The organism is Gynuella sp., assembly GCF_050297175.1.
Lineage (GTDB): Bacteria > Pseudomonadota > Gammaproteobacteria > Pseudomonadales > Natronospirillaceae > Gynuella.
Genome location: NZ_JBNKSF010000007.1, coordinates 230,686 through 288,356 on the forward strand (window position 1 = coordinate 230,686; position 57,671 = coordinate 288,356).

Consider the following 57,671-nt stretch of genomic DNA (forward strand, 5'->3'; position numbering starts at 1 on the left):
TGTATTGTATCGGGCTGTCAGAGAAGGGAAGTTACCAAAAGAAACCGTGCTGGATCAGTTTGGGCCGTCAGTCAGTAAGTTGATAAACGGTGCGCTGCAAATGGCAGCGATCCATCAGAAGCACAAAACCACCCGTGAAGTAGTTTTGGGTCAGCGTGAAGCACAGCTGGAAGGTGTGCGAAAGATGCTGGTTACTATGATAAACGACGTGCGGGTAGTGTTATTAAAGCTGGCAGAACGGACATGCGCTATTCGGGCTGTTAAACATGCCCCTGCACAGCGACGTTATAAAGTTGCCCGTGAAGTATTTGATGTTTATGCCCCTCTGGCGCACAGATTGGGTGTTGGGCAAATTAAGTGGGAGTTGGAGGATCTCGCGTTTCGTTATCTTGAACCTACCCAGTATAAAAAAATCGCCAAACTGCTTGATGAGAAACGTCTCGACCGTCAGCAATATATCGATGCAGTGATCAGTAAAATCAAACATGCTTTGGTTGATGCCGGTTTGACCGATGCGCAAGTGTTTGGTCGGGCGAAGCATATCTACAGCATCTGGCGAAAAATGCAGCGCAAAAATATTGGTTTTTCTCAGGTATATGATATCCGGGCTGTGCGTATCCTGGTAAACGAGTTGAAAGATTGTTACACCGTACTGGGAATACTCCACTCATTTTGGCGAAACATTCCCCGTGAGTTCGATGATTATATTGCCAATCCTAAACAGAATGGTTATCGCTCATTGCATACGGCGGTGATTGGTCCGGAAGGTAATGTTCTGGAAATACAGATCAGAACATTTCAAATGCATGAAGATGCCGAGAAGGGAGTTTGTGCGCATTACAAATATAAAGGCACAGATACCAGTACTGCTCACTCAGGTTATGAGGAAAAAATTTCTTGGTTGCGTCAGGTATTGGAGTGGCATGAAGAGCTCGGCGGTATTGATGAACTGGTCGAAGAGTTAGGTGATGTTGAAGACATCAATGATCGTATTTATGTATTAACACCCAATGGCCATGTAGTTGACCTCCCTAATAATGCCACGCCAATCGACTTCGCCTATAAAGTTCATACTGAAGTGGGTCACTCTTGTCGCGGGGCCAAAGTGAATGGTCGTATTGTGCCATTGGCCTATAAACTGCATACAGGTGATCAGGTAGAAATCCTGACAGCGAAGAATGGAAAGCCTAGTCGCGATTGGCTCAATATTGATCTTGGATACGTAGCGACCGCCCGTGCAAGGGCAAAAATCAAAGGCTGGTTTAAGCTACAGGACCGTGATCAAAATGTTGAATACGGTAGTAAAGCCCTGCGAACCGAGCTGACCCGTTTTGGTTTGCCGATCGTCAACTTTAATGATCTGGCGGAGAAAGTTAACTACGAAAATAGTGAAGATATGTTTGCCGCGATAGGGGCCGGTGATCTGCGGTTGATGCAAGTTGTTCATATTGCAGAACAAATGACAGGCAAGCATCAGGTGCAACAAAGGAAGGCAAAGACGCACCATAAGCGTTCGGAAGCCGAAAGTAATATTGAAATTGCAGGCGTCGGTAATCTGCTTACGACTATTGCGTCATGCTGTCAGCCGGTACCTGGTGATCCTATTATGGGGTTTATTACTCAGGGGCGGGGAATTTCCGTGCATCGACAGGACTGCATCAATATCTTGCAGCTGAGAAATGAGGAGCCTGAAAAAATTGTCGAAGTTAATTGGGGAGGTGAAAAAACTCACTTTTATCCGGTTCGACTGGAAATTCTGGCTTATGACCGGACTGGATTGTTGCGCGATATTATGAACGTTCTGGCTAATGACAGTGTGAATGTGACTTCAGTTAACACGCTTTCGAACCGGGATGAGGGAATGGCAGACATGATTATGACAGTGGAGATAAGTGATATAGACCAGTTGGGAAGGCTTATGAACAAGATCCGGTCATTGTCCAATGTTGTTTCCGTTCAGCGTGCTGTAGATGGTGGGGGAGTATGAAGACATATACGCTTGATGATCTCGTATATTTGATGACACGGTTGCGTGACCCCGAGCGGGGATGTCCCTGGGATATAAAACAAGATTGGCAAAGCATTGTTCCTCATACATTAGAGGAAGTGTATGAGGTGGTTGAAGCAATCGAAAATCGGGATTGGTCCCATGTCGAAGAGGAACTCGGAGATCTACTGTTTCACATTATTTTTTATTGTCAGTTCGCATGTGAAGAAGATCGCTTTTCGCTGGAATCGCTCATCGACAGGATTGTTAAAAAACTGCTTCGTCGCCATCCGCATGTATTCCCTGATGGGACTCTTGAGAGTTGGAGAGATCCTGGTGAAATTTCAGAAGAACAGATTAATCAGAATTGGGAGCTGATCAAGCAGCAGGAGAAACCGAAGGAAAAAAAAGACAAGTCTGCTTTGGCGGGAGTGCCATCGACGTTTCCTGCGCTGCAAAGAGCTTTTAAGTTACAAAAAAAAGCGGCTCGCGTTGGTTTCGACTGGACAGAAAGAAAAGACGTGCTGGGAATGCTAAGGGCGGAAATTGAGGAGCTTGAAGAGGCGCTTGATGCCGGTGATTCGGTTGCTGTTGAAGATGAGTTGGGAGACGTATTTTTCACGCTCGTCAATTTATCCCGTCACCTGGATATTGATCCTGAATCCTGTACGCGACAGTCAGCGAACAAGTTTGAGTCCCGCTTTCGTAAAATGGAGCAGATTGCACAGAAATCACAAAGCGACCTTGCCAGTATGAGTTTGTCTGAGCAGGAGCAGCTTTGGCAGCACGCTAAACAAATGTTGGCAGATAAATGACGTCCTTGGCTATTTTGTTAACGAGAGTGAAGGATTATCGTTTTTTCTTTTAAATTTGTTTTTGTGGACTACGATTATATTTAGATAGATCAATATATCTGAATAAAAACTGTCTATTATGTTTCTTCAGAAATTTTCTGATTGTGTGTGACGTCAGAGTGTATAAAGTGGTCTATATAGCAAGTCAATTTATTGTGAGAGAAAAGAGAGTAAATATCATGGTTGATAAAAAAAGTAAGAAGTCTTTTATAGGCTTTCTGGAAGAAAGTGCAAAAGCTGCACATGCTAAAGAAGAAAGCAAAAAAAGCTATCGCAAGGCATGTACTAAAGTTACCGCTCAAGAGCTGGATTATCAAAAAACCGCCGTGTTGAGCGATAACTGATTGGGTGTGTTAATACGAGGTCGTTAGTCTAACTAACGTCGCTGACTTCCATCAGTTTTAAGCGTCTATCATCGGCATTTAAAACCCGGAAGTTGAGATTACCGATTTGAATAGTTTCGTCTCTTTTAGGTAAGCGACCAAAGCTATGGGTAACGATCCCGCCAATTGTATCGAATTCATCATCGCTGAGTTCGGTTCCAAAAAAATCATTAAACTCTTCAATGGGAGTTAAGGCGTCAACTGCCTGTTTTCCATCATCCAGTACACGGATATTGGGAGTTTCCTGACTATCATGCTCGTCATCGATGTCGCCGACAATTTCCTCAAGCACATCTTCAATCGTGACAAGACCGGCTATGCCACCATATTCATCTACGACAATGGCCATGTGATTTCGGTTAAGACGGAAGTCATTCAATAGCACGTTCAATCGCTTGCTTTCAGGTACAAAGTTTACCGGTCTGAATAGAGACTTCCATTTTTGCGACATATCAGCCAAAGAAAAGCTTGTTTCCATAGCTAACTTCAAAAGGTCTTTTGCAATCAGAACACCGATAATTTCGTCATTTTTGTCTCCGGTAACCGGAAAACGCGAGTGTCCTGAATCAACGATAACCGGCAGAATATCCGCCAGGTCTTTTTCAGAGTCCAGCAGCACCATATGGGATCTGGGAACCATAATGTCGCGCACGTGCAGTTCCGAAACAGACATAGCTCCATCGATGATCTTAAACGCTTCATGATCGATGATGTCATTTTCCCTTGCCTCGAAGATAATTGCTTTTAAGTCTTCGCGGTCCCTCGGTTCGCCGATGAAAGCATCGGCTACCTTCTCAAGCCAAGTTTTCTTATTGTTACTCTGGCTCGGTCGATCTTCGCTCATAGTCAGTTTTAAACCTTCTAGTCAGTCATTAACCAAATAAGGATCAGGTATATTTAAAGTTGCCAGCAATTGGCGTTCCAGGCTTTCCATTTCCTCAGCGTCATTTTCATCAATGTGGTCATAACCTAACAGGTGAAGTACCCCATGGATGACAATATGTGCCCAATGATGATGCAGAGGCTTGTTCTGTTGTTGGGCTTCAGCATTGACTACATTGGCGCAAATCACCAAATCCCCCAGAAAGCCGGCAAATTCTTCTTCCGGTACGCCAGGGGGCGATTCAAATGGAAAAGACAATACATTGGTAGAGTTATCTTTTCCTCTGTAAGTACTGTTTAGATGCCTGCTTTCGTCTGTCGCAACTATTCTGATAGACACGATGGGATGTTCTATATCTGACCCATTCAGAGCAGATTCTATCCAAGAGTGGAATAAGGCTTCGGCGGGAATATCCGATGAAGAACAGGCAACCTGAAAATCAAGTTCGATACTAGGTTTTGGAGGTTTCATACCAGAATCATAGTTCTTTATTGTTTCTTGGTTTCAGGAGCTTCAAACATTTCATAAGCATCGACGATACGCTGTACCAGAGGGTGTCTCACTACATCTTTGCTATTAAAATGGGTGAAGCTGATCCCTGCAACATTATTCAGCACTTTGATGGCATGCACCAATCCTGAGCGGCTGCCGCGCGGAAGGTCAACCTGTGATGGGTCGCCGGTGATGACTGCGGTTGAACCAAAGCCAATACGTGTAAGGAACATTTTCATTTGTTCCTCAGTAGTGTTCTGGCTTTCGTCCAGAATAATGAAAGCGTTGGATAAGGTTCTTCCCCTCATATAAGCCAGAGGAGCGATTTCAATAACGTTCTTTTCTATCAGCTTCTCGACCATTTCAAAACCGAACATTTCATATAACGCGTCATATAGAGGCCGTAGGTACGGGTCTACTTTCTGGCTCAAGTCACCAGGTAAAAAGCCGAGTTTTTCACCGGCTTCAACGGCAGGTCTGACCAGAAGAATGCGACGTATTACATCCTGCTTAAATGCCATAACTGCACACGCAACAGCTAAAAATGTTTTGCCAGTTCCGGCAGGCCCAATACCGAAATTTATGTCGTTATTGAGAATGTTGTGCACATATTGTTTCTGATGCTGGCCACGTGGTCGAACGGTTGATTTGGGTGTTTGAATGACGGAGATAAGGCTTTCATCAAACTCACTGGCTGTTTGCTCAGTCTCTAGCACCTCATCAACGGCTGATTCCTGTAAAAAAAGGTGAACCAGATCGGGGGTGATATCCTGATTATTTTGCGTTTCACGATATAGACGTTTCAGTATTTCTCCAGCAGCCTTGACGGTTCTGTCATCACCATTGAGCTCAAAATGATTGCCTCGACTGGATATACGAATATTCAGGCGTTTTTCTATCTGCTTTAGGTGATCATTGGCAAGTCCACAAAGGTTTGCCAACCTGCGGGGACTGTCTGGCTCAAGGGTTAGCAGCAAACTGTTGTCTGACGATGTTAAAGTGGAACTCAAATTTACTCCGCTGGAATCAAAGGTAGCTAAAGCATAACTCGAACAGTGAATTATGCAATCAGATTAATTACTTGGCCCGCCTGTTAGTAAGCCAGGTCTGCGTTGATCAGCTCTCCACGTAAGGAGTTTGGGTAAGCCTCAGTAATTTTAACCTGAACGAATTTGCCAATCATGGAATGATCCTGACATTCAAAGTAGGTGGAACGGTTGTTTTCGGTGCGCCCGAACAAGTCTGCGGGGTTTTTCTCAGAGGCACCAGTGACCAGAACAATCTGGGTAGTACCTACCATTCCGCGACTGATATTCATGCTTTGTTGGTTGATCCTGCTTTGCAGAATTGACAACCTCTGTTTTTTCGTTCCCATATCGGTGTCGTCGTCCATACTGGCAGCCGGGGTGCCTGGACGGGCGCTGTACACAAAGCTGAATGAATGATCAAAGTTGATTTGAGCAATCAGGTTCATGGTTGCTTCAAAATCTTCATTTGTTTCACCAGGAAAACCGATAATAAAGTCTGACGAAAAACTGATGTTTGGTCTGATCTTCCGTATTCTTTCCAGTTTATCGACGTATTCCGAAACCTTATGGCCGCGCTTCATAGCGGCCAGAATCCGATCGGAACCACTCTGAACCGGCAGGTGAAGGTGGGAAACAAGCTCAGGAACATCGTTGTAGACATCTATGAGTGTGTCAGAAAACTCTACTGGATGAGAGGTAGTAAAACGAATCCTGTCTATACCTTCTATTTGCGAGGCAACTGTGATCAGTTCAGCCAGATCGGCATTCTCTCCATCATGCTTACTGCCATAATAGGCATTGACGTTCTGCCCTAGAAAGTTGATCTCGCGGACACCCTGCCCAGCCAGATGAACAACCTCAGCAATAACATCATCAAATGGACGACTGACTTCTTCACCCCGGGTATAGGGTACTACACAGAATGTGCAATATTTGGAGCATCCTTCCATCACTGAGACAAATGCACTGACGCCATCGCTTTTGGGAGCTGGGAGGTGATCAAACTTTTCGATTTCAGGAAATGTAACGTCGACCACTGCAATCTGATTGGGTTGTGTGGAGGAATCGAGCATGCCTGGCAAGCGGTGCAAGGTCTGCGGACCGAATATCATATCGACATAAGGAGCCCGCTTACTGATATTTTCCCCTTCCTGACTCGCAACGCAGCCACCGACACCAATCTTCAAGCCAGGTTTGCGGGCTTTTATTTTCTTCCAGCGCCCGAGTTCATGAAATACTTTTTCCTGCGCTTTTTCCCGAATGGAGCAAGTGTTCATCAAGACAACGTCTGCTTCTTCTGGGTTATCGGTGAGTTCCAGTTCATGACTCTCATTCAGCAGATCAGCCATACGCGCAGAGTCGTATTCATTCATCTGACAACCGTAGGTTTTGATATAAAGCTTTTTGGTCATGAAATACTGTACCTGTACTATTGAACGCTAAGGATTAAGACCCATTTAGATGGGCCGGCGATTATACCGATGGAGTGTCTTCATCGGTAGTTTTTCCAGATTAATTTGCGTGTGAACCGGCTATACTGGTAATAAGTTGCTCTAAAAGTAGGAATTCATGAAAAAAGAAAAAAGTATCTATAAAGTCATTTTTGTAAATCAGGACAAAATCTACGAAGTATTCTGTAGTCACGTATTTCAAAGTGATATGTATGGTTTCATTGAGGTTGAAGAGCTGATTTTTGGAGAACGGAGCCAGCTTGTGGTTGATCCGGGAGAGGAAAAGCTGAAAGCCGAATTTACGGGTGTGAAGCGTAGTTATATTCCCATGCATGCGATTGTTCGGATTGATGAAGTAGAGAAAGAAGGGGTCTCCAAAATGCTCGAGCCAGCCGGTGGCAAAGTGAAAGCATTTCCGGTCACTTACGGACCAGGATCAGGAAAATCATCGGACTAATGGTTGTGTTGTATATCTGAGGCTGTTGCTGAGTAATTTTTAACCAACCGGGTCGATGTTGTGTCGAATCGTATCCTGGACGGGTAGGTGAGAATTAATGGACTAATCTATTCCCACAAACTCGATTTCAGGTAGTAGTAAATGCGATCCAATATTTTTTTAGCATTTTTCCTGGTGCTGTTTTTTGTTCTGGTGTTGTTTAGATACGCTCCTTTACCCAGGGTGCAACATGATCCTGTTTCTCCAGCCTTTTTTGCGATTACTGATCAAAACTCGGCTGCTACTGCCAATTCTTTACCCCCACCCGCCCAATATTCTATGGATGCCCAGCATGAGATGGTCGATCTAAAGCCGCGTTTTCGGCGTACTCAGAAAGAGTCCAAATCACTGGTGTCGGAGATAGCGCCAGATGGTGAGTTATAATGGCTATGCCGCTTGTTTGCTGATGTGAATGGAGTCGGGGATATTGGTATGGTGAGTTAAAGATCAAATATGTTGTTGATTTCGTGTTATCTGGTAACACCTTGTATCCAAATGTCATCTATTTGGTATTATCAGAAGAAGGGAATGGGTTCTCGATATCATGAGATAAAATTGTTGGTATCAGGAAATTATGATGCAAAGATTTGATCGATTGCTCTAGCAGGGTAAGAATTGCAGGCTACAATAAACGCATGGCTGCTTGTAATTAGCTTCGCTGGCCACATAAACTCAGACAGTTCACTTGGTTTTGTTGGTTTGAGCGGACGAACCATTTTTGATGATTAAAGAATGGAAGTTTTTTTCCTGGAGCAGGAGTAAGTAGCTGCCTTAAGATAGGAGAATGAAGATACCGGTGGTCAGGATGATTAAAGAACCGGTTGTTTCGACGCAGAAGAGATAAGCTCTTCTGACAACGGTGTAACAAGTAATCCAGCGGGAGGCTCTATGTCTATCTCTATTATGTTGTTGGCCATCTTGATGGCTGTGCTGATTCGTAATCAACACCAATCTAAATTAATACCTGTTAAGGTTCGACGGGATGAATGCCGGCGGAAAAAATAGCCTTCGCAACAGTTTCGGGAGTGCAACGTTAGCAGGGTGGTCGTAAATCCATTGGTGTTGCATTTAAAGCGTCAGCCGTACACCCGTTGGTTCTGCACTGTCGCTTTGCTCCAATTCGGTTTCAAGTCTTGCGAGGGCTGATTCGAGTATTCTCATTTTTCTGTTTTGTGCCAGAAGAAGGTTTTCTATATCCCGCTGTGATTTTTTCATTAGTACCATTTCATTTTGTTGGTTGGTTGTATTGATTTCAGTATGGTCGATAGAGGTGACTTTGTTGGACAGATGTTGCTGGTCCTGGAGATCATTTTTTACGCGTTTTGACCAATTTAAAGCTGCTTGCATAACAAAGCGGAAATTGGCTCTTTCATAATGTTCGCCATCCATCAAATAAATACCCGGTGATTCGTAAGTGATAAATCCACCGACCACGGATTCGGAAAGACTGACTGTGAAATTGAAGTCATCTCGAGAGTTGGAGGAGATGATGAGAAAAGGGGTTTCATTGGCAAAATTTACAATGGTATGTACGCCAGGGTTCACTCTATTTAAGAGTGTCTGTAACTCTTTAAGCGTTTTTTCTCTCACAGATGGCATAGTTCCCCCAAACACGACTTTAGAGAGTGGTAGAGTCACATGAACGAGACGTTGTAACATTACCCTCTTTTATTGTTTTTGCAATTCTGATCCAGGAGTTTACCTTAAACTTATTATGTTTAGGCGAAACTATGGACAAGATCTGTATTATCACCCTTGTTGAACCTCTATCATTATTTATTGGCTGATATCAACGATGTAGGATTGCAATATAGACTCGGTATTCAATAGTTCAGAGCGACAGTTATTGGCGACCGGGTTGGTTTTTGGGGTTGTGTTTGTTTTCGACATTTTCAAATGACCCGTTTTTGTCAGTTCGGTTTTTGCTCTTGCAGCCCATTGTCTAAGCGCTTGTAACACAAGCTGAAAATTTTGTCTCAGACACTTTTCATCAGTTGCCAGGAACTGACCAGGTGATTCAAATGTCAGGAATTGTCCTGATATTTCCGTATGGCTAACGCTAAAATGAAAAGCTGGTTTCTCTGAAATACAAATACTCAGGAAAGGGTTTCCCAAGGAATGATTTTTGATTTCATATGGGTAACTCAGATGGGTCTTCAGTACTCTGTCGATATCTAACAGTGTTTGATTTCTGATTCTGGACACCGGAAATCCTTAATTATACATAGAATAAGGTATTTTTCTGTTATAGGGTTGGATCTTCATTGGATCCGATGTTTGTAGTGTACACGAGTGATGTATTCTGCCAATCCGCTAACAGTGCCATTGCCTTCTGTCTTTTAAACGAGTTTTATTGTGTCAAATTGTGACATAGATAACTTGCTGCTAAATCAAGCTAAGGTCTACAAGCTTTGTTCTCACAAGTAATGAGATGCGACTTTATGGTGTAGTAATTAATTGACAGGACAGGTCATTGGCAGTTTAACCCGACAGCAGTCGTCGGGTTAAAAGAAGAGGAGAAAGTGGCTTTAGAGAGTGATGGTGTCTTTTAATTTTTTGACCACTTCAGTCACAGATATATTTTCTTTTTCTGTGTTGCTGCGGCGTTTGTATTCGACAATACCGTCTCCCAGTCCTTTATCGCTGATAACCAGGCGATGAGGGATGCCAATCAGCTCCATGTCGGCAAATTTGACACCTGGACTGGTTTTCTTGTCACGATCATCAAGGTATACATCAAACCCAGCATCGGTAAGTTGCTGATAAATTTGTTCCGCTGTTTCCATGACCTCTGGAGATTTATGGGCATTTAAGGGCACGATACCAATATGAAATGGTGTCATGGGCTCAGGCCAGACAATTCCGTTCTCATCATGGTGTTGTTCGATTGCTGCAGCAACGATTCTGGTTACGCCAATACCGTAGCATCCCATTGATAATGTTTGAGCTTTGCCATTTTGATCCAGGACGGTCGCATTCATGCTCTTGGAATACTTATCGCCCAGCTGAAATACATGGCCCACTTCAATTCCCTTTTTAATCAGAATTTTCCCTAAACCGCATGGGCTCGGATCACCTTCGACAATATTTCTGATATCGGCCACATCGGTATATTCCAGATCTCTTTCCCAGTTTATACCGAAATAGTGTTTGTCTTCGATATTAGCTCCAGCCCCAAAGTCACTCATCTTGGTAACTGTGCGGTCAACAATAAAGGGAATAGGCAGATTCAATGGGCCCAAAGAACCCGGACCGGCTCCAATAACCGCTCGAATTCTGTTTTCGTCCGCCATCGTTAGAGGGGACTTAACCTTGGCAAGTTTTTCCGCCTTTAGCTCATTCAATTCATGATCGCCTCTGATAATAAGTGCAATGAGTCCACCTTCGACAGACTCATCGGCTTCGACTACCAGCGTTTTTACTGTTTTTTCGATTGGCAGACTAAACTGCTCTACCAGTTGAGCGATGGTTTTAGCATCAGGTGTATCTACCAGTGTTAATGGTTGCGTGGCAGGTGCGCGTTCATCTTCAGGCATAATCGCTTCCGCCAGTTCGATATTGGCGGCGTAATCGCTGCTATCAGAAAACGCGATATAGTCTTCGCCCGATTCAGCTAACACCTGGAATTCGTGTGAGGCATTACCGCCAATTGCCCCGGTGTCAGCCAATACCGGGCGATAGTCGAGGCCCAGTCGATCAAAAATGCGACAATACGTGGCATACATGTTGTCGTATTCCTGCTGCAGGCTTTGGGCCTCAGTATGAAATGAGTAAGCATCTTTCATAATGAATTCGCGAGTTCTCATCACGCCAAAGCGAGGTCTGAACTCGTCGCGGAATTTGGTTTGAATCTGATAAAAGTTAATGGGTAGCTGCTTATAGCTGGTGATTTCATTACGTACCAGATCTGTGATGACCTCTTCATGGGTAGGACCGAAAACGAAGTCCCGTTCATGGCGGTCTTTCAGGTGTAACATTAATGGCCCCATTCCATCCCAGCGGCCACTTTCCTGCCATAGTTCAGCGGGTTGTACGCATGGCATTAACACTTCATGTGCTCCAGCCCTGTTCATTTCTTCCCGGATAACTTTTTCTACTTTTTGCAATACGCGCAGGCCTAGAGGTAGCCATGTGTACAGACCGGATGCAACTTTGCGGATCATCCCCGCCCTTAACATGAGTTTATGGCTGATGACAACAGCATCGGCAGGGGTTTCTTTCACCGTGGCGGTTAAATACTTGCTAGCGCGCATTTATTGTTCCTGTATTCTAATCGGAGCTTAAAGAGTCGGCATTCTAGTGGTTTATGTAGAGAAGAGGTAGAGGCTCTATGAATTCTCCTGGTTGAAGGGGAGCAATGATCTCGCTTCATTTGCATAGGCTTCTATATGAATACGCTCTTGCTGCACGAATCGATTGATAGCGTCACGAAAAGCGGAGTGGCTTATATAATGGAGTGAGTGGGTGAATGTCGGTTCAAAACCTCGGGAAATTTTGTGCTCACCTTGGGTACCTGGATCAAACCGGAGCAGTGAATGCTCAATACAGAACTCTATCCCCTGATAATAACAACACTCAAAATGCAGTCCATCGTATTCCTGCAGACTGCCCCAGTAACGACCATAGAGTGCGTTCTGATCATAAAAGAATAGTGATCCTGCTACTGGCTGGTCTTCCCGAAACGCCATTACCAGAAGCATTTGGTCCCTGAGTTGTCCCAGTACAGACTCAAAAAAGCTTTTATTTAGATACCCCTGGCGTCCTCGCTTCAAATAGGTTGAGTGATAGAACATATAAAAGTGTTCCAGTAATTCGTCCGTAATTCCAGTGCCGGTAAAACGCTCTACCCTTAACCCTTGTTCAATTATTTTCCGCCGTTCTTTCTTAATGTTCTTACGTTTTCTTGAGGTCATCCGCGACAAGAAGTCTTCAAAGGCTTGGTAGTTGCGGTTATGCCAATGGTATTGACAGTCCACCCTAGTAATGATGTCACTAAGGTTTTCCAGACATGCATGCTGTTTTGGATCGGGGAACAGGCAATGCCAAGATGATAGTTTATTCTCCTGGCAGAAGGTTTTAATTGCTTCGATCATATAGCAACCGACATCATCCTCACTATAGTGCTTATCCCATAAGAACCTTGGCCCCATAACTGGCGTAAATGGGACTGCACTAATGAATTTGGGGTAATATGGTAGTTGATGTTGATCATAGGCGTGTGCCCAGCTCCAGTCGAATACATACTCGCCATAGGAGTGACTTTTTAGATAGCCTGGCATTACTCCCACCAAGACTGAATCTTGATACACACACAAAAACATTGGCTGCCAGCCATTATCAGCGGTACAAACTCCACTTTCTTCCAACGCGGACAAAAATTGGTAACTCAAAAACGGATAGTCGCTTTGCTGTAATGCGTTATACGCCTCTTTGTCGATTTCGAGGATGGAATTGGTCCAGGTGATGATGCAGGTATTCATTGGTTAATGGTTAGTCAGCTCAATTACGGAACATCTTGACCATAATGCCTGATCAAAACAGTTTGTGTTATTGGGTTTTACCTGCTTTTGACTGAAATGGGTGGTTTTTCTTTCCTAAGTATGTTTTTTTTTTAGTTGCATAGGGCACTATTTCATTATTGCCACTATCGGAAAAAGCAGTTAAATCCATTGTTTACTATCATCTGTTATTGTTCTGTCATAGCAATTGACTGATGATTAGCGCATGCGGGTCTCTTTGATCACAATTTGTCAGGATATGTCGCCTGGAGACTATAAATAGCGTTGTGGTAAGGCACTGACAAATGAAGAAAAATCTGATTTTGATCTTTTTAAGAATAGTGTGTTATTAAATTAAGCCTTTATATTCCCTTGAATGTAATTTTTTTGATAAATAATGTTATAGAGATTGTAGAGATTTAGATGCATTTTCTGAGAACTGGTTCTCAAAAAAAAATTGGAAGAACGTCAAAACGTTGTGCATTTCTCAGTTTATCGTTGATCGTTACGGGTTGTATCAATAATGCAGCCTATACGTACTATGAAACGAGCCCCAGGGTTTACACAATCAAACCCACAATAGATTCAACAAAAAACACTAATAAAGAGTCTTACACTGTTAAACCTAACGATACGCTGTACTCTATTGCTCTAGCTCATGACTTGGATTACCGCAAGTTAGCGGGCGCTAACAATATTGATTCATCTTACGCTATTTATCCGGGTCAGAAACTCTCTCTAAAAATAACGTCCTCAACACCCAGTGTTTACCCTCCAAAAGTCAGTGTTGTTACCGAAAAGCCCAGTACTGGCTCTAATGCTGCCCCTGTAAGTAAGCCTGCAAGTCAAAAAAATGGCACATCCTTTTCTGCCGCCCCAGAGCCGAAAATGCAGAAAATACGGTGGGTTTGGCCTGCAAATGGGAAAATAGTGCGAACTTATAAGGCAGGGTCGTCCACCGCTAAAGGTATTGATATTAAGGGTGAATTTGGAGAACCTGTAATTGCAGCAGCGGACGGCAAAGTAGTTGTTGTAGGGTTAGGGATACGAGGTTATGGCAATTTGGTTATTGTTGAGCATAACGATCAGTTCCTAACTGCATACGCACATACAGGCCGTATTCTGGTAGCAGAACAGGATACGGTTAAAGCTGGGCAGACAATTGCCGAAATAGGATCTAGTGGGGGCGAAAAGCAATCTATTTTGCATTTCGAGATCCGCATGGAAGGGAAGCCGTTGGATCCGCTCAAGTATTTACCAGCCAGGTGAATGTTCGAGTGGGTTAAGAGGCATCAGATATTTTTCTGATGGGATTTTGGTGTTAGCACAGGGGACCCGTAATCATGGCAGCGATTAGGGAATTCGAATCAGACTTAAATGAATCTTATGATTTTTTCTCTACCGGTACTTATGAGCCGGTGGAAGACTATGAATCTGATAATGAACTGGCAGATTCAGGTACGGATGACAATGCTTTTGAAAGTGCAGTTGCAGAAAGTCGTCAGAATGGTGCTGTTCAGCGTTCTTTGGATGCGACTCAGCTGTATCTGAATGAAATAGGCTTTTCACCACTACTTAGCCCTGAAGAAGAAGTTTATTTCGCTCGATTGGCACAAAAGGGCGAAGAATCCGGTCGTAAACGGATGATAGAAAGTAACCTTCGACTGGTCGTTAAAATTGCCCGTCGTTATATTAATCGTGGTTTGTCTCTTCTCGACTTGATTGAAGAAGGTAACCTGGGGTTGATCCGCGCGGTCGAAAAATTTGATCCGGAAAGGGGCTTTCGCTTTTCTACTTATGCCACTTGGTGGATTCGGCAAACCATAGAACGTGCGATCATGAATCAGACCAGAACTATACGTTTGCCTATTCATGTAGTTAAAGAACTGAATATATATCTACGCGCGTCCAGAGAGCTAACTCAAAAACTCGATCACGAACCTACAGCTGAAGAGATTGCTGAGTTACTGGATAAACCCGTTAAAGATGTTAAGCATATGCTGGGTCTGAATGAACGGGTGACCTCTGTTGATACGCCAATTGGTCCAAATTCTGAAAAAAGCATTCTTGAAACTGTCGCGGATGATCAGGTTAGTGATCCGTGTGAACTGTTACAGGATGAAGATTTGCGTTCCAGCATTAATGGCTGGCTCGATGAGTTATCTGAGAAACAACGCGAAGTGGTTGCCCGCCGGTTCGGGTTGCGGGGTTATGAAACAAACACTCTGGAAGAAGTCGGTCACGAAATAGGGCTTACCCGGGAGAGAGTGAGACAAATTCAGGTAGAAGCTTTACGGCGGCTGCGTGACATTCTTGAAAAGCAAGGCTTGTCAGGTGTGTCTTTGTTTAATCCCTGAGATCACATTATTCGAATATAAAAAAACCGCCTATTTGGCGGCTTTTTTATACCTGATGAATACTCACAAACGTTTTTGTTGCTTATTTTTCCAGGTATTGCCTCTTATTTGGTACGCCATCCCATTCTTTGGCATCAGGCATGGGATCTTTTTGTTCTGTGATATTTGGCCAAATCTCTGCCAGTTCGGCATTTAGCGCAATAAATTCCTGTTGATCTGCTGGTACTTCATCTTCAGATAAGATCGCTTCCGCAGGACATTCTGGTTCGCACAGGGCGCAATCAATGCACTCGTCTGGATGAATTACCAGAAAGTTCGGTCCTTCATAGAAACAGTCTACCGGACAGACTTCGACACAGTCGGTGTATTTACATTTAATACAGTTGTCGAGCACAACGAATGCCATTTATTTTCCTCTCCAAGAATTCGATATATCAGGTTTTCTCTAACCTGCCGGAATGAGGCGGCTATTGTAGGTAGCCTAAGCATTAATGCCAAGCCCGCCGCCTTTTTAAGTATTAAGATAAGCTAGAACTTTTATCTATAAGTGTCTTCACTTTTCTTTGGTCAAAGCTTTGATCTGATACAGAATGTCTAAAGCTTCTCTAGGTGAAATATTGTCCGGTTGGATAGTCTCGACAAAAGATAAAGCCGGGTGATCTGAGTAGCTGGCAAACAAATCATTTTGTACTGGAGCATTCGGGCGAGTCGTTGTGACAACGTCTTTGTTTTCCAGTACTTCAAGCTTGCTTTTGGCATTGCTTATAACCAGGCCGGGTACTCCTGCCAGTTGTGCTACCTGTAAACCGAAACTCCTTGAAGCAGGACCTTCCTGTACTTTGTGCATAAAAATAATTTCGTCTTTATGCTCCGTGGCATCCAGATGTACATTGGTACAATAAGGGAGGGTGTCAGGTAGTTCCGTCATTTCAAAATAATGAGTGGCAAAGAGAGTCATGGATTTAACTTCTGTCGCCAGGTATTCGGCAGCAGCCCAGGCCAGCGAAAGGCCATCAAATGTTGAGGTGCCACGACCAATTTCATCCATCAGAATCAGACTGTTCGAAGTGGCATTGTGAAGAATATTGGCTGTCTCTGTCATTTCAACCATGAAAGTGGAGCGACCGGATGCGATATCATCGCTTGATCCCATGCGAGTAAAAATCCTGTCTACCGGGCCAATCACTGCTGAGCCTGCAGGTACACAACAGCCACAGTGTGCCAATAGAACAATATGGGCAACCTGTCGCATATAGGTTGATTTACCACCCATGTTCGGACCTGTGATTACCAACAGGCGACGTTGTTCATGCAAGTCAATATCATTGGGAACGAATGGAATATCTGTGATCTGCTCAACGACCAGATGGCGCCCCCCTTTAATCGATATACCTGGTTCTTGGGACAGTTCTGGACGAGACAGATTCAGTGTCTCGCTTCGTTCTGCAAAACAACATAGTACATCCAGAGCTGCTAATCCTCTGGCGGTCTGCTGCAAACCGGCCAGTGAAGCGGCAATCGTTTGTAGCAATTCTTCATATAGCCTTTTTTCCCGACTGAGTGCCCGGCTTTTCGATGATAGAGCCTTATCTTCAAACGCTTTCAGCTCCGGGGTGATGTAACGCTCGGCATTTTTGAGTGTTTGCCGACGAGTGTATTCTGCCGGAACCTCAAACTGAGCGCCTTTGCTGACTTCTATATAGTAGCCATGGATTCGGTTATAACCCACTTTCAAACTGGTTAGTCCGGTCCTTTGCCGCTCGGTCTGCTCCAGTTGTAGTAGAAATGAGCCTGCATTTTCGGACATGGCTCTCAGTTCATCCAGCTCCTCATCATAACCTGTTGCAATCACTCCGCCGTCACGGACAAGCAATGGCGGGTTTTCAATGATGGCATGACTGATGAGTTGTTCAATATCCGTATGTGGCTGTATTTCCAGTTTAAGCGTATTGGCCAAAGAGCTGTTCTGATCTTTCAGTAATTCTTGAATATGTGGAACCTGTTGCAGTGCTTCGGCGATACGGGTCAGGTCTCTCGGACGTGCGGAGCACATTCCAACCCGGGTCAGTGACCTCTCTATATCACTGATCTTTTTAAGTGCTTCCTGTATGTTTTCATACAAATAGCCCTGGCTGATCTGGTCTATAAAATCGAGCCGCTGTTGAATCTGCTGGGTACTTCTGAGTGGACGATTCAGCCAGCGTTTAAGCATTCGGCTTCCCATGGCTGTTTGGGTTTGGTCCAATACCCAGGCCAGCGTATAAACTTCGTCACCTCGAAGATTTTCGTCAATTTCCAAATTACGGCGGGCAGTTGGATCGAGAATTAGTGAGTCATCCGTACTCTCAAGTGATATTCCTCGAATTTGAGGTAGTTGATTGCGTTGAGTTTCTTGAGCAAACTGCAAAAGCGCCCCAGCAGCTTTCACACATAAAGGGAGGTGTTGAATGCCAAAGCCTGATAAATCCTTGACCCGAAATTGAGTACATAGCAGACGTTGGCATGTTTCAAGGTCAAAATGCCAGATTGGGGTTTCTTGAATAGCGCTGTTGTCAGTTGTAATCAAGTGACGGTCAAAACCTTCTGGAATCAAAATTTCTGCTGGTTTCAATCGAAACAGTTCGGTATCCAACTGCTGTGGGTGCTCGATCATAATGACCGCAAAATGACCGGAACTGACTTCCATATGTGCCAGACCAATTGCCCCCTCATGGATAACCAGGGCGCAGACCCGATTATCATTCCGTTCGCTGAGGAATGCCTCATCACTTAGTGTGCCAGGAGTCAGCACCCGTGTGACCTTGCGCTCTACAGGACCTTTGCTGGTTGCGGGGTCGCCCACCTGCTCGCAAATTACAACGGATCGTCCCATTTTAACGAGTTTGGCCAGATAGCCCTCTGCAGCATGATAAGGTACCCCGGCCATAGGGATTGGTTTGCCAGCTGTTTTGCCTCGGGCGGTGAGAGTGATATCCAGGAGTTGAGCGGCTTCACGGGCATCGTCAAAGAACAGTTCATAGAAATCCCCCATTCGGTAGAACACGATTTGCTTGGGATGCTCTGCCTTGATTTTCAGGTATTGCTGCATCATGGGGGTGTGTTGTTCAATGTCTCGGGACATAATGATCCTTCGTTACAATTCAAAAAAACGCCGGAGATGGTAAGTGAATACAAATCTGGGTGCGAGTGCAGAGAACAGAAAAATGGCCATATTGGATGTATTAGCCGCTCAACTAAAGCGTCTTCAGTGGACATTGATGACGGCAGAATCCTGTACCGGCGGCGGTATTGGTCAGCTATGTACAGAGATGGCCGGTTCATCTGAGTGGTTTGAAGGCGGAATTATCAGTTATTCCAATCGTATTAAGATGGATTTGTTGGGAGTACCTGAAGAAAGCCTTTTACAATATGGTGCTGTTAGTGAAGAAGTTGCACGGCATATGGTGAGTGGTCTGGTCAATCGGACCGGTGTTAAGTGTGCAATTGCTGTTACCGGTATAGCTGGTCCAGGGGGAGGTTCCTTGCTAAAGCCGGTAGGAACCGTATGGATGGCTTGGGGTATTAACGATAAGATCGAGGCGCGACATTATCTGTTTGAAGGAAGCAGAGAGGATGTTCGTAAGCAGACGATCGAGCAGAGTTTGTTGCAGCTCTCTATTTTTTTACAAGAAGTTTCTAACCAGGGCTAGTCAAAAATAAATACATGTGTAGAATACTGGTCAAATTTACAGTATTTGAGTGTCCGTAACACTGGAGATCTTTATGGAAGATAACAAGCAAAAAGCCTTGGCAGCCGCTCTGTCACAAATAGAACGTCAATTTGGCAAGGGTTCTGTCATGAGAATGGGAGACAAGGAAAGAGTTCAGATTCCAGCCATCTCCACTGGATCTTTAGGGCTTGATGTGGCATTGGGTATTGGTGGACTCCCCAGAGGGCGGATTGTTGAAATTTACGGGCCAGAGTCTTCGGGCAAAACCACACTGACCCTACAGGTTATTGCTGAGGCGCAAAAGCAGGGTGGTACTTGTGCGTTTGTGGATGCAGAGCATGCGCTTGACCCAATATATGCTGAAAAACTTGGTGTAAACGTTTCTGACTTGTTGGTGTCTCAGCCAGACACAGGGGAGCAGGCACTTGAAATTGCCGATATGCTGGTACGGTCAAATGCTGTTGATGTATTGATTATCGACTCTGTGGCAGCTTTGGTGCCAAAAGCTGAAATTGAAGGCGACATGGGTGATGCGCATGTCGGTTTGCAAGCACGTTTGATGTCTCAGGCGCTTAGAAAAATTACCGGGAATGTCAAAAATGCCAACTGTCTTGTCATTTTTATTAACCAGATCCGCATGAAAATTGGAGTTATGTTTGGCTCCCCTGAAACGACGACTGGTGGGAATGCTCTGAAGTTTTATTCTTCTGTTCGTTTGGATATTCGTCGTACAGGTACGATAAAAGAAGGCGAAGAAGTAGTCGGCAGTGAAACCCGGGTTAAAGTCGTAAAAAACAAAGTTGCCCCACCATTTAAACAGGCCGACTTTCAGATTATGTATGGAAGAGGTATTTATCGCTTGGGCGAGGTTTTGGACTGGGGGGTCAAGCTTGGTTTAGTTGAAAAATCAGGCGCTTGGTACAGCTATCAAGGCAATAAGATTGGCCAGGGTAAAGCAAATGCGGCCCGTTTCCTGGAAGAGAATGCTGAAATTGGTCAGGAAGTTGAAGCCTTAATTCGTCAGCAGGTGCTTGGTGGTGCTTCCGCGAGCACAGAAAAAGCGGAAGTGGAAGAGATCGAATAAATTGGTTCTTAGCTCAGCTTGGCAAGCTGGTTTTATGCAGGCTGATTACGCCTGCTTTTTTTAGTTGAATGAGAATGAATAAAACTCCTTGGAACTACGCTTTATCATTGCTGGCTAGGAGAGAGTACAGCCGGAAAGAACTGTATCAGAAGCTTAGTTCACACTTTCCTGATTGCAGTCATATGCAGGTGGAAGATGTGCTGGAGAGGCTTAAAAGTGCTGGGCTTCAGTCAGATGAACGAATGGCAGATGCCTGGGCTCGCTCTAGGTACCATAAAGGTAAAGGTCCATTATTGATTGCCAGAGAACTTACCGGCAAGGGAGTTAGTGAAAAGCTTGTACGGGAAGCCCTGGGGCAGCCGGAGTTTGAATGGGGGCGAATGGCATGTTCTGTGGCACAAAAAAAATGGTTAACCATGTTTGGTGATAAGCAGGGAAAAATTAAAATCACCCGCTTTCTGAATAGTCGGGGATTCAACTTCGAGCACATCGATAGCGCTCTTGCAGAGCTTGGAATATAAGTTTTTCTAAGATTGATCCGCGTTTTTGTTTGATTTCCATCTCAATGACGAGGTGGAAAATTTTCTCAATACATTTTCATACATTCTCATTCTACCTTCCTCTGAAATAAGTTTTTAGGATATAGATGAGAGATTGTGTCGACTCGTAAGTTTCATAACTTTGTTTTTTAACGAGCTGTCGGGTGTGACTGAATGTGACATCTGCAATAGATGCTCCCACTGAAAATCAAGAGTAGTCTGTCAGACCAATGGTTTTTAAAGCATGGCTACACTCATTAAACGTATGAAAATCAATGTATTCATTACTTCTTTCTTAGTAGAAATGATCTCAAAAATGCCTTAAGCGCATCCGTATCCCTCCAAGCTGGACAAGCCCTAAGTAACTGATAACGGACATTTGTGAGATAGGCACTAGTGAATCGGGTTGAAGCCACTATTTCTAACGTCAGTACTATTAACCTGGCCGATATTTTGGCCAGGTTAATAGATGTAGTCACATATTAGCCAAAAGCCTATGTGTGACCTTTACTGATTTTGTTTATGTTTTATTGATCAAATCCCAGGTACTCAAAATATTTAAAGTCAGCATGGCGCTTCTGGCCAGAGAGGTCCTGACAGCTTAACCCTACAAATGCGCCGGTAAAGTTGGATCCAGCACCAAGTCCAGCTTCATCTGAAAGGATACTTGAATCCAGTACGACATCTATTTGGTGCCAGTGTTTTTCGTCTGCTGACCAGGAAAATAGTAGTGTGTCATTCTCCATTGTCGCACGTAGTGAGAGAGGTCCTGTCTGAGGAATGGGAATCTGTTTGAGCATCTGAGATTCAGGAAACTCTGATTGCCAGTCCATTGCAGCCATACAGCTCATAATGCCAAGATGGCGGCCTTGTGTTTCATCATAACTGATATAGAGATAATGATACTTATGTGTATTGTAATAGCAGATCAGTCCTGCCTGCTGCTGAAAATCAGTAGGGTTGAACTCTAGTTGCGTTTGTGCCTGAAAATGGAAATCCGTCTGTCGTATTGCCAAAAGCGATTGATTGAAAACAGAGCCGACAGATTCCTGTCCTTTTAAGCGTAAATAGCCAGACCTATCAGTGAGTGAGATAAAATTCTGAGGATAGGGGGTTCGTAGCCACTGCCAGCGAATGTCCAGAGTTGGCTGGTCAAAATTGATGCGTGCGGGTGCAGAAGGAAATGGAAGTTCTTGCTCAATTGGCAAATCAACAACCTTTAGCGGCACTTGGCTACCGTGAGAAAGTTGTGGCCAGTCATCTTTCCATACCAGGTTTTGTATAGCTGTTTCCCGGCCAAGAATGCAGACTTTTTTGTTTTTTATGGGCCGGCCACACAGATGCACCAGAATATCGTGACCTTCTGGAGTAGTGACTATTGAGGCGTGACCAGCACGTTGGAGCTCTGCTTCAGGATGAAGGCGACTGGTTAACAGATGGTCTCCTGGAATCGTTTCATAAGGCCCGAATAGGTTATCAGCGCGAGCGACCGTTTCTGCGTGATTGTATTCCGTGCCTCCTTCTGCAACAAACAAATAGTAATATCCGTTACGTTTGTATAGATGTGGGCCTTCAACCAAACCCAGGCTTGTACCTCCATAGATATTTCTGATTGGGCCGATTAGTTTTTTTTCCTGAGGATCGTATTGTTGTAGCAGAATTCCACCAAAGCGATTATGGTTTGGACGATAATCCCAAATCATGTTAACCAGCCATTTACTGCCATCATCCTCATGGAACAGTGATGGGTCAAAACCACTACTGTTAAGGTAGATAGGATCACTCCATTCGCCATCGATCGTATTACAAGTCACCAGGTAATTGTGGGCGTCTTTAAAGCTACCATTTTGTCGCTTAACATCTGTATATATTAGCCAGAATTGTCCATCAGCATAGCTTAAGCAAGGGGCCCAAACACCACACGAGTCCGGGTTGCCGAGCATATTTAATTGACTTGGCCGATTCAATGGCCTGGATACAATCTGCCAGTTCTTAAGGTCTCTTGAATGAGAGATTTGAACTCCCGGGTACCATTCAAACGTTGATGTGGCAATATAATAGTCGTCACCAACACGGCAAATTGACGGGTCCGGATTAAAGCCTGGCAGAATCGGATTGGTTACTTGTATGGTCATGGTGATTATCCTTTTACCGCGCCCTGGCTGAGCCCGGCGACGATGTAGCGTTGAGCCAAGAGGAAGAAAACAATAGCGGGAATAATGGTCACCGTGATGTAGCCCAACACCAGGTTCCATTCAACATTGTACTGGCCGCGAAACTGCATAAGCCCAAGAGTCCAGGGATATTTGTCTGGGGAGTTGAGCAAAATCAACGGTAGGATGTAGCTGTTCCAGCTGCTGACCAGTAAAAATACTCCAACTGTTGCAAGAATGGGCGTTGATAGAGGGATGATAATCTGGAAGAAAAAACGCAGATAACTGCAACCATCTACCATTGCTGCTTCGAACAATTCTTTTGGAAGTTGTTCAAAAAAAGACTTGAAAAACAGAACTGACATAGCCAATCCAAATGCAATCTGAGGTAGCACCAAACCAATTGTTGAATCCAGTAAACCGAAATCTCTGATCTTAATAAACAAAGAAAGAATGGCTGTTGCTGCTGGAAACATCATGCCGCTGATCAAATATGAATAGGCGAAGCGTTTGCCGAAGAAATGAATGTGTGAAAAAGTGAAAGCCACCATGCTGGCAATCAATAACGTGAAGCTGATGGTCAGAAAAGTATACAGAAATGAATTGCCTAACATCTGCCATAACGACGGATCGCTGAGAATCTGCTGGTAGTGACTCAGATCCCATTTTTCGGGCAGCGAAAAAGGCTGTGTGCGTAACTCGCCGGTACTCTTAAAACCCCCAAGAAACGTTGCATAAAATGGAATCAGAATAAACGTTGATGTCGCAAACAAAAACGCAAGCTTAAATGTTTTCGCAAATGACGGAAGCGGCAATTTACGAATTTTATTTTTTTCAGTCATACGATCTCTCGTAGTGGTTGATTGAATGCTTGGTTGGGTCATTTTAGTCATCCTTGGTCATGATGAATTTCTGATACATGAATGCAAACATAACGCAGGCAACAAACAACATAACGCCAACACTACTACCTAAACCCACTCTCATGCGGACAATGCCGTATTGGTACAAATAAGTGACAATGGTATGGCTGCTGTTGGCTGGGCCACCATTGGTTAACGGGATTACCATCTCGAAAAATTGCAGAGCACCGATAATGCTGAAAAATACAGATAGCTGAATAGCGTGTTTTATTAGTGGTAGTTTGATTCGAATAATGGTTTGCCAGCGACTGGCACCGTCCAGTTTGGCTGCTTCAAGCAGATCTTTGGGAATGCCTTGCAGGCCGGCGATGTAGATCATCATATGATAGCCGGTATATTTCCATATAGTTACCAGCAAAATAGCATTGAAAGCAGTATTCTTGTCCGCGAGGGGATAGTAGCCTTCGGAGCCAAAAAACCTGGATATCTGACCAACCAGCCCATAGTCTCCGTCATAGACATAACGCCATATCAGACCGGCGACGACATCTGCCAGGATGAACGGCAAAAAATAAATCAGTCGGAACAGACTGTTAAGGCGTCCTTGTTCCGCGACCATCAAGGCAATAGCCATGGCGACTGGTAATTGTATACACAATGAAACGGCAATGAGTTTCAGAGTATTCAGTACCGCAGTGTGAAAGACTGAATGTTTCAATACCAGTAAGTAATTGCCCCAGCCTCTCCATTCGCCCGATTCGGAAATTGCCGTGAGTCCTTTCCATTTAAAGAAGCTATAGTAAATGGCTTCCGAAATGGGCATGGCAACAAACAAGGTAAATAATACCAGTGCCGGCGGTAGGAAAAAGAGTAAAGTTGTTAGTCGGCTACCCATGTTTCGAGTGTACAGCCATTGCTGAAAAGCTGCCCAAGGGGTGCCTTTTGAGTTTAAAGAAGACATGGCTTAGCGCCCTTTTTTTGTTAACTCAGGGAAAAATGTTTAGTTTGAAATTTTTCAGAATGATGGGCCGGCAACGGTAAACCGGCCCATATTTATGTCAGCGCATGTCCCAGGATTCCTGAAGCATTTCAACAGCGCCTTTTGCGTCTATATCACCGGTTGCCAGCATGGCAGAAAAATCATTAATGGTTCCGCCGATGTCAGCACCTAAAGCCTGATCTAAGTAGACTTGATGCCATTGGGCATTGGCAATGTTAGCGGCAATTTGTTGGCGAAATGGATCTTCAACAGCATCATCGGCACCTTTCGCTACCGGAATAATAACGCCAGCTTTTGCCAGTCTCATCTGTTGCGGTTTGGCCAGGAAATACTCCATCCATTTGACTGCGGTATCTGTGCCACCATCTTTACTGAAAGCAAAACCAGTAACGCCACCTAAGGTATCGCTACCACTACCTTTACCGCCCTTAACGCTAGGGAAGTTGAAGAAGCCCAACTGATCACGGGGAATTCCCTGTTTGTCAGCTGAGTTGTCTTTTTGAACGGTCATTTCCCAGTCACCCATTAGGTGCATGGCGGCTTCCCGGTCTCCGAATTTACCCGAGGCATCTCCATAGGTTGCTGCAGCATATCCCGGTTGGAAGGGATCCAATGCAACCAGCTGCTCGAACAGCTTGCCGGCCTGTACATAGTCTGGATTATCCCAGTCAATATCACCGGCCATAGCATTGTTGAAGGTGCTTGCTCCTCCGGTGCGCATCGCAAGATATGTCCAGTAAAAATGTGCCGGCCACTTATCAGCTGCGCCCAGAGCAATCGGGGTAACGCCTGCCTTTTTAAGTTTTTTGACGGCGTTCAAAAAATCATCCCAGGTTTTTATGTCATCGCCTTTAACACCAGCTTTGGCAAACAATGCTTTGTTGTACCAAAAGCCCACTTGGGCAAGGGTATAAGGGACACCGTAAATATGCTGTTTATAAGTAAATGCAGATAGTGACCCTTCACTCAGAGTTGCTTTAAGGGTTGCACTTTTGGCAGTTATATCATCAAGTACGCCATATTTGGCACGGTCAATGAAGTTACCCCCTCCCCAGCTATAAAAGATATTGGGTCGGTTGTCTGATTGCAGCAGGGTCGGCAGTTTGGCTTTGAACTGCTCGTTTTCCATATACTGCATCTCAATTTTGACTCCAGGATTCTGGGCCTCAAATTCGCGGGCGAACTGATCCCAGAGGGCTTGTTGTTCTGGCTTGTTTTCTTCATGCAGCATGGTAACGGTTTCGGCCTGGGACATGGTTGCAATGGTTGAAAATGACCACAACGCGAGCGCTGTCAGCGATTGCAAAAATTTCATTACGAACTCCCGATATATTGTTTTTGTTTTGTTCAGATAGACGGCTTTCAGGGATGTTTTAACAAATGCCCCGAAAATCTATTGTGTTAAGCAGTGTAATGAATGGTGCAATTCCGATATATTGCTAAAACTCACAAAATGATTATGAAATATGCGAACTTAAACTTTGTTATACGGGTATTGGCAATGACTTTTAGCAAGGAACAGAATGTACTGGTATTGCTGGATGTTAAACATCCGTATGACCGAATGCTTATCGATGGCATGGTCGAAGCACTGCAAAACTCGAATGATCATTTGCAAATGTCCTTTATGGCTTACGATGAAGCTCTGCTGGTCGCTCAGGATGATCATTGGGATGCCATTGTCGCGGATTTTGATCGGCCTGGAAATGTTGAGTTATGTCGACGATTTCAGGTTCCGGTTGTGGGCTTGATGAGCTATCACCATGTATTACCGGAAATCCAATTACCGGGACTTATTTATGTTGCCCCAGATACCCAGTCTATTGTGGTGAAGGCAATGGAGCACATGGTTGCCTGTGGTGTACGGCAGTTTGGCTATTTTTCCGGGATGGCTGCAGAAATAGGGTTATGGGCTGAACAGCGTGAGAATCTGTTCCGGCAGTGTGTTGAAGAGAGTGGCTATCAATGGTTGGGAGGGTTCGACACATTTACCATTCGGCAGCATCTTACCGAGGGAGCATTTGGCCACAGGGGGTATTTGTGCGCCAGTGATACCCAGGCTCGGCAGCTTATTACTCTCGCGGGGAAGCTGCAGCTGAATGTGCCGGGTGATCTCGCGATTATTGGGATTGACAATGATGCGGTTGAGAACCAATTATCCAGAGTACCGATCTGCACTGTGCCGTTGGATCCCAGGCAGTTGGGTGTGGCGGCTTATAATGCGTTGCGTGAACTCAAAGATGCCCAGTCTTACAGACATCATTTGGTGAGCTCGGGGGATGTTGTAAATCGACTATCCGCCTACCTGTCTGTCAGTGATGATGCATTGGTGTCAAAAGCCATGAAATATATCTATTGTCACTATCATCGCCCAATTAAAGCTGAGCAGATTATCGTCGAATGTAATACATCCAGAAGTACGCTTGAAAGCCGCTTTAAGAAACATCTTCATAAAACCATTCATCAGGTCTTACATGAAGTCCGGTTGGAACATGCTAAAGAGCTGCTTTCCCATACAGATACCTCCATTGAAGATATTGCCCTTCAATGTGGTCTTTCCAGTGTTCAGTACCTCTACTATCTATTTCGCAAGGAAGTTGGGATAACCCCTAATCAGTATCGTATCGAGTTTAGCCATGAGCTCAACGGCTCTCCAATTACTTCGCGAATCTGAGTTGTTTTTTGAGTTTTCAGGAGTTCGCCATTAAATCTTTGCTGAAGAATGTCTGAGTCGTTGTTTTGAGCATGTTGAGCGGCAATTTTGGTTTTTTTCAGACTATGGCAGGTTTTGATGGTAACTGCTGTCATCTTCTATAGGATCTGTATAACAGGTAGATTGCGACCGGGCCAGCGTCATTGTAGTATTCTCGGCCCTTCAACTCCCCGTAAATGGCTTCTGGAAGCGAAATTCATGAAGAGTTCTGAAATTAGAGAGCGTTTTCTATCTTTTTTTGAGAAAAATGGACACACCCGCATCGACAGCAGCTCGCTGGTACCGGTAAATGATCCCACCCTGTTGTTCACCAATGCCGGTATGAACCAGTTCAAAGAGGTATTTCTTGGACTGGATGTCAGAGATTATAACCGGGCAACCACGTCCCAACGCTGTGTTCGTGCAGGTGGCAAGCATAATGACCTAGAAAACGTCGGTTACACTGCCAGGCACCATACTTTTTTTGAAATGCTGGGGAATTTCAGTTTCGGGAACTATTTCAAAGAAGATGCTATCCGCTATGCGTGGACATTTTTGACCGAAGAGCTGGGGCTGCCCAAAGACAAGCTCTGGGTCACTGTTCATTATGAAGATAAGGAAGCGGAAGATATCTGGCTGAACAAAATGGGCATTGACCCCGATCGCTTCTCCCGTATGGGAGATAAAGATAACTTCTGGATGATGGGAGATACTGGTCCATGTGGTCCCTGTTCCGAGATTTTTTATGACCATGGTCCGGAAGTGGCTGGTGGCCCTCCAGGCAGTGAAGGCGACGATCTTGACCGTTATATCGAAATCTGGAACCTCGTATTTATGCAGTTTGACCAGCAGCCGGATGGTTCCCGGATTAACCTTCCCAAGCCCTCAGTGGATACGGGCATGGGGCTGGAGCGATTGTCAGCGGTTTTGCAGAATGTTCACTCAAATTATGAAATTGATTTGTTCCAAGCATTGATAAAGGCTGCCGCCAAAGTCACTGGTGCCTCCAATTTGGAAGATAAATCTCTGCGAGTTATTGCTGATCATATCCGTTCAGCTGCGTTTCTTGTGGTCGATGGGGTTATGCCTTCCAATGAAGGGCGTGGTTATGTATTGCGTCGTATTATTCGCCGGGCTGTGCGCCATGGTCATAAAGTGGGCCAGAAAGGTGTGTTTTTCTACCAGTTGGTGGATGCGCTGGTGGCGGAAATGGGACAACCTTATCCGGAGCTGGCGCGACTGGCAGATCAGGTCAAGAAAGTGCTGCGTCAGGAAGAGGAGCAGTTCGCCAAAACCCTTGATAATGGTATGCGCCTGTTGGTTGATGTCATTGATGGGTTGGAAGGGCAGGTTATTCCAGGGGAAACAGTGTTCAAGTTATACGACACATATGGCTTTCCTTTGGATTTGACTGCTGATATTGCCCGTGAGCATGATCTGATTGTCGATGAAGATGGTTTTAATAAATCAATGGAGCGTCAACGGAAGTTGTCGCAGGAGTCCAGTGATTTCTCGATGAAAATTGAACAGGTCATTGATTTTGGCTCTAAGACCGAATTCAGTGGCTATGATGTTTTGTCTGACAGTGCTGTTGTACAGGCGTTGTTGGATGGTCAGCAGAATATGGTGACCGTTTTAAATGAAAATACCGAAGGCGCAGTTGTTCTCGATAAGACCGCTTTCTATGCCGAGAGCGGCGGACAGGCCGGTGATGTCGGTGTAATCGAGTGGTCTGGAGGGTGCTTTGAAGTACGGGATACCATCAAAAATGGTGATAATCATGTCCATTACGGCAAGGTGGTGAAAGGGGCTTTGACCAAGTCTTCTCCCGTGAAAGTTTTGGTGGATCAAACCAAGCGTGCGGCCACGGCCAAGCACCATAGTGCGACGCATCTGTTGCATGCTGCGTTAAGGCGGGTGTTGGGTGAGCATGTGCAGCAAAAGGGGTCGTTGGTGACATTTGATCGGCTGCGCTTTGACTTTTCTCATTTTGAGCCAGTGACTGTTGCTCAGCTTACCGAGATAGAACAGATTGTTAATCAACAGGTCATCGCCAACACCCCGGTTCAGACCGAACTCATGCCAATTGCCAAGGCAAAAGAAAAAGGTGCGATGGCACTGTTTGGTGAAAAGTATGGCGATGAGGTCAGAGTATTGACCATGGGAGAAAACAATTACTCTGTTGAGTTGTGTGGTGGAACCCATGTCAGCAGAACCGGAGATATCGGGTTGGTAAAACTGATTGCGGAAACGGGTATTGCTGCCGGTGTTCGACGAATCGAAGCGGTAGCTGGGCCTTATGCTCTGGCATACGTAAGTACTTTGGAACAGTCGCTTCACAATATTGCAGAGTTATTGAAAGCCTCTTCAAGCAATGTTCAGGACAAGGTTCAGGGATTACTGCAGAAAAACCGACAGTTGGAAAAAGAGCTGGATCAGCTTAAATCCAGGTTAGCCAGTAGCCAGGGGTCAGACCTGGCTTCAAAAGCAGAAGAGGTTGGTGGCGCCAAGGTGCTCGCCGTTAAGGTGGATGGGGTAGATCAGAAAGCCTTGGCTGAACTGATGGATCAGTTGAAAAACAAACTGGGTTCCTGCGTAGTGGTATTGGCCAGTGTTATCGATGGTAAAGGACAGCTGGCGGTTGGGGTCTCCAAAGATCTGACCAGTCGTGTTAAAGCCGGAGAACTGGTCAATCATGTTGCCGGGCAGCTGGATGGCAAAGGTGGTGGCAAGCCTGATCTTGCTCGTGCCGGGTTTGCTGACATCCATAATGTTGAGAAAGTTTTGGCTGCAGTGCCTTCCTGGGTCAGGGAGAGCCTTTGACCGGGAGCAATAGATTGGCGGGTGAAGATGCAACAATGATTTTATTTGTTGTTTAATTCCCCTTTTGTTGGGTGCTGCATTCTGTGCAGTTCTTATTAACCTAAAAGAAAATATTGACTATGGCGCTATACGTTCAAAAATTTGGTGGGACCTCAGTTGGCAGTATTGAGCGAATTGGTGTTGTTGCTGACAAAGTAAAGAGCTTTAGGGATCAGGGTCATGATGTTGTTGTGGTTGTATCAGCAATGTCTGGTGAGACAAACCGCTTGTTAGCCCTGGCTTCAGATATTTCCAAAAAGCCAACACCGCGGGAATTGGATACGCTCGTGTCAACCGGTGAGCAGGTGACCATCGCTTTGCTTTCTATGGCATTGAATGAGCGTGGCTGTCCAGCTAAATCCTATACGGGCGGACAGATAAAGATACTGACTGACAGTGCTTTTACCAAAGCCCGTATTCAGCATATTGATGTGGATGCCATTCGTTCTGATTTGAAAACTGGCAAAGTAGTGGTGGTGGCTGGATTTCAGGGGGTTGACCCTGAAGGCAATATTACAACTCTTGGTCGGGGAGGGTCAGATACAACCGGAGTGGCCCTGGCTGCTGCATTAAGTGCTGACGAATGCCAGATATATACAGATGTTGACGGTGTTTATACCACTGATCCCCGGGTTGAGCCTAAAGCCCGCCGGCTGGATAAAATTACTTTTGATGAAATGCTGGAAATGGCCAGTCAGGGCTCAAAGGTATTGCAAATTCGTTCTGTTGAATTCGCTGGAAAATACAATGTACCGTTACGTGTTTTGTCCTCATTTACAGAAGGACGGGGCACTCTTATTTCCCTGGAGGATGAGGATCCTATGGAACAGCCAGTTATATCTGGAATAGCTTTTAACCGTGATGAAGCCAAAATCACTGTATTGGGGGTTCCCGATATACCGGGCGTAGCCTCCAGAATTCTGGGTCCGGTCAGCGCGGCGAATATTGAGGTCGATATGATCGTTCAGAATATCGCATCGGATAAAACGACCGACTTCACTTTTACTGTGCATCGTAATGATTACGATAAAGTGTTGAAAGTGGTTGAGCAGGTTGCCGAAGATTTGGGGGCTCGCGAGGTCAAAGGTGACAATACCATTTGTAAGGTCTCGATTGTTGGTGTGGGAATGCGTTCCCATGCAGGTGTGGCAAGTAAAATGTTTGACACATTGGCAGCAGAGTCGATCAATATTCAAATGATATCGACCTCTGAAATTAAAGTAGCTGTTGTGATTGCTGAGAAATATCTTGAATTGGCGGTACGTGCTCTGCATTCGGCATTTGGTCTGGACTCAGAACCAACTGAAGAATAGAGTATGCGCTGCGAAAGCAATTTTGAGTCATTAGTATAATTAACAAATCTGGCTGGTATTTGTTAGGGGGTTACTTTGTAGCTCCGTAACGAAGGCATATTGCAATAGTGATGAATGGAGGCGGTCGTGATTTATTGGCCGATTTCATGGAGTGGTATCGCATTGAGCTGCTGGATGACAGGACCTGTCCAGAAATAGGAGAAAAATAATGCTGATTCTTACCCGTCGTGTGGGCGAGACATTAATGATTGGTGACGAAGTCACCGTTACTGTATTGGGTGTTAAAGGTAATCAGGTGCGCATAGGTGTGAATGCTCCTAAAGATGTTGCAGTGCATCGTGAAGAGATTTATCAACGCATCCAAAAAGAAATGGAATCTGACGACAATGGTGGTAACGCCTAGAGTTGTTGGTATGAATCGTGGCGCGCTGGATTCAAATTAAGCTAATGCATTAATTTTATTGATGTTTTTTCTTTTAATTTGGATTTTTCATGGTATTATGCGCGCCGTGTTGGAGAGATGGCCGAGTGGCTGAAGGCGCGCCCCTGCTAAGGGCGTATGGGAGAAATCTCATCGAGGGTTCGAATCCCTCTCTCTCCGCCAAGCCTTCCTTGAATAAAGGTTGGTTTCGCGCCCGTAGCTCAGCTGGATAGAGTACCTGGCTACGAACCAGGCGGTCGCACGTTCGAATCGTGCCGGGCGCGCCATATTCTTATTATGGCCATTTCATGTAAACTTCCTTGTATACCACTTTCTTTTCAGAACTTTAGTTAAAGGCATTTTCCTTCAGAATTGTTCTCATTTGAGAAATATCATTAATTGGTCTCAGTGTTTCAAATAACTTTTTGGCCTGTTCGTGTCGTGTGGCCAAAAATTTAAGCCATTGTTTTAATCGCCCGCAGATATAGCGTTCGGGTACATTGCCTTGCATAGCGGAAAAGAAAGAATGAATCTGGTCAGCTAGTTGTTGCCACTCCAGATGAGGTTTGCTTCGATCCTTGATAAGTATTGCCAAGTCCGGTTGGTATACTAGTCCCCGGCCAATCATGACATCCTGACAGCCACTGATTTCTATGCATTTGTCGTAATCTGAGACGGAAAAAATATCTCCATTCGCAATGATATTTACATGCGTGGCTTCATTGATCCTGGCAATCCAATCCCAGTGTGCTGGTGGCTGATATCCCTCCACTTTAGTGCGAGCATGAACAGTAATTTCTTCCGTTCCCCCAGCTTCCATGGCTAATGCGTTTTCAATAGCTCGAGAAGTATCGTCATAGCCGAGCCGCATTTTTGCCGAAAGACAGGTGCCCTGAGGTAGTGCTGCTTTTACTGTGTCTATAATTCGATATATTTTGTCAGGCTCGTTCAATAAAACCGCGCCACCTTTGTGGTTATTAACCGTTTTAGATGGGCAGCCAAAGTTAAGATCAATACCACTTGAGCCAAGTGACAGAGCTCTTAGGGCATTGTCTGCTAGAGCATTTGGGTCTGAGCCTAGCAACTGAACTCTAACGGGAGGTGATGTTGGTAGCGAGGAGGTTCTGGTCAGTTCTGGGACGGTTTTGAGAAATACTGATTCAGGCAATAATGCGTCCACCACCCGGACAAACTCGCTAATGATAAGGTCGCAGCCTCCAAAATGTTTGATGACTGTTCTCAGGTAGTAGTCCATTAGTCCTTCCATGGGGGCGAGGATAATTCTCATATATTCCGGCCTGCTAGCAAAAAACGAGCATAATACCAAAGTTTATTTAGACCCATATACTGATCTGGCGCTATTGCAGCGTTTTTGGCTTTTGGGTTACAGTCATAAACGTTTTTAGGGACAGTTAGACGCAAATAAAAAGCACGATTTCAGCAAACAACAAGCAGTTGTCCCGTATTTGGCAGTAAACACTAAAATCAAATCTTACGGTAAGGACATAACTCAATGTCAGATAATATGGTTGATGGCCTGTATCTCATGCTATTGGGTATGGGCACTGTTTTTGTGTTCCTCGGAATTCTCGTAGTGGGGACTACGATCATGTCCCGGCTGGTTAAGTCCATGTCTCTACCAGAAGAAAAGAAGCCTGTTGCAAGAGCCCAGCCCGCATCTTCACAGACTGAAATTGCAATAGTCGCTGCCGCGGCTCGTGCATATCACGACTCTCAATGAGTTGACGAGTTCTATTCCCATCTTTGATCGATTGAAGGCGAAACACCATGTCAACTGCTAAGAATCCCGTCAAAATTACTGATGTTGTCCTCCGGGATGCCCATCAGTCCTTGTTTGCAACCCGGATGCGTATTGATGATATGTTGCCAATTGGCGAAAAGCTTGATGCTATTGGCTACTGGTCATTAGAAACCTGGGGAGGAGCAACATTCGATAGCTGTATACGTTATCTGGGAGAAGATCCTTGGGAACGCTTACGGGAACTTAAAAAGGTAATGCCAAAAACCAAGCATCAGATGTTATTGCGTGGGCAAAATCTACTGGGATACCGTCACTATGCGGATGATGTGGTAGACAAGTTTGTTGAACGCGCTGTTGCTAATGGTATGGATGTGTTTCGTGTGTTCGACGCCATGAATGATCCTCGCAATATGCAACAGGCTTTAGCGGCAGTCAAAAAGCAGGGGGCCCATGCCCAGGCAACTATTTCCTATACAACCAGCCCAGTACATACCGTTGAGCTATGGCTGAAACTGGCGGCTGAACTGGAATCCATGGGAGCTGACTCCCTCTGTATTAAAGACATGTCTGGCATTATGAATCCGTATGAGGCTTATGATCTGGTTAAGTCCATTAAAAAAACGGTTCAAATTCCAATTGCTCTGCATTGTCACGCAACAGCCGGGCTGTCTTCCATGACCATCCTAAAAGCCATAGATGCAGGCATTGATCATGTTGATACTGCCATTTCTTCTATGTCCATGACATATGGGCACTCACCGACTGAATCCGTTGTCGCAGCATTGCAGGGAACTGATCGTGATCCGGGGCTGGATATTCATAAGCTTGAAGAAATTGCTGCTTATTTCCGTGAAGTCCGGAAGAAATATAACAAGTTTGAAGGGGCGCTGCGTGGCGTTGACTCACGTATCCTGGTGGCTCAGGTACCTGGAGGCATGTTGACCAACATGGAAAGTCAGCTTAAGGATCAGGGAGCAGCAGATAAGTTTGATCAGGTATTGGAAGAGATTCCCAGAGTTCGCGAAGACCTTGGTTTTATTCCTTTGGTAACGCCTACGTCCCAAATTGTAGGAACCCAGGCAGTGTTGAACGTGCTGACGGGTGAGCGATACAAGTCAATTTCAAAAGAAACGCAAGGTATTTTAAAAGGTGAATACGGTGCCGCTCCAGCACCTTTTAATAAGGCTCTGCAGGAAAAAGTATTAAATGGGGCTGAAGCGATCACCTGTCGCCCCGCTGATTTGCTGGCATCAGAAGTGGATACTCTGACCAGAGAGCTTGAGGCGCTTGCCAAAGAGAAAAACTTCAAGCTTGCTGATGCTGTGCTTGATGATGTACTGACGTATGCATTGTTCCCTCAGATTGGTTTGAAATTTCTACAAAACAGAGGCAATCCAGAAGCTTTTGAACCAGCGCCTAAAGCGGTGGCCGAATCAAAAGCGTCCGCCAAGTCTAGTAATACCTACACAGTGACTCTTAATGGTCGATCATACGTTGCAGAAGTCGCTGTTGATGGCGGTGTTACTGTTTCGTTGAATGGTCAGAAACATCAATTGGGTGTAAGTGAGGGCGGAGATGTTTCAGCGGCAGCCTCCGTCAGTGCTGACTCTTCAGGTGGAGAACCGGTCCTCGCACCATTGGCCGGGAATATTTTCAAGATTCTAGTGAATCCTGGTGACGTTGTTGAAGAAGGTCAGGTGCTGTTGATTCTGGAAGCAATGAAAATGGAAACAGAGGTCAGCGCTTCTAAAGCAGGTACTGTCGGGAGCATTGCTATTAAAGAGGGTGATGCGGTCTCTGTCGGTGATACTTTGTTAACAATATAAGGATTACTGACATGGAAAAACTGATGCTGTTGTTAAATGACTCCGGTCTGGCCAATCTGTCCTGGGGTCAGGGCATGATGATACTGATTGGTGTTTTACTGATCTATCTGGCTATTAAGAAAGGATTTGAGCCATTGCTGCTGTTGCCGATTGGTATGGGGGCGATCCTGGTTAATATTCCAGAAGCAGGTTTCTACAGCGCTCCGGTATACGATGCCGCCGGCCACCTTCAGTCGGCTGGTGGGCTACAGTACTACATATTTCATGCCGGTATTGAAACAGGGGTGTTTCCTTTGTTGATTTTCATGGGCGTCGGTGCGATGACGGACTTCGGTCCGATGTTGGCGAACCCAAAAACACTGTTTTTAGGGGCCGCTGCACAGTTCGGCATCTTTGCAACTGTTTTTGGCGCCTTGCTCATGACGGATTTCGACATCGTCCACTATACTTTTGCTCAGGCAGCGGCGATTGGGATTATCGGTGGTGCGGATGGACCGACTTCTATTTATGTGGCCAGTCAGGTTGCGCCCGAGCTGTTGGGGGCGATTGCTGTGGCAGCTTATTCGTATATGGCTTTAGTGCCCCTGATTCAGCCTCCCATAATGAGGTTGTTGACGACCGATAGTGAACGCAAAATTGTAATGACTCAGCTGCGACCGGTTTCAAAGCGGGAAAAAATCATTTTTCCTCTGTTGTTGTTGGTTCTGGTGGCGCTATTTCTACCAGATGCCGCTCCTTTATTAGGAATGTTCTGTTTTGGCAACCTTATGCGTGAATCCGGTGTGGTTGATCGCTTGAGTGATACTGCGCAAAACTCACTGATAAATATCGTGACGATTTTCCTGGGATTGGGTGTAGGCTCCAAGCTGAGCGCGGAGGCTTTTTTGAATGCCAAAACTCTTGGAATATTGTTTCTGGGCCTGATTGCATTTTGTATTGGTACCGCAACAGGTGTGCTGATGGCAAAAGTCATGAATAAACTCAGTAAGACGCCAGTTAATCCCCTGATCGGGTCGGCTGGTGTGTCTGCAGTACCCATGGCTGCCAGGGTGAGTAATAAGGTTGGACTTGAGGCCAATAATCAGAACTTCCTGTTAATGCATGCAATGGGACCTAATGTCGCTGGTGTTATTGGGTCTGCTGTGGCTGCCGGTGTCATGCTTAGTTATCTGGGGGGGTAAGCTTCTTATCCATATTCATATTTATTGCAGATCTGTTAACCTTCCAAAGTGACAAAAGAGAGACTAATGTTCTCTCTTTTGTTTCAGAACGTAAAAATCCGTCTAAACTAAAGGCTAATTTCTTCTTCAATGACGGCGGAGCTTTTCTTTGAACGTACAGGCCCTTTTCGAACAGCTACCCAATCTCAGTCTGGTTTTACTGGGGTTGATTACCCTTCTAACCGTTTATTTTCATGGCCCGGTATTTTCGATCCATACCGCTCATAATGCGCCGTCAATCCTGACCAGTTTAGGGATTTTTGGCACGTTTGTAGGGGTAGCTATCGGTTTAATGGACTTTAATACCGACAACATCCAGGCCTCTGTACCTGCGTTGATTGATGGCCTTAAGACGGCTTTCTGGACTTCTATTGCCGGGATCTTCGGTGCATTGACGATTAAGTTCCGCTTTGCGCTGCATATGATCCGCAAGGGGAATCAGGTCAGTCGAAGCGGAGCGACCCTGGAAGATGTGGTGAACGAGGTTAGACATCTGGGGCAAAGTATCAGTGGTGAAGCAGATGACTCACTGGTGTCCATGTGGCGGGCACAGCAGGGAATTGTCAATGGGCACCTGGAGTCGTTGCAGTCTGCAATGGAAGATTTTGAAGTTCGAATGACCGAAGCGAACACTAAGGCATTGATCAAAGCGATTGATCATGTCATGACCGACTTTAATGCGCAGATTGATCAGCAATATGGTGAGAACTTCCGTCAACTGAATGAATCTGTTGGCAAGATGCAGGTATGGCAGGAACAGAACATGTCAAACCTGCATGAAATTATTGATCGACAGAAAGAAAGCGCTATGTCGATGGTGGATGCCACTCAGGCATTTTCTCAGCTGGTTAATCACAGCCACGTGTTTACTCAGGTTGCCAGGGATATGGAGAGTATGCTGACCGGATTGCATTCCCAAAGTAGTGCTTTGGCAGAGTTCGCCGAACAGCTGTCGGGGGTTATTAACAATGCTCAACAAGGGTTGCCAGATTTAGAAAAACGTATTCTTTCCGTGACCGAACACCTGCAGGAGTCGATGGTAAGTCAACAACGGTTGATCAGCGATACCTTGGTTGAGACCAGTCAACAGATTCGCTCCACGGTAAATCAGGCCTGTCAGACTCTTAACGATGCTTATTTGCAGTCACAAAATTCTGTCAATCAAGAACTCAAGGAGCTGATTGCCTTGAATCAGCGACAGCTTAAAGATCTTGATGCTGCAATGGAGCAGGAATTAACTAAGGCATTAAAAACATTTGGCTACCAAATGACGGCGTTGAGTGAGAAGTTTGTGAACGACTACACGCCCCTGACAGATCGTCTGAAAGAGCTCGTCAGTATGGCTGAGGAGCAGTCATGATTGCGGATGACAATCTGGTTGTAGAGCAGGAGGAGCATTGGGTTTCAGTCAGTGACCTGATGGCAGGGCTCATGATGGTATTCATGTTGATCGCTGTTGTATTCATGGTGGAAGTTGAGTTAGAGCGCAAGCGTATCGAAAACGTAGTGGTGCTCTATGATCGTCTTCGAACGCAACTGTATCAGGATCTGGTTACGGAATTTAAAGATGACTTGGAGCGGTGGGGGGCGGAGATAGACCCTGATCTGAGTTTTCGTTTTTATAAAGCAGAACTTCTGTTTGATCGTGGCGAGACAGATCTGAAGCCAGAGTTTTCCGAAATCCTGGCCGATTTTTTCCCTCGTTATATGCGGATCATTATGTCCGACAAATATCGAAATGACATTTCAGAAGTGCGTATAGAAGGACATACTTCCAGTATGTGGGCGGGCCGCAGTGCCGATGAGGCGTATATCCTGAATATGGAACTGTCTCAATCACGTACCCGTTCGACGCTTGCTTACCTGTTGGCGCTGGATTCTGTGAAAGATCAGGCTGACTGGTTAAAGGCTCATTTGACAGCTAATGGGTTGTCGTCCTCTAAGCCGGTGTTGAATGCTGATGGTGAAGAAAGCGAGGCATTGTCCCGACGGGTTGAATTCCGTGTCAGAACTGATGCTGATTCAAGAATTGCCGAAATTCTGGATGAGGTTGACAGTGAAACTCCCTGACTTTTTGCAGTATGAGCCATTCAATCGGCTGCGTGAAAAAATGCAGACAAATGAACTGGGGCATTTTGAATTTTTTGATCCGAAAATTCACCTGACAGGAGTGGAGCGTTCCAGTCTGGCTAAAGCTGGTCTAAAGCTGATAGACAGCCCCTTATTGTTATTGAGCGATCATACTCTTGGATACAAAAATTCGAGAGTGGCTGCCGTTTACAAAGAGCAGATCCATGTCAGTGGCTGCAAAGTTCTACTACAGGGGGTTCAGGAGTATCGTGAGTTTTTGGTAATAAGTTCTGATGAAGCTGCTGGGCAGCTGGATATTTGCCCAGAATGTTTACACTTGTTGCGCTATCAGGGATTTGATGCTTACAAAGAGCGAAAAGCCGCATACAGTCATCATGTTTTGGAAGATTTTAGTCTGCAACAGTTTTTTTCTAACTACTCCTTCTATCCTGTTAAATGCCACGAAATGACCAATCGACAGCTACCAGACACTTTTACACTTGGTTGACAGCGTGGCAGCCCTTTTTCGTTAATTGACGGTGAAGTTCTGCTTTTTGTCCGAAAAAAAACAAACTGACCCAGAGCTTTTTATTTTATTTTGGTACTATCCGGCAAATTTTTGAAGCATAGGGCGAAACTCATGTCACGACCGCGTGTCGCTTTATTAATGTTACTATCCGTGTGGCTTTCCGGGTGTTCTGTTAATCGATTACCAGAGTCTCTGGGGTATGGCGTTTTAAATAATGATGACCTTGAGACGGTCAGAGAAGGATTGCCGACGTATTTATTGGTTCTAGATGGAGCTGTGATCAATTATCCCAGAAATGATGGCTTATTGCGCACGGCTTCGGACTTGAATGGGGCTTATGCCAGTTTGTTCGTTAAAGAAAAAGAACGCCGGGTACGGTTGATCGATAAAAGCCTGAAATATGCCCAGCGTCAGATGTGTGTCCATAAAAAAAGAGCTTGTGGACTGGAGACACTGGAGTATGGGCCGTTTCAGCAAATTGTACAGGGCATGGACAGAAAAAAGGACCTGGAGGCATTATACACGCTAGGTTCAGCGTGGGCTGGCTATATTCAGGAGCATTCAGATGATTGGAATGCCATTGCTGATCTGGCCAAGGTCGAGCTGATTATGAAGCAGGTTGTAGCGATTGATGAATCATATAGCCGTGGACAGGCTCTGTTGTATTTGGGCGTTATGAACAGCCTGATTCCTCCAGGTTTAGGAGGGAAGCCAGAAGTGGCCAGGGAGTATTTCGAACGTGGAATTGAACTAAGCCAGGGTCGGAATCTGATCATCAAAGTGAAGTATGCAGAGAAATATGCCCGGTTGGTGTTTGATCAGGATCTTCATGATCGGTTGTTACGTGAAGTGATCGCGGCTGACCCGGAAGAGAATGGCCTGACTTTGCAGAATCACTACGCCCAACAACTGGCCCAGGAATTGTTGGCCGAGAGTAATGACTATTTTTGATATCTGAGGAATTAAATGATTATTCGTTTTACGCTGTTTATTTTATCTCTGGTTCTGGTCGTACCGGCTTCGGCGGTGACACTAAAGATTTCTACTGCATATCCCGATGGCACTGCTATTTTGAAGGAATATCGTGCCGCCGGTAAGAAAATTGAAAAACAGACCGATGGACGGGTTAAAGTAAAATTCTACCCTGGTGGTGTCATGGGGGATGATAAAACAGTTAAGCGGAAGGTCAGAGTTGGGCAGTTAAGCGGTTTTATGGCTCCTATTTCTGCATTCGCAGACGACTATAAAGATGCCCAAATATATAACGGGCTACTGCTGTTCCGAAATTACGATGAGGTTGATGCTGTTCGGAAAACTCTGGATCCGATCATTGAAGCTGGGCTAATGGAACATGGTTGGAAAACGTTCAGTGTGGTTGAAGGTGGGTTTGCTTATCTTATGTCAGTGAACAGCGTGACAACTCTGGACGAACTGAAGCAACAGAAATTCTGGATTCCCACTGATGATCCTATATCCGAAAATCTGACCAGAGCTTTTGGTCTGTCTCCCATTATTTTAAATTATGGCGAAGTAAAAACCTCTCTAGAGACTGGAACGATTAATGCTCTCGCGTCACCACCTGTCGCTGCATTAAGTTTCTTCTGGTATACCAATATTAAAAAAATTACTGATTTGCCGTTCATGTATACCGCTGCTGCTCTGGCACTGGATGTGAAAGCCTACAAGAAGATTTCTGCTGACGATAAGAAATTGGTTGATGCCATATTCACTGAGGCGTCACAAAATATTGATCATCAGAATAGAAAAGATAATCAGGCTGCAATGAAAGTGTTGTTGAGCCGGGGAATTGATCTGGTTACTCCTGACGAAAATAATGTAGCTGAACTGGTAACATCTGCTGATCAAGCCAACCAGGTGCTGGTCGCAAAAGGTGAGTTTTCCCAAAAAATATATGATCTTGTCAAAGCTGAACTGGCGAAAGTCCGGGCACAGTAATTTGAGCATGATCTATTGAGCGGTACCGGAAGAATAGTGATGAGATTTATCAGGCGTTTGGGAACTCTGTGGAATGGGGTAGAGGATGTAATGCTGGTTGTATCGTTGTCCAGCATGATGATGTTGTCTGTAATACAAATCCTGATGAGAAATTTTATGGAGACCAGCCTGGTATGGGCGGATCCTCTTATTCGTATTTTGGTGTTATGGATTGCATTGCTCGGGGCAATGATTGGAACCCGTAAAAATCAACATATTGCGATTGATTTATTGAGCCATTATGCGCCGACCTCTTTGCAGTCTCTGGTTGCTCGTTTTATCGCTTTGATCGCCAGCATGATTGCATTTGTCATGGCTTATTTCAGCTGGCGCTTTGTGATGTCTGAAAAAGAGTATGAGACGGTAGCATTTTTAAGCGTTCATGCCTGGATATTTCAAATGTTGATTCCAATCGCTTTTGCTTCTATTGCCCTGCGTTTTGTGTCGGAACTTATTTTTGGAGGAAGGGTGACTGAAGAATGAGTTCCTTGATTACGGTTTTCCTGGCTTTTTTTGCTGTTGTTGGCGTTCCGCTGTTTCTGATTATCCTGGCATTTGCGATCTGGGGATTTTATACCTCAGAGATCGACTTGATGGTGCTTCCTATCGAGTTGTATCGGTTAACGGAGTCAAGTGTGTTGATGGCTCTGCCGATGTTTGCATTTGCAGGGTTTTTATTGAGTGAAAGCAAAACTGCTGATCGATTGGTAAGGCTGTCCAATGCTGCGCTTGGTTGGTTGCCTGGTGGCATGATTATTATTGCTTTGTTGACCAGTTCTTTCTTCACTATGCTTACCGGAGGATCTGGCGTTACGATCGTTGCGCTGGGGGCATTATTGTTACCCGCACTGACCCGCAGCGGATATAGCGAACGCTTCAGTATTGGCTTGATTACCTCCTCAGGTAGCATGGGTTTACTGCTTCCTCCTGCCATACCATTACTGTTGTACGGTGTCATTGCTCAGCAAATGGATATTTCCGGCGTGGAAATAAATGATCTCTTCATCGCCGGCCTGTTACCCGCGTTAATGATGATTGTTGTGGTATATGTGTATGGTTTGTGGGCCAATCGGCATGATCCTCTGCCTACCCAGGCATTCTCGGCCAGAGAACTGTGGTTATCTGTCAAGGAGGCCAAGTGGGAGCTAGCTGTACCAGTTATTGTGCTAGGGGGAATCTTCAGTGGTCTTTTGGTTGTTTCTGACGCTGCAGCAGTGACCGCGATTTACGTTCTGATCATTGAAGTCTTTGTATATAAAGAAATTCGCTTGCGTGATGTGCCCAAGGTCATGCGTGATTCAATGATCATGGTTGGCGGTATCTTAATGATTTTGGGGGTGGCCATGGCATTGACCAATTACCTGGTTGATGCCGAGATTCCTCAACTACTGTTTAATTTTATTCAGGCTAATGTCACCGATAAATTTACTTTTCTGGTGTTGTTGAACATTTTTCTGCTAATCCTGGGCGCTTTTCTGGACATCTTTGCGGCGATCATCATTATGGTGCCATTGATTTTGCCGGTCGCAGTCAGTTATGGAATTGATCCGGTCCACCTGGGCATTGTTTTTGTTGCCAACATGCAAATTGGGTATTTTACGCCGCCTGTGGGGATGAATTTGTTTATCGCAAGCTATCGTTTTAACAAATCCATTACGGCTTTGTACCGGGCTACTATCCCATTTATGCTGGTTTTGTTGATCACTGTTTTGATTATTACCTATGTCCCCTGGCTCAGTTTGGTCATGGTTCGTTAGTAAAGTGCTCATAAACTATTGACATCATTAGAGATTTCCTTAGAATGCGCTCCCACTCGACAGGGGGTAAGGAGATAAGATTCTCTTTCCTTTCGGTTCATTTAGAGCTGTACAAAATACAGAATTCTAAATAGGCTTTGTCGAACGGTAACACGAAAAATTGTTGTTACTGGCTAGTGGGTGTGTAGCTCAGCTGGGAGAGCATCGCCCTTACAAGGCGAGGGTCAGCGGTTCGATCCCGTTCACACCCACCACTTTTTTCAGAAGTGTAAAAACTGAAAACAACGGAGCGGTAGTTCAGTTGGTTAGAATACCGGCCTGTCACGCCGGGGGTCGCGGGTTCGAGTCCCGTCCGTTCCGCCAACTCTTTTTAGGTTCAAACAAGTATTTGGTTTCGAAGATCAATGGTTGAAAGCTCTCGCTTTCATATGCTTGTTTTACTTCACCCATCTCTTGCAATCGTCTTTCTACGCTATACATAGTCATAAGCGATGTGCTGGTTAGCAATTTGCTGATTTGACTTTCTGATTGTTCAAAAGCATGGCTACTGTTTGAGTATGTTGTGGTAGCAGTATTAGGGCTATGTATCTAGAATGTTAAAAATCAGTCCTTCAATAAATCTTTGAGCGGTACCTATTAGTGGGTGTCTAGGTCGTAGCGGGTTTTTGCTACTTTTTATCACTGGTCTGTCGTGGACTTATTAATTTTTATCTCAGCTGCACTGCCGTTAAAGTCAGGTTCCCAGTGCATAATCTTTATTGTTAATGGTTATTTTATTCACCAGTGACAGAATCTATGCGCTTTTTTGCAAAACTCTGTTAGTCATGTTTCGATTCTGAAAAAAAGAATAATGGAGTGTGTACATTTATGTCTTCTCAATATCCTCAATTGTTGTCTTCAATTCAAGTCGGTCACAAACTCATTCGTAATCGCATTATCATGGGTTCCATGCATACAGGGCTGGAAGAAGCCCCTGGTGGTTTTGAGCGATTGGCCGTTTTCTATCGGGAACGTGCTAAAGGACAGGTTGGTTTGATTATTACGGGCGGAATTGCTCCAAATAATGAAGGTAGAGTCGCTGCCCATGGTGCCAAGATGGCCAGTCAGGAAGATGTGGACAACCATAAAATCATCACATCTGCAGTTCACGCAGAAGGTGCATCAATATGCATGCAGATCTTGCATACGGGTCGTTATTCTTATCAGCCCGATCAAGTATCGGCCAGTGCAATTAAAGCCCCTATCAACCCTTTTACACCAAAAGCATTGAGTTCTGATGAGGTGGAACAGCAGATTCAAGATTTTGCCCGTGCTGCCAAACTGGCTCAACAGGCAGGGTATGACGGTGTAGAAGTGATGGGGTCAGAAGGTTACTTCATTAATCAGTTTATCGCTTCCAGAACCAATCAGCGAGAAGATCATTGGGGGGGGAGCTTCAGTAATCGATGTCGATTGGCGATATCCATTGTAAAAGCGATACGGGAAGCTTGTGGCGATGAGTTTTTAATCATATTTCGGTTGTCGCTCATTGACTTGGTTGAAGATGGTTGTGAGTGGCATGAGGTCGTTCAATTGGGACAGTGGATTCAGGAAGCAGGTGCCAATCTGATTAATAGCGGAATTGGTTGGCATGAATCCAGGGTTCCGACCATCGCTACCAGTGTTCCCCGGGCAGCATTTGTAAGTCTGACGGCACGTATGAAAGAACACCTTGATATTCCAATTGTTGCAACTAATCGGATTAATACGCCTGAGGTTGGTGAGGAGATACTGCTTGCCGGTCACGCAGATATGATTTGTATGGCACGGCCATTTTTGGCCGACCCTGACTTCGTTATAAAAGTTTCAACGGGTAAAGCGGACTTGATAAATACCTGCATTGCTTGTAATCAGGCTTGTTTGGATCATATTTTTGAAATGAAAACGACCAGTTGTCTGGTCAACCCGCGAGCATGTCATGAAACTCTGCTTCAGTATGTTCCTGTAACGCTTCCAAAAAAAGTGGCTGTAATCGGTGCAGGCCCTGCGGGTTTGAGCGCGTCTGTTGTGGCAGCTGAAAGAGGTCATCGTGTGACGTTGTTTGAAGCCAGTGAGCAGATAGGTGGGCAGTTTAATATTGCCAAGAGAATTCCAGGCAAAGCAGAGTTTCAGGAGACTCTGCGCTATTACTCGAGAATGCTTGACGAGACGGGGGTAGAGTTAAGGCTGAATACTTATGTTCAGGCGGAACAGTTGAGTAATGAGGGGTTTGAGGAGGTAATTGTTGCTACTGGAATTTTACCCAGACTGTTGGATATCCCGGGGATCGACCATCCGACAGTTACGAATTATCTGGAAGTGCTAACTGGCAAGGTTGAAGTGAATGGTAGTGTGGCGATTATTGGTGCCGGGGGCATTGGTTTTGATGTAGCGGAGTTTATTGCTCATAAAAATCAAGACTGTTCAGTTCAGACATTTGCAGAGCAGTGGGGGATCGATTTGACCGTGAAGTCGGCAGGTGGGTTACAGCCACCAAAACCCGCACATGCCCTTCAGCAGATTATCATGCTTCAGCGAAAAACCGGTAGTTTGGGCCAAACATTAGGTAAAACAACAGGTTGGATACACAAAAGTGGTTTAAAAAAAGCCGGGGTCCGAATGTTAAGTGGGGTAACCTATTTAAAGATCGATGATCAGGGATTGCATGTTGAAATTGAAAACGAAGTGAGTGTTCTATCTGTGGATCATATTGTGATTTGTGCAGGTCAGGAGCCAGATCAACGACTGTTTGAGGCTTTATCCCTTTATCCGTCTATTCACTCTGTGGCTGTGGGCGGGGCGCGAAAAGCAGGTGAACTTGATGCAAAAAGAGCGATCAGAGAAGGTGCAGAAATAGCTGCTTCGATTTAAAATATGACCATTCAGGTCACACTTATATATATGATTAACAAAAAATGCTAGAAAGTGCCGAAAAATTCGCAGTTTGCGTCACATTTTTGCATTAAATTATATGTACTTACTAATCTATGCTTATTGCGTCACACTTTGGGAATAATAGGCAGCTAAAATGTTTTAGTGAACGAGTGTTTTTCTTTCAGGGTTCGGCTTTTTAGGGTAGGAATATGAAATCCGATAGTAATGAAGCAGTTTTTTTCTTCGGGAAAAAAGGCATTACAAAGGAAATGCTATATGCTGAATTTGAAGCTGTGCTGGATGGAGTGGTTGGTATTCCTGAATTTGCCGGGCAGGAAGTACAGGCGTGTTATCTCACCATATCTTCCAGTCTGGAAGCTACCGGTTGTGTCTTATTTGCCATTGAGTTTGATGAAGCGGGTCGGGCTGATCGTGACTGGAATATTCCTCTGCGTCATCTGGTAGAAAATGCTGGTCCGGGTCCTGACATGGGGAGTGGGCCAATCAGGTTGGCCTGTCGTTCTCAATGTTCTGTTGCCTGGTATCAAAGAGAGCTATGGGAGCCTTCAACAAAAGGCGGGCTCAATCATTTCGTTGCTATTCGTGATGCACTAAAACGTAATCGCTTAGGGCTAAAAAAGGCTCGGTCAGTTGAGAGCTCTCAGAATTATTCTGATATTCCAGTGATCAATGATCAGGTTCCTCCGTTGCTTACTCCTGACCCTGCTATGGTTGCCGAACAGGCAAAAGCCAGTGCTGAACAAGCTAAAGCCAGTGCCAGTGACAAAGCATTGATTGCTGAGCTTAAAGCGAAAGAAACACTCTACCGTTCTCAAATTGTTGATATTGCCACTGAATATAAAGAGAAATTTCAACAGCTTGATGAGCGTAGGAAGCAGGACATCGAGCAGTTAAAGCGAGTCATGCGTAACGAATCACAAGTGGCCAAGCAGCAGTTGATAGACTCTGAACAGTTGATCGCTCAGAAGAGTGTGTTGTATGAGACTCTGGCTGAAAAATATCGCAAACTTGCGGCTGAGTTTGAGGCGCTGAGAGAAAAGTTTGGATCACAAAAAGAAAAGCTGGATCAATTGAAAGATGCCCATTTGGAGTTGCTTGAGAAACAAGCCAGTACCTCTAAAACAGGATCTGAGGAATTGGGAAGGTTGCATGCACAGGTCTCAAAATTAACTGATGAGCTCGATACTTATCGGGAAGCTAAGATCGAATATGAAAAACGTCTAATTGAGGCTAAAAACAAGGCTGAACGTGCTGCCAGTCAGAAAATTGATGAGTTTATTGATCAGTTGCAGTCTCAGGATGTTGTATTCGTTGCTTATCACGCTGGGGCTGGGCATATGAGTTTGCCGGCCAAGTTATTAAAAGATTACCTGGAAGATCCTGATGTTTATGCTGCACAAAAATGTGGCGTTTCCGTCAATCAGTATCGTGAGTGGGTAGCTCATTATGAGGCTTCTATTTGTCAGGAATGTGGTGTTCCGATCAAACGCATTGATAGTCCAGCTGAATATGTTGAGGGTAATCACAATTACTGTGTACGCCATAAAAAAAACTCTAATGTCTCACCGTTGAGGCGTAGTTCGTAAGCAATTGACGTTTTTACAATCCATTCCATGGCAGGCTTTCCTCGATAGAGGGGTTCATTTATTCACATATCGGGAAGATTTGAATCACCCTTATATATCCGGTAACAAGCTCTATAAGTTGACACCATTGTTAACCCATTATCCGGCAGATGACGCTCTGCCGGTTGTCAGTTTTGGAGGCCCATATTCCAATCATCTCCATGCCTTGGGATGGCTGTGTCACCAAAAGCATATTCCTGTTATTGGGGTAATCCGTGGTCTGGATCACCCAGAAATGTCACCTACTTTGAAAGATGTTCAGCATTGGGGAATGGAGCTGCATTTCGTTTCGCGCAGTCAATACCGTGAATGGTGTGATATGCCCTATCCTAAGGCAGCTGAAAAGGCTGAAAAACAGTTTGGCAGGTGTTGTCTGATTCCCGAAGGTGGAGCCACGGCTGACGTTGTGGATGCTTATGAGCCATTGGCTGCGAAAATATATCAGGAAATAGTGCCTGACTATTTGTTTTGCGCGACTGGGACAGGTTCTACTGTTGGGGGACTGTTTAAATTCGCCAAGAACAGTAAAGTTCATGGCATTCAATGTGTTGCAGAAGGAAAGGCCACATATAGTCGAATCGCACAATGGATTGATACCAAATCTATTCCGTCAGATTTGGTTCTGATCGATTTTCATCGAGGTGGTTTTGCGAAAACAGATTCAGAGCTATTGGCTTTTTGTCGGGAATTTTCCAAGCAATTCAATATTCCTTTGGAGCCAATATATACGGGAAAAACATTCATGGCTGTGTATCAGTTGCTGTTAAGAAATTACTTTCCACCCGGTAGTGAAGTAGTGGTAGTACACACGGGGGGGCTGCAAGGAAATCGCGGATTTGAAAAACGATTCAAGGAAAAGAACCTGGCTGAATTTACAGCGTCTGACTGGCATTTCATTTAAGATACTGCAACTACTGTTTTCTATTTGAGTTGTATTATGCTTATTCACTGGTTCCCTGGGCATATGAATAAAGCCCGGCGGCAAATTCAGGAAGTTATTAATAAAATTGATGTGGTAATTGAAGTGTTGGATGCCAGATTGCCTGAGTCCAGCCGCAATCCCCTGCTCACTAAGTTACGTGCTGATCGTCCTGTCATTAAGGTCATGAGTAAATCGGATCTTGCTGATCCTGTGGTTACGGAACAATGGCTTCAACATTTTCGGCAGCAGCAGGATGTGATTCCCCTGGCAATCACAACTGAGCATCCTGACCGTGCGAGACAAATCCCCGAACTGGCTAAAAAACTGATTCCTCACAGAGGAGTTATGGGAAAACCTGTGAGAGCTATGATCATGGGAATTCCTAACGTTGGTAAGTCAACCCTCATTAATACGCTGCTGGGAAGAAAGATGGTGAAGGTTGGTAACGAACCTGCCATTACTAAAGGGCAACAAAAGGTCATGATAGGGGATGAGTTTCAGTTGATGGATACTCCGGGAATTATGTCCCCATCGCCGCAGGGCGAAATGAGTGGTTATCGTTTGGCAGCCTCGGGTGCGATCAGGGATACCGCTCTTGATTACGACGACGTGGCAATGTATTTGGTGGACTATCTAATGCAACGATATCCGGATTTGTTGATGACACGCTATGGATTGCAGACAATGGCAGAAGACAGCTATCAGTGCCTGGCTCAAATTGCTGCAAAAAGAGGTTGTTTGAAGAAAGGCGGTTTTGATTTGCACAAGGTCAGTGATTTGGTTGTACGAGAGTTTCGGGACGGCAAACTCGGTAGTATTAGTCTTGAGGAACCAGGTCAGGAAATTCCCTATCGGGATTTGGAGCCGGACCCGCAATAGCTGCTAAACCTCCAATAAGGCGCGGACATGTTGCTCAACTGATGCAGCCAGTGCTTTCAGATTATATCCGCCTTCCAGCATAGAAATAACGCGGCCGTCGGCGTACTTATTGGCAATTTCACAGAGTCTGGAGGTGATCCAGTGATAGTCATTGGCCAGCCAGTTCATTTCTGCCATCGGATCATCTCTGTGAGCGTCGAAGCCTGCTGAAATAAAAATAAACTCCGGTTTGTGCTGTACTAACGCTGGTAGCCACTGTGCTTCCCATATCTTCATCAATTGTTCGCCAGTACTGAATGCAGGGATAGGGCTATTGATGATATTGGGACGGTCAATGTTCCAATGGCTGTTCGGATAAAAAGGATGCTGAAATGATGAGCAGAACAAGACATCCGGTATATTTTTGAATATCTCTACTGTGCCATTCCCCTGATGTACGTCAAAGTCAATCACTGCCACTCGTTTGATATTATGTTTTGAGCGCAGCTCCTGAACAGCAACTGCGATGTTATTGATAAAGCAAAAGCCCATCGTAGTATTGGGTTCGGCATGGTGTCCAGGAGGCCTGACAGCACAAAAGGCTCTCTGATATTTACCGTCGACGATATCGTTAACGGCCTGAATGCCCGCGCCGGCAGCAAAATAAGCCGCGTCATGACTGTGAGGACCCATTAATGTATCCGGGTCAGCCTGAATTAACCCGGACAGTGGCGACATTTGTTCCAGTTGCTCTATGTACCGAGGGTGATGAACCCTGAGCACAGCTTCTTCATATGCCATTTCAGCCTGTAGTTGCAGCATTTTATTGTTCAGGCCAAGATTGGAAAAATGGCGCTGGATAGCCATTGTTCTGGCTGGACTTTCCGGATGTCCCTCACCCATGTCATGTTTTTCTGTGAAAGGGTGGCTCAAGAAGGCGGTATCTATCATTATTGTGATTATCAGTCTGGGTCTGAACGATTCTTAAATATAAGAGAATTTCATGGCGGAGACTATGCCTTAAACACTAATGATTCTGAACTAGCGAAAGGTCGGTGATCATGTCAGCTTTAGCAACCTTCTTTAACCCCGACAGTATTGTTGTATTTGGTGCTTCAGAGCGCGAAGGCAGCATGGGGGCCCTGGTAATGAAAAATATCGTGGCTGCAGGCTACGATAAAACGCTGATTGCTATAAACCTGAAACCATACAGTCAGGTGTTTGGTGTTCCCTGCTATCAGAGTCTTGCCAAGATCAAGCAACCAATTGATCTGGCAATTATATGTTTGCCAGCAGAAAATATTTCCAAAGTATTGAAGCAGATTGCTAAGAAAAGAATTCGTTCAGCAGTCCTGCTGACTGGCGGCATCAGTCGCCAGAAAGGTGCAACAAGAGCGGCTAACCAGGGTATCAGGGACCTGGCAATTAAGTTGGGTATCCGAATAATCGGTCCGAATTCAATGGGGGTGATGATTCCAGCGCTGAAAATAAATGCCTCTTTTGCGCATTTATTTCCTTCAGCCGGAACAACTGCGTTTGTGGGCCAGTCAGCAGCAATGGGCAGTGCTTTGTTGGATTGGGCGGTTGGTCGTGGTATCGGTTTTTCCCACTTTATTACCGTAGGAGCCGCAGCGGATGTAGAAATCGCGGACATTGTGGACTATCTGGCGGCTGACCGACGGGTTAAGTCCATTCTGCTCAATATCGAAACATTACCTGATGCTCGTAGATTGATGACCGCGTTGAGAGCTGCATCCAGAACCAAGAAAGTATTGGCAATTCGAAGTGGGCTGAAGGACCCCGTACCTGCCGGTTTAAAAAGTCGTGATCGGGTGGATTATCGCTTTTTCCGGCGTGCAGGGGTGCTCGAAGCAGAATCCATGGATGGCTTGTTTAACGGGTTTGAGATTCTCAACCGCATGAAACCGTTGTTCTTTGAGTCCCTGGCCATTATTTCCAATGGGCTGGGTACTTCAATGCTGGCTTTGAATCGTCTGGTGCAACTCAAAGGTCAGCTTGCGGATATGTCCAGTATTAAAGATGCTCTAAAAGATGTCACCTGGTATCAGGACGAAATCGGCTTTAATCCAATGGTGGTTGCGCCGAACACGTCGACTGAGGGATATCGGAGTTTGCTGCAAATGGTTGATAAGGTGAAAGGTTTGGGGGCGATAATGCTGGTGGTGACCCCGAATCACAGAAGTCATCCCATGCGATTAGCTGAGAGCCTGGTTCCGCTTATTAAGTCAAGCCGGCATATGGTATTAACGTGTTGGTTGGGGATCGAGTCTGTTCGTGAGGCGAGGGAGCTGTTTGATCGTCACAACCTGCTAAATTTTGATTCTCCCTCTGAGGCTGTCGAAGCGTTTATGATTATGGTTCATCATGAACGTAATCAGACCAGCCTTCGGGAGACCCCACCCCAGTCATTTAGTATTCAGGCATCCAATAAAGCAACCGTCGAATCATTGATTCATTCAGTTAAGCAGCAGAACCGCGAATACATGACCTGGATTGAGGCCCGGACAGTACTTGAAATATATGGTTTCAATCTTGTCGGTTCGAATTTTTATACCTCTCAGAAACAGTTATTTGCCGAACCCAATCAGGCATATCCCGTCTCCCTGCGACTGGTTCATGAGGCTTATTGTTATCCATTTGCCTATGATGATAATCCCAGAACCCGATGGCGTGGAGTGGTCATTTCGATCAATGACTTCAATGAGCTGAAAGATGCTACCCACCAGTTGTTGTCTGATCAAAAAAATCTGTTCCCTGGCAGTAAAGTACTGGGGTTTGGTGTCCAGCCGATGAGGCGAAAAATGGACTCGCTGGTATTCTCAATGGGGTTGACCCGGGATTCCCTGGTTGGCCCGCTCGTGGTGTTTGGAGAGGGGGGTTCTACAGCAGATATATTGGCTGATCGGCGCTTTGGTTTACCGCCATTGAATTCGAATCATACCCGAAAATTGATTTACCGTAGTCATGCATACTCTGTATTAAGTGAGAGATCCGATAATCCGGAAAAAGATATCGAAGAACTCAGTACAGCGTTGATGGCTGTTAGTCAGATTGCCATTGATCACCCGAGCATTGAAGGTTTGGAAGTTAACTTGCTGCTGCTACCTGACCACTCTCTGCTGGTATTGGGGGTTGCGATCAATCTGGGTAAGTCTTTTCCATCTCCAATCGTGCCTTATCCTATTCATCTAGAAGAATCAATGACGTTAAAAGATGGTCAGGAGCTGGTCTTGAGACCTATTCGGGCGGAAGATGAAGCAGAGTTGAAACTGTTTTTTGAACGCATGACAGCAGAAGCTTTGCGCTTTCGCTTTTTTGGCAGTCGTTTGAATTTTGAACATCGTGAGCTCGCTGCCATGTGTCAGATTGATTATGGTAGAGAGATGGCATTTGTCGCGGTTGATCAGTACCAGCGCATTTGGGGAGAGGTACGGACCTGGAAGGATGTTAATACCAATGAGATCGAATTTGCCGTAATGGTCGATCCTGAAATGCAGGGGAAAGGGTTTGGTTCGCAATTGATGCAGCGTATGATCCGGTACAGTGAAAATGAAAAAGCGACTGCTATCGTCGCTGAAATCATGAGTGACAACGAGCCCATGCTAAGGCTTGCCCGTCACTGTGGTTTTGAGCAGGTTTGTCAGGACGATGGTGTGTGTATGGTAAAACTGGAACTGAAAAAAGATGCTGTATCAACTGGATGAGACTTATTGGTCAATTGATTTTCAAGAAAAGCACGATTTGTCGGCAGGTAATATTCTTTTGTTTCAGGGGGGGAATCTGATTGTACCCAACTCCGGTGATTGGGTTTTGCAAGCAAAGGATATTCTGAATATTGAGGTTGATAGTGTCGGCTATATTGCCTCCCTGGAGGGGGTTCCCTGGTTTGCAGGTTGGTTGGATGAAAGTTATGAGCTGCCTGAAGGTTGGTGGGTTGTTACCGTTCGTGATGTTGCCCGAGAAAATGAGCAGGTTTTTGCGATGGTTAGCCGGGCTGTTCAGCTGCATACCTGGCGGCAGGACCATCGGTTTTGTGGGCGTTGTGGGCATAGAACACGATATTTTGATCATGAACCAGGGGCCCATTGTGATCATTGCGGGTTGACTGCTTATCCCAGGATATCGCCTTGCGTTATTGTGTTGGTGTATCGGGGGGAAGAAGTGTTACTGGCCAATGGTGTGCGTCACAAAGACTCAGGTATGTATTCAACGCTCGCAGGGTTTGTTGAGGCAGGGGAATCTGCGGAACAGGCTGTATATCGAGAAATTCTCGAAGAAGTCGGTGTGAGAGTGAAAAACATTAGTTATTTAAACAGTCAAACTTGGCCTTTTCCGCATCAACTAATGCTTGGCTATGAGGCTGAATACGAATCAGGAGATATCCGGATTCAGGAACATGAAATTCTGGATGCCCGCTGGTTCCATATCGAAGACCTGCCAAAATATGCACCTAACCTGAGTATTGCAGGCTGGATGATCGAAAGGCATCGGGAAAAGGTTCGTATGGCGAAGAAATAAAGGCGTTATGAGTATTAAACAGATAACGCCTCTGCTGCTTAGTGCTTGTCTTTTTTCTTATGAGCATCGCGATACATGAAATAGAAAATACCTCCGGTAATAAGTACCACGAGGCCAACGGTTCCTATTCCTGCGAAGATAATCTGATCGATATACATAATTACACTCTCCATACATATGCATGTAGGACGAGTGTAATTAAAAAATCAACACCAAAAGTTGATACGGATCAGCCCAAGCTGGAGACAATAATATCCAGCTCGCAACGTTCGGTTTCGCTCAATGCGGCAAGATCCCATAATGCTCTCTGATCCAATAAGGAGATTTCCTTGGCGTTACCCGTAATCTCGATCAGATCCTGCTTTTGAAAGCGTGTAAATACTCGGCTTACTGTCTCAACTGCTAAGCCAAGATAGTTTGCCATATCAGCCCGGGACATAGATAAACGGAAGGTTTTGTCAGAAAAACCGCGACGTTTGAATCTGGATGCCAAGTTTAACAAAAAAGAGGCGATACGTTCTTCTGCGCTTTTCTTTGATAACAACAACATCATTTGCTGGTCATCACGAATTTCCTTGCCCATCGTCCGCAATAACTGGCGTCTAAGTGCGGGTAATTCTGCACTCAGATCATCCAGACTCTCAAATGGAATTTCGCAGACGTTAGTGGTTTCAAGTGCCTTCGCTGAACACGTGTACAGTTGTGTATCAAAATTACTTAACCCAACCAGTTCGCTGGCCAAATGAAATCCTGTAATTTGTTCTTCACCATCATTTGTTAGCGTATAGGTTTTAAGAGTCCCCGTACGTACAGCATATACCGATGTAAACGGCTCGCCCTGCCTGAACAGATGATCACCTTTTTGGATGGGACGACCACGACGGATAATTTTTTCCAGTTTGTCGAGGTCGTTGTCCTGTAAGCCAATAGGTAGACAGAGGGGATGCAGGCTACAGGTATCGCAGTGGGCAGTACTAACCATAGAAAATTTTCCTGACAATATTTTTGGTCACATTATGGAACTTGATTCAGATCATGCAAGTATATTGACTAATATCATGACTTTTTTTTTGGACATGTACTTTACCTGCATTGATTAGCTTATGGCTCCTGGTTCCCAGCTTTCCACCTGAGTTTGTTTCATTGGGCTTAGAGGCCCGTCATCGCCAATATTCAGCGAGGCAATGCCATTAATACTCAGAGTATTGAAATCGAACAGGCTGGTATCCGCCAGTTGTGATGGCGCGACATTCTGGATTGCTCTAAAAATAATTTCACTGCGGCCGGGCTGCAGTTTTTCCCAGTCTTTCAACATTTGTTTGATTGACTGACGCTGAAGATTTTCCTGTGAACCACACAAGTTGCATGGAATGATCGGAAATTCCTTAGTCTCAGCATACTGTACAATATCTTCCTCTTGGCAGTAGGCCATAGGGCGAATCAGAATATTACGTCCTGAATCTGCCAGTAATTTAGGAGGCATTGCCTTAAGTTTGCCACCGTAAAACATGTTCAGGAAAAGGGTTTCAATGATGTCATCGCGGTGATGACCCAGAGCGATTTTATTTGCCTGAATCTGTTCCGCAAAAGCATACAGAGTTCCGCGCCTGAGACGGGAACACATTCCACAGGTGGTTTTTCCTTCCGGCACCATATCCTGAACAATGCTATAAGTATCCCGTTCCAGAATATGATAAGGCACATTGATAGATTGCAGATATTCGGGCAGCACATGCTCAGGAAAGCCAGGCTGTTTTTGGTCAAGATTAACAGCCACCAGATCGAAATGTACCGGTGCACTTTTCTGTAGCCCCAGAAGAATGTCCAGCATCGTGTAGGAATCCTTGCCTCCCGACAAACATACCATTACCTTGTCGCCATCTTCGATCATATTGTAGTCAGCAATTGCTTTTCCGACTTCCCGGCGCAGGCGCTTTTGTAGTTTGTTAAATTCTGTTTTGTCTTTTTTACTGAGTGTTTGCATGGTTTGAGGCAGGATTGGAATATGGATAAAAAACGAACGCGCGTTCTACCATTTTCCTTAGTGCTTGTAAATCAAGCAGCTATAGAGTCTTGTTTTAACCAAGCCTGTAAAAAATGAACAAACTTGACTTTGTCATGAAACTCCCTGCTAGGATGAAAATTTTTACACCAGTATTCGGCTATTCTTATGACATCCGTTTTAGCGGGTACAGGGATCCCTGAACTTTCATACATAAACCAAGCAATTGCAGTGGAATAAGCCAGATTGGTGGATAGTTCAAGATGAGGTTGTTCGAGAAAGCTTCTCTGACCAGCTAAACCTCTGACTTTACTCGCCAGGTCTGGTGTCTGCGCCAGATAATTGTCCCAAATGTTGTTATGTTCCTGCTCAGTGATATTAAAAAGACCATAACCCTGGTCAGAACTACATCCTAAATGATATCCAAGATCTGATTCTGTGGCGGCCGTGGCAATCAGTAGAGCTTCGTGCGCTTCATTCCAGACCCCGAAATATTCCAGTGTCGGTTTAATAACGCAGTTTTTTAATTCGCTTGCACAGATACCCATATATTTCACCAAAAAATGAAGTAAATGGTCTTTGCTTCAATATTGACTATATCGGTTCGCAGATACTGAAACTAAAGACTATTTACATAATCCGTCAACAAAAGTACTTATAAATTACGCTAGCAAAATCTATGAAAGGTATTAGATCTTTTGGTTGGTTTTCACTTAATTATTAGCATATTTAGTCACTAAAAATGCGCACATGCTGTTTGTTGCAGGCGCAATTGATGACTTTGATGGTTATTGAAAACAGAGTTGGCTCCAGTTCTGCAAAAAAGTGTCAGATATTTTTACGCTGCAGAATACAGTCGGGTAGGTGCTGCATCAGAAATGTGTCGTGTAGGTGATAATGAGTGTCACTTTCTATCGCTCTTGGGTAGCGAGGGGCAGACCTGTCATTGATAAGGTTACCCCAGTGACTGGTTGTTTTAATAAACTCTATTGCAAATGCTTCGTCCCAGGAAAAGCAGCCTTTAAGAATGACATCCAGATAACTTTGGGTTATCGGATATTCTGATGATGGTGATCTGGTTTGGTGGCCAACATAGGTCCAGACGATTGCATCATCAGGAAGCTGATGTTTGGTAATAATATGGCTTGTTTTCAGTGTAATACGCCCATAACCCTGTTCCCGCTCATCAAATTTGGCCAGGTTTTTTGTATCTACTGGAAATATCACACCATTGCATTCAGAAAACTCATCCTGAACTGCTCCCACTGCTATATGCATTGTCTGTGGTACAGATACGTACCAGCCGCGTTTAATTCCTTTAACAGTAGCTGGGATCGCATCGCCGGTGATGCCAGTACGTGAGCGGCTGTCTGCACAGATCAGACTGCCGTAACCAAAAATGTAATTGTTCATGAAGCTACAACCTCTATTGCCGAATACGCGGTCCATATCGCCAGGGAAAAAACCAATATTGCACTGAAAATACGAGTGAGCCGATGGGAGATCAGTTGGATCATGGATTGGCTGAAAATCGTCAGTCCGGTCATGGCTGGGAATGTGCCTAGTCCGAATGCCAGCATGGTTAGT

At 45.0% G+C, this 57,671-nt stretch carries 51 protein-coding genes and 4 tRNA genes (2 of these 55 only partly in view); 33 read left to right on the forward strand and 22 right to left on the reverse strand.

The window, feature by feature from the left end; genetic code table 11:
* From relA to ACQY6I_RS02130, 3 genes are all read left to right on the forward strand, one after another.
* Nucleotides 1-1,987, forward strand: partial view of a GTP diphosphokinase gene (relA, locus tag ACQY6I_RS02120; RefSeq protein WP_428239819.1) — the 3' portion only. Its footprint begins 263 nt before the window's first position; 1,987 of the gene's 2,250 nt are visible here — the last part of the coding sequence; its start codon lies beyond the left edge, outside the window; it ends in the stop codon at nucleotides 1,985-1,987.
* Nucleotides 1,984-2,802, forward strand: a complete 819-nt coding sequence (gene mazG / locus ACQY6I_RS02125) for a nucleoside triphosphate pyrophosphohydrolase (RefSeq protein ID WP_428239820.1) — start codon at nucleotides 1,984-1,986, stop codon at nucleotides 2,800-2,802. Before relA ends, mazG begins: the two co-directional genes overlap by 4 nt.
* A gap of 218 nt (nucleotides 2,803-3,020) precedes the next feature.
* Nucleotides 3,021-3,185 carry a hypothetical protein gene (locus ACQY6I_RS02130; RefSeq protein WP_169748955.1) on the forward strand — a complete coding sequence of 55 codons (165 nt, stop codon included), beginning with the start codon at nucleotides 3,021-3,023 and terminating at the stop codon, nucleotides 3,183-3,185.
* A 28-nt stretch (nucleotides 3,186-3,213) separates the two neighbouring features.
* Here the strand turns inward: ACQY6I_RS02130 and ACQY6I_RS02135 are convergent, their stop codons facing one another.
* The 4 genes from ACQY6I_RS02135 to miaB form a co-directional block, all read right to left on the reverse strand.
* Nucleotides 3,214-4,068: an HlyC/CorC family transporter gene (locus tag ACQY6I_RS02135; protein ID WP_428239821.1), complete on the reverse strand. Its 855-nt coding sequence runs from the start codon at nucleotides 4,066-4,068 to the stop codon at nucleotides 3,214-3,216.
* 21 nt (nucleotides 4,069-4,089) lie between these two features.
* Nucleotides 4,090-4,578 carry an rRNA maturation RNase YbeY gene (gene ybeY, locus ACQY6I_RS02140; protein ID WP_428239822.1) on the reverse strand — a complete coding sequence of 163 codons (489 nt, stop codon included), beginning with the start codon at nucleotides 4,576-4,578 and terminating at the stop codon, nucleotides 4,090-4,092.
* A gap of 17 nt (nucleotides 4,579-4,595) precedes the next feature.
* Nucleotides 4,596-5,609, reverse strand: a complete 1,014-nt coding sequence (locus ACQY6I_RS02145; RefSeq protein WP_428239823.1) for a PhoH family protein — start codon at nucleotides 5,607-5,609, stop codon at nucleotides 4,596-4,598.
* 83 nt (nucleotides 5,610-5,692) lie between these two features.
* The gene (gene miaB / locus ACQY6I_RS02150) at nucleotides 5,693-7,039 is read right to left on the reverse strand and encodes a tRNA (N6-isopentenyl adenosine(37)-C2)-methylthiotransferase MiaB (protein WP_428239824.1); all 1,347 of its coding nucleotides are present in this window, start codon (nucleotides 7,037-7,039) and stop codon (nucleotides 5,693-5,695) included.
* A gap of 157 nt (nucleotides 7,040-7,196) precedes the next feature.
* On the opposite strand from miaB, the gene ACQY6I_RS02155 reads away from it, so the two are divergent.
* Nucleotides 7,197-7,535 (forward strand): DUF1820 family protein, encoded by a 339-nt coding sequence (locus ACQY6I_RS02155; RefSeq protein ID WP_428239825.1) that lies wholly within the window; start codon nucleotides 7,197-7,199, stop codon nucleotides 7,533-7,535.
* Nucleotides 7,536-7,676: 141 nt separating this feature from the next.
* On the forward strand, nucleotides 7,677-7,958 hold the full coding sequence (locus ACQY6I_RS02160) for a hypothetical protein (RefSeq protein ID WP_428239826.1): 282 nt from the start codon (nucleotides 7,677-7,679) through the stop codon (nucleotides 7,956-7,958).
* 684 nt (nucleotides 7,959-8,642) lie between these two features.
* Here the strand turns inward: ACQY6I_RS02160 and ACQY6I_RS02165 are convergent.
* The 3 genes from ACQY6I_RS02165 to ACQY6I_RS02175 all read right to left on the reverse strand — a co-directional run bounded on the left by ACQY6I_RS02165 (nucleotide 8,643) and on the right by ACQY6I_RS02175 (nucleotide 13,054).
* Nucleotides 8,643-9,233 carry a hypothetical protein gene (locus ACQY6I_RS02165; protein WP_428239827.1) on the reverse strand — a complete coding sequence of 197 codons (591 nt, stop codon included), beginning with the start codon at nucleotides 9,231-9,233 and terminating at the stop codon, nucleotides 8,643-8,645.
* 869 nt (nucleotides 9,234-10,102) lie between these two features.
* On the reverse strand, nucleotides 10,103-11,827 hold the full coding sequence (locus tag ACQY6I_RS02170) for a proline--tRNA ligase (protein WP_428239828.1): 1,725 nt from the start codon (nucleotides 11,825-11,827) through the stop codon (nucleotides 10,103-10,105).
* A gap of 75 nt (nucleotides 11,828-11,902) precedes the next feature.
* Nucleotides 11,903-13,054: a GNAT family N-acetyltransferase gene (locus ACQY6I_RS02175; RefSeq protein ID WP_428239829.1), complete on the reverse strand. Its 1,152-nt coding sequence runs from the start codon at nucleotides 13,052-13,054 to the stop codon at nucleotides 11,903-11,905.
* A gap of 441 nt (nucleotides 13,055-13,495) precedes the next feature.
* On the opposite strand from ACQY6I_RS02175, the gene ACQY6I_RS02180 reads away from it, so the two are divergent.
* Nucleotides 13,496-14,341: a peptidoglycan DD-metalloendopeptidase family protein gene (locus ACQY6I_RS02180; protein ID WP_428239830.1), complete on the forward strand. Its 846-nt coding sequence runs from the start codon at nucleotides 13,496-13,498 to the stop codon at nucleotides 14,339-14,341.
* 74 nt (nucleotides 14,342-14,415) lie between these two features.
* Nucleotides 14,416-15,429 carry an RNA polymerase sigma factor RpoS gene (rpoS, locus tag ACQY6I_RS02185; protein ID WP_428239831.1) on the forward strand — a complete coding sequence of 338 codons (1,014 nt, stop codon included), beginning with the start codon at nucleotides 14,416-14,418 and terminating at the stop codon, nucleotides 15,427-15,429.
* 82 nt (nucleotides 15,430-15,511) lie between these two features.
* On the opposite strand, the gene fdxA is transcribed toward rpoS, so the two are convergent.
* Nucleotides 15,512-15,835, reverse strand: coding sequence for a ferredoxin FdxA (gene fdxA / locus ACQY6I_RS02190; protein WP_044617076.1), 324 nt, complete (start codon nucleotides 15,833-15,835; stop codon nucleotides 15,512-15,514).
* Nucleotides 15,836-15,982: 147 nt separating this feature from the next.
* Nucleotides 15,983-18,550 (reverse strand): DNA mismatch repair protein MutS, encoded by a 2,568-nt coding sequence (mutS, locus tag ACQY6I_RS02195; RefSeq protein ID WP_428239832.1) that lies wholly within the window; start codon nucleotides 18,548-18,550, stop codon nucleotides 15,983-15,985.
* A gap of 43 nt (nucleotides 18,551-18,593) precedes the next feature.
* Between mutS and ACQY6I_RS02200 the strand changes: the two genes are divergently transcribed.
* The 3 genes from ACQY6I_RS02200 (at nucleotide 18,594) to ACQY6I_RS02210 (ending at nucleotide 20,744) form a co-directional block, all read left to right on the forward strand.
* Nucleotides 18,594-19,118, forward strand: coding sequence for a CinA family protein (locus tag ACQY6I_RS02200; RefSeq protein ID WP_428239833.1), 525 nt, complete (start codon nucleotides 18,594-18,596; stop codon nucleotides 19,116-19,118).
* A 73-nt stretch (nucleotides 19,119-19,191) separates the two neighbouring features.
* A complete protein-coding gene (gene recA / locus ACQY6I_RS02205; protein ID WP_428239834.1) occupies nucleotides 19,192-20,223 on the forward strand; it encodes a recombinase RecA in 1,032 nt (343 codons plus the stop codon).
* 74 nt (nucleotides 20,224-20,297) lie between these two features.
* Nucleotides 20,298-20,744: a regulatory protein RecX gene (locus ACQY6I_RS02210; RefSeq protein WP_428239835.1), complete on the forward strand. Its 447-nt coding sequence runs from the start codon at nucleotides 20,298-20,300 to the stop codon at nucleotides 20,742-20,744.
* A gap of 545 nt (nucleotides 20,745-21,289) precedes the next feature.
* Here the strand turns inward: ACQY6I_RS02210 and ACQY6I_RS02215 are convergent.
* The 4 genes from ACQY6I_RS02215 to ACQY6I_RS02230 all read right to left on the reverse strand — a co-directional run bounded on the left by ACQY6I_RS02215 (nucleotide 21,290) and on the right by ACQY6I_RS02230 (nucleotide 26,093).
* A complete protein-coding gene (locus tag ACQY6I_RS02215; protein WP_428239836.1) occupies nucleotides 21,290-22,897 on the reverse strand; it encodes a glycoside hydrolase family 43 protein in 1,608 nt (535 codons plus the stop codon).
* A gap of 5 nt (nucleotides 22,898-22,902) precedes the next feature.
* Entirely contained in the window at nucleotides 22,903-23,757 is an 855-nt protein-coding gene (locus tag ACQY6I_RS02220; RefSeq protein WP_428239837.1) for a carbohydrate ABC transporter permease, read from the reverse strand.
* A 43-nt stretch (nucleotides 23,758-23,800) separates the two neighbouring features.
* Entirely contained in the window at nucleotides 23,801-24,739 is a 939-nt protein-coding gene (locus tag ACQY6I_RS02225) for a carbohydrate ABC transporter permease (RefSeq protein ID WP_428239838.1), read from the reverse strand.
* Nucleotides 24,740-24,836: 97 nt separating this feature from the next.
* Complete coding sequence (locus tag ACQY6I_RS02230) at nucleotides 24,837-26,093, reverse strand: extracellular solute-binding protein (RefSeq protein WP_428239839.1); 1,257 nt, start codon at nucleotides 26,091-26,093, stop codon at nucleotides 24,837-24,839.
* Nucleotides 26,094-26,279: 186 nt separating this feature from the next.
* On the opposite strand from ACQY6I_RS02230, the gene ACQY6I_RS02235 reads away from it, so the two are divergent.
* The 6 genes from ACQY6I_RS02235 to ACQY6I_RS02260 all read left to right on the forward strand — a co-directional run bounded on the left by ACQY6I_RS02235 (nucleotide 26,280) and on the right by ACQY6I_RS02260 (nucleotide 32,353).
* Nucleotides 26,280-27,452 (forward strand): helix-turn-helix domain-containing protein, encoded by a 1,173-nt coding sequence (locus ACQY6I_RS02235; RefSeq protein ID WP_428239840.1) that lies wholly within the window; start codon nucleotides 26,280-26,282, stop codon nucleotides 27,450-27,452.
* A gap of 237 nt (nucleotides 27,453-27,689) precedes the next feature.
* Nucleotides 27,690-30,293 carry an alanine--tRNA ligase gene (alaS, locus tag ACQY6I_RS02240; RefSeq protein ID WP_428239841.1) on the forward strand — a complete coding sequence of 868 codons (2,604 nt, stop codon included), beginning with the start codon at nucleotides 27,690-27,692 and terminating at the stop codon, nucleotides 30,291-30,293.
* A gap of 119 nt (nucleotides 30,294-30,412) precedes the next feature.
* On the forward strand, nucleotides 30,413-31,645 hold the full coding sequence (locus ACQY6I_RS02245) for an aspartate kinase (RefSeq protein ID WP_428239842.1): 1,233 nt from the start codon (nucleotides 30,413-30,415) through the stop codon (nucleotides 31,643-31,645).
* Nucleotides 31,646-31,853: 208 nt separating this feature from the next.
* Nucleotides 31,854-32,048, forward strand: coding sequence for a carbon storage regulator CsrA (gene csrA, locus ACQY6I_RS02250; RefSeq protein ID WP_044617085.1), 195 nt, complete (start codon nucleotides 31,854-31,856; stop codon nucleotides 32,046-32,048).
* A 111-nt stretch (nucleotides 32,049-32,159) separates the two neighbouring features.
* A tRNA-Ser gene (locus ACQY6I_RS02255) sits at nucleotides 32,160-32,249 on the forward strand.
* A gap of 27 nt (nucleotides 32,250-32,276) precedes the next feature.
* A tRNA-Arg gene (locus tag ACQY6I_RS02260) sits at nucleotides 32,277-32,353 on the forward strand.
* A gap of 59 nt (nucleotides 32,354-32,412) precedes the next feature.
* Here the strand turns inward: ACQY6I_RS02260 and ACQY6I_RS02265 are convergent.
* Nucleotides 32,413-33,354, reverse strand: coding sequence for a tRNA dihydrouridine synthase (locus tag ACQY6I_RS02265; RefSeq protein ID WP_428239843.1), 942 nt, complete (start codon nucleotides 33,352-33,354; stop codon nucleotides 32,413-32,415).
* Between the two features lie 225 nt (nucleotides 33,355-33,579).
* Here ACQY6I_RS02265 and ACQY6I_RS02270 point away from each other — a divergent pair, with 225 nt between their 5' ends.
* From ACQY6I_RS02270 to ACQY6I_RS02290, 5 genes are all read left to right on the forward strand, one after another.
* Complete coding sequence (locus tag ACQY6I_RS02270; protein ID WP_428239844.1) at nucleotides 33,580-33,807, forward strand: OadG family protein; 228 nt, start codon at nucleotides 33,580-33,582, stop codon at nucleotides 33,805-33,807.
* Nucleotides 33,808-33,854: 47 nt separating this feature from the next.
* On the forward strand, nucleotides 33,855-35,654 hold the full coding sequence (oadA, locus tag ACQY6I_RS02275; protein WP_428239845.1) for a sodium-extruding oxaloacetate decarboxylase subunit alpha: 1,800 nt from the start codon (nucleotides 33,855-33,857) through the stop codon (nucleotides 35,652-35,654).
* Nucleotides 35,655-35,665: 11 nt separating this feature from the next.
* A complete protein-coding gene (locus ACQY6I_RS02280; RefSeq protein WP_428239846.1) occupies nucleotides 35,666-36,835 on the forward strand; it encodes a sodium ion-translocating decarboxylase subunit beta in 1,170 nt (389 codons plus the stop codon).
* 148 nt (nucleotides 36,836-36,983) lie between these two features.
* Nucleotides 36,984-38,234, forward strand: a complete 1,251-nt coding sequence (locus ACQY6I_RS02285) for a hypothetical protein (protein WP_428239847.1) — start codon at nucleotides 36,984-36,986, stop codon at nucleotides 38,232-38,234.
* A complete protein-coding gene (locus ACQY6I_RS02290) occupies nucleotides 38,231-38,944 on the forward strand; it encodes an OmpA/MotB family protein (protein ID WP_428239848.1) in 714 nt (237 codons plus the stop codon). The genes ACQY6I_RS02285 and ACQY6I_RS02290 overlap by 4 nt, the downstream gene beginning before the upstream one ends.
* On the opposite strand, the gene ACQY6I_RS02295 is transcribed toward ACQY6I_RS02290, so the two are convergent.
* Entirely contained in the window at nucleotides 38,897-39,031 is a 135-nt protein-coding gene (locus tag ACQY6I_RS02295) for a peptidase inhibitor family I36 protein (protein ID WP_428239980.1), read from the reverse strand. The genes ACQY6I_RS02290 and ACQY6I_RS02295 overlap by 48 nt on opposite strands.
* A gap of 553 nt (nucleotides 39,032-39,584) precedes the next feature.
* On the opposite strand from ACQY6I_RS02295, the gene ACQY6I_RS02300 reads away from it, so the two are divergent.
* From ACQY6I_RS02300 to ylqF, 10 genes are all read left to right on the forward strand, one after another.
* Nucleotides 39,585-40,424: a TRAP transporter TatT component family protein gene (locus ACQY6I_RS02300; protein WP_428239849.1), complete on the forward strand. Its 840-nt coding sequence runs from the start codon at nucleotides 39,585-39,587 to the stop codon at nucleotides 40,422-40,424.
* Nucleotides 40,425-40,439: 15 nt separating this feature from the next.
* A complete protein-coding gene (gene dctP, locus ACQY6I_RS02305; RefSeq protein WP_428239850.1) occupies nucleotides 40,440-41,429 on the forward strand; it encodes a TRAP transporter substrate-binding protein DctP in 990 nt (329 codons plus the stop codon).
* Between the two features lie 39 nt (nucleotides 41,430-41,468).
* Nucleotides 41,469-41,951: a TRAP transporter small permease gene (locus tag ACQY6I_RS02310; protein WP_428239851.1), complete on the forward strand. Its 483-nt coding sequence runs from the start codon at nucleotides 41,469-41,471 to the stop codon at nucleotides 41,949-41,951.
* Nucleotides 41,948-43,225 carry a TRAP transporter large permease gene (locus tag ACQY6I_RS02315; RefSeq protein ID WP_428239852.1) on the forward strand — a complete coding sequence of 426 codons (1,278 nt, stop codon included), beginning with the start codon at nucleotides 41,948-41,950 and terminating at the stop codon, nucleotides 43,223-43,225. The genes ACQY6I_RS02310 and ACQY6I_RS02315 overlap by 4 nt, the downstream gene beginning before the upstream one ends.
* Nucleotides 43,226-43,403: 178 nt before the next feature.
* Nucleotides 43,404-43,479: transfer RNA gene (locus ACQY6I_RS02320), tRNA-Val, on the forward strand.
* Nucleotides 43,480-43,511: 32 nt separating this feature from the next.
* Nucleotides 43,512-43,588: transfer RNA gene (locus tag ACQY6I_RS02325), tRNA-Asp, on the forward strand.
* Nucleotides 43,589-44,092: 504 nt separating this feature from the next.
* Entirely contained in the window at nucleotides 44,093-46,114 is a 2,022-nt protein-coding gene (locus ACQY6I_RS02330) for an FAD-dependent oxidoreductase (RefSeq protein WP_428239853.1), read from the forward strand.
* Between the two features lie 212 nt (nucleotides 46,115-46,326).
* Complete coding sequence (locus ACQY6I_RS02335; protein ID WP_428239854.1) at nucleotides 46,327-47,724, forward strand: hypothetical protein; 1,398 nt, start codon at nucleotides 46,327-46,329, stop codon at nucleotides 47,722-47,724.
* A gap of 4 nt (nucleotides 47,725-47,728) precedes the next feature.
* Nucleotides 47,729-48,664 carry a 1-aminocyclopropane-1-carboxylate deaminase/D-cysteine desulfhydrase gene (locus ACQY6I_RS02340; protein WP_428239855.1) on the forward strand — a complete coding sequence of 312 codons (936 nt, stop codon included), beginning with the start codon at nucleotides 47,729-47,731 and terminating at the stop codon, nucleotides 48,662-48,664.
* Nucleotides 48,665-48,700: 36 nt separating this feature from the next.
* Complete coding sequence (gene ylqF, locus ACQY6I_RS02345; protein WP_428239856.1) at nucleotides 48,701-49,564, forward strand: ribosome biogenesis GTPase YlqF; 864 nt, start codon at nucleotides 48,701-48,703, stop codon at nucleotides 49,562-49,564.
* A 3-nt stretch (nucleotides 49,565-49,567) separates the two neighbouring features.
* Here the strand turns inward: ylqF and ACQY6I_RS02350 are convergent, their stop codons facing one another.
* Entirely contained in the window at nucleotides 49,568-50,446 is an 879-nt protein-coding gene (locus ACQY6I_RS02350) for a histone deacetylase family protein (RefSeq protein WP_428239857.1), read from the reverse strand.
* A gap of 158 nt (nucleotides 50,447-50,604) precedes the next feature.
* Here ACQY6I_RS02350 and ACQY6I_RS02355 point away from each other — a divergent pair, with 158 nt between their 5' ends.
* Together ACQY6I_RS02355 and nudC are read left to right on the forward strand one after the other, a co-directional pair.
* The gene (locus ACQY6I_RS02355) at nucleotides 50,605-53,268 is read left to right on the forward strand and encodes a bifunctional acetate--CoA ligase family protein/GNAT family N-acetyltransferase (RefSeq protein ID WP_428239858.1); all 2,664 of its coding nucleotides are present in this window, start codon (nucleotides 50,605-50,607) and stop codon (nucleotides 53,266-53,268) included.
* Nucleotides 53,249-54,082: an NAD(+) diphosphatase gene (gene nudC / locus ACQY6I_RS02360; RefSeq protein WP_428239859.1), complete on the forward strand. Its 834-nt coding sequence runs from the start codon at nucleotides 53,249-53,251 to the stop codon at nucleotides 54,080-54,082. The genes ACQY6I_RS02355 and nudC overlap by 20 nt, the downstream gene beginning before the upstream one ends.
* Nucleotides 54,083-54,120: 38 nt before the next feature.
* Here the strand turns inward: nudC and ccoM are convergent, their stop codons facing one another.
* The 6 genes from ccoM to ACQY6I_RS02390 all read right to left on the reverse strand — a co-directional run.
* Nucleotides 54,121-54,240 carry a cytochrome c oxidase subunit CcoM gene (gene ccoM / locus ACQY6I_RS02365; protein ID WP_428239860.1) on the reverse strand — a complete coding sequence of 40 codons (120 nt, stop codon included), beginning with the start codon at nucleotides 54,238-54,240 and terminating at the stop codon, nucleotides 54,121-54,123.
* Nucleotides 54,241-54,311: 71 nt separating this feature from the next.
* A complete protein-coding gene (gene fnr, locus ACQY6I_RS02370) occupies nucleotides 54,312-55,064 on the reverse strand; it encodes a fumarate/nitrate reduction transcriptional regulator Fnr (RefSeq protein WP_428239861.1) in 753 nt (250 codons plus the stop codon).
* 114 nt (nucleotides 55,065-55,178) lie between these two features.
* Nucleotides 55,179-56,066: a tRNA 2-thiocytidine(32) synthetase TtcA gene (ttcA, locus tag ACQY6I_RS02375; protein ID WP_428239862.1), complete on the reverse strand. Its 888-nt coding sequence runs from the start codon at nucleotides 56,064-56,066 to the stop codon at nucleotides 55,179-55,181.
* Between the two features lie 71 nt (nucleotides 56,067-56,137).
* Complete coding sequence (locus ACQY6I_RS02380; protein ID WP_428239863.1) at nucleotides 56,138-56,632, reverse strand: hypothetical protein; 495 nt, start codon at nucleotides 56,630-56,632, stop codon at nucleotides 56,138-56,140.
* A gap of 280 nt (nucleotides 56,633-56,912) precedes the next feature.
* Nucleotides 56,913-57,497, reverse strand: a complete 585-nt coding sequence (locus ACQY6I_RS02385) for a gamma-glutamylcyclotransferase family protein (protein ID WP_428239864.1) — start codon at nucleotides 57,495-57,497, stop codon at nucleotides 56,913-56,915.
* Nucleotides 57,494-57,671 carry the final stretch of a sulfite exporter TauE/SafE family protein gene (locus ACQY6I_RS02390; protein WP_428239865.1) on the reverse strand. Its footprint extends 473 nt past the window's final position, so 178 of the gene's 651 nt are visible here — the last part of the coding sequence; its start codon lies beyond the right edge, outside the window; it ends in the stop codon at nucleotides 57,494-57,496. Before ACQY6I_RS02390 ends, ACQY6I_RS02385 begins: the two co-directional genes overlap by 4 nt.

Excerpts from the sequence above, each read along its gene's own strand:
- ACQY6I_RS02230 (WP_428239839.1), bottom strand. The coding sequence starts at position 26,093 with ATGAAATTTTTGCAATCGCTGACAGCGCTCGCGTTGTGGTCATTTTCA.
- ACQY6I_RS02220 (WP_428239837.1), bottom strand. The coding sequence starts at position 23,757 with ATGACTGAAAAAAATAAAATTCGTAAATTGCCGCTTCCGTCATTTGCG.
- ybeY (WP_428239822.1), bottom strand. The coding sequence starts at position 4,578 with ATGAAACCTCCAAAACCTAGTATCGAACTTGATTTTCAGGTTGCCTGT.
- ACQY6I_RS02160 (WP_428239826.1), top strand. The coding sequence starts at position 7,677 with ATGCGATCCAATATTTTTTTAGCATTTTTCCTGGTGCTGTTTTTTGTT.
- ACQY6I_RS02280 (WP_428239846.1), top strand. The coding sequence starts at position 35,666 with ATGGAAAAACTGATGCTGTTGTTAAATGACTCCGGTCTGGCCAATCTG.
- ylqF (WP_428239856.1), top strand. The coding sequence starts at position 48,701 with ATGCTTATTCACTGGTTCCCTGGGCATATGAATAAAGCCCGGCGGCAA.
- ACQY6I_RS02380 (WP_428239863.1), bottom strand. The coding sequence starts at position 56,632 with ATGGGTATCTGTGCAAGCGAATTAAAAAACTGCGTTATTAAACCGACA.
- ACQY6I_RS02225 (WP_428239838.1), bottom strand. The coding sequence starts at position 24,739 with ATGTCTTCTTTAAACTCAAAAGGCACCCCTTGGGCAGCTTTTCAGCAA.
- mazG (WP_428239820.1), top strand. The coding sequence starts at position 1,984 with ATGAAGACATATACGCTTGATGATCTCGTATATTTGATGACACGGTTG.
- ACQY6I_RS02330 (WP_428239853.1), top strand. The coding sequence starts at position 44,093 with ATGTCTTCTCAATATCCTCAATTGTTGTCTTCAATTCAAGTCGGTCAC.
- ACQY6I_RS02290 (WP_428239848.1), top strand. The coding sequence starts at position 38,231 with ATGATTGCGGATGACAATCTGGTTGTAGAGCAGGAGGAGCATTGGGTT.
- ACQY6I_RS02265 (WP_428239843.1), bottom strand. The coding sequence starts at position 33,354 with ATGAGAATTATCCTCGCCCCCATGGAAGGACTAATGGACTACTACCTG.
- ACQY6I_RS02180 (WP_428239830.1), top strand. The coding sequence starts at position 13,496 with ATGCATTTTCTGAGAACTGGTTCTCAAAAAAAAATTGGAAGAACGTCA.
- ACQY6I_RS02235 (WP_428239840.1), top strand. The coding sequence starts at position 26,280 with ATGACTTTTAGCAAGGAACAGAATGTACTGGTATTGCTGGATGTTAAA.
- ccoM (WP_428239860.1), bottom strand. The coding sequence starts at position 54,240 with ATGTATATCGATCAGATTATCTTCGCAGGAATAGGAACCGTTGGCCTC.
- ACQY6I_RS02300 (WP_428239849.1), top strand. The coding sequence starts at position 39,585 with ATGTCACGACCGCGTGTCGCTTTATTAATGTTACTATCCGTGTGGCTT.
- csrA (WP_044617085.1), top strand. The coding sequence starts at position 31,854 with ATGCTGATTCTTACCCGTCGTGTGGGCGAGACATTAATGATTGGTGAC.
- miaB (WP_428239824.1), bottom strand. The coding sequence starts at position 7,039 with ATGACCAAAAAGCTTTATATCAAAACCTACGGTTGTCAGATGAATGAA.
- ACQY6I_RS02155 (WP_428239825.1), top strand. The coding sequence starts at position 7,197 with ATGAAAAAAGAAAAAAGTATCTATAAAGTCATTTTTGTAAATCAGGAC.
- fdxA (WP_044617076.1), bottom strand. The coding sequence starts at position 15,835 with ATGGCATTCGTTGTGCTCGACAACTGTATTAAATGTAAATACACCGAC.
- ACQY6I_RS02335 (WP_428239854.1), top strand. The coding sequence starts at position 46,327 with ATGAAATCCGATAGTAATGAAGCAGTTTTTTTCTTCGGGAAAAAAGGC.
- ACQY6I_RS02130 (WP_169748955.1), top strand. The coding sequence starts at position 3,021 with ATGGTTGATAAAAAAAGTAAGAAGTCTTTTATAGGCTTTCTGGAAGAA.
- ACQY6I_RS02215 (WP_428239836.1), bottom strand. The coding sequence starts at position 22,897 with ATGACCATACAAGTAACCAATCCGATTCTGCCAGGCTTTAATCCGGAC.
- ACQY6I_RS02175 (WP_428239829.1), bottom strand. The coding sequence starts at position 13,054 with ATGAATACCTGCATCATCACCTGGACCAATTCCATCCTCGAAATCGAC.
- mutS (WP_428239832.1), bottom strand. The coding sequence starts at position 18,550 with ATGTCCCGAGACATTGAACAACACACCCCCATGATGCAGCAATACCTG.
- ACQY6I_RS02315 (WP_428239852.1), top strand. The coding sequence starts at position 41,948 with ATGAGTTCCTTGATTACGGTTTTCCTGGCTTTTTTTGCTGTTGTTGGC.
- ACQY6I_RS02165 (WP_428239827.1), bottom strand. The coding sequence starts at position 9,233 with ATGTTACAACGTCTCGTTCATGTGACTCTACCACTCTCTAAAGTCGTG.
- ACQY6I_RS02245 (WP_428239842.1), top strand. The coding sequence starts at position 30,413 with ATGGCGCTATACGTTCAAAAATTTGGTGGGACCTCAGTTGGCAGTATT.
- fnr (WP_428239861.1), bottom strand. The coding sequence starts at position 55,064 with ATGGTTAGTACTGCCCACTGCGATACCTGTAGCCTGCATCCCCTCTGT.
- ACQY6I_RS02385 (WP_428239864.1), bottom strand. The coding sequence starts at position 57,497 with ATGAACAATTACATTTTTGGTTACGGCAGTCTGATCTGTGCAGACAGC.
- nudC (WP_428239859.1), top strand. The coding sequence starts at position 53,249 with ATGCTGTATCAACTGGATGAGACTTATTGGTCAATTGATTTTCAAGAA.
- ACQY6I_RS02170 (WP_428239828.1), bottom strand. The coding sequence starts at position 11,827 with ATGCGCGCTAGCAAGTATTTAACCGCCACGGTGAAAGAAACCCCTGCC.
- ttcA (WP_428239862.1), bottom strand. The coding sequence starts at position 56,066 with ATGCAAACACTCAGTAAAAAAGACAAAACAGAATTTAACAAACTACAA.
- rpoS (WP_428239831.1), top strand. The coding sequence starts at position 14,416 with ATGGCAGCGATTAGGGAATTCGAATCAGACTTAAATGAATCTTATGAT.
- recA (WP_428239834.1), top strand. The coding sequence starts at position 19,192 with ATGGAAGATAACAAGCAAAAAGCCTTGGCAGCCGCTCTGTCACAAATA.
- ACQY6I_RS02355 (WP_428239858.1), top strand. The coding sequence starts at position 50,605 with ATGTCAGCTTTAGCAACCTTCTTTAACCCCGACAGTATTGTTGTATTT.
- ACQY6I_RS02350 (WP_428239857.1), bottom strand. The coding sequence starts at position 50,446 with ATGGGTGAGGGACATCCGGAAAGTCCAGCCAGAACAATGGCTATCCAG.
- dctP (WP_428239850.1), top strand. The coding sequence starts at position 40,440 with ATGATTATTCGTTTTACGCTGTTTATTTTATCTCTGGTTCTGGTCGTA.
- ACQY6I_RS02135 (WP_428239821.1), bottom strand. The coding sequence starts at position 4,068 with ATGAGCGAAGATCGACCGAGCCAGAGTAACAATAAGAAAACTTGGCTT.
- ACQY6I_RS02270 (WP_428239844.1), top strand. The coding sequence starts at position 33,580 with ATGTCAGATAATATGGTTGATGGCCTGTATCTCATGCTATTGGGTATG.
- oadA (WP_428239845.1), top strand. The coding sequence starts at position 33,855 with ATGTCAACTGCTAAGAATCCCGTCAAAATTACTGATGTTGTCCTCCGG.
- ACQY6I_RS02310 (WP_428239851.1), top strand. The coding sequence starts at position 41,469 with ATGAGATTTATCAGGCGTTTGGGAACTCTGTGGAATGGGGTAGAGGAT.
- ACQY6I_RS02210 (WP_428239835.1), top strand. The coding sequence starts at position 20,298 with ATGAATAAAACTCCTTGGAACTACGCTTTATCATTGCTGGCTAGGAGA.
- alaS (WP_428239841.1), top strand. The coding sequence starts at position 27,690 with ATGAAGAGTTCTGAAATTAGAGAGCGTTTTCTATCTTTTTTTGAGAAA.